We start from the raw sequence: 57,671 nt of genomic DNA, 5'->3' as shown, positions 1-57,671 counted from the left end.
CCAAGCAAGGTAGCAAGATATTATTAAAAGATAACCGTTTTAACGCAAGTGATATTGCATTACTAGCAGTGAGTTTAGAACCTATTGGTGGTTCACCAAATGGATCACCAACCGAGGTGTTATACACTACAGAACTTATACTCCTGTAGCTCTACTTTTATAGCCTTTTATTAGCTGCTTACATTAAGCAGCTAACCTTTCCTTAAAGTTTTTAACAAAAAATAAAAACATTTTAACTTTTTTGCATCCATACTGAACTCTCACCCGTTATTAACTACGACTTCAATCAAAACTAAAGGACAAAGTCATGAAAGCTTTAACTCCATCAATACTCGCAGTAGTAGTATGCAGTACGTTTATAAGTGCACCAAGTGAAGCATCTAGCCACAGAGAAGCGCCAAATATAAGCCGTTTCCCGACTTTAGATTCTACCGATTTTTATGTATTTAATAGTTACGAGCAAGGTCGTGATGATTACGTCACATTAATTGCTAATTACATCCCGCTGCAAGATGCATACGGCGGTCCTAATTACTTTGCAATGGACCCAGATGCTACTTACAGCATTCATATAGATAACGACGGCGATGCTGTTGAAGATATTACATTTGCGTTTAACTTTAAAAGCATGCTTCCTAATGATAACCAAGGTGTGCAATTAACTGTTGGACCTGAAGGTAATCAACGCACCGTGTCTGTACCGCTTAAAAATGTAGGCGGTGTATCTGCCGGAGATAACAGCGCTGCAAATTTTAGCGAATCATACACAGTAAGCATGATAAGCGGCGCGCAGCGTACTGGCGAAACAACGCTATTAAATAACACTGCATCAAACTCCAGCACATTTTCTAAACCGCTTGATTATGTGGGTAATAAAACATTTGGTTCAATGAGCGATTATCAAACTTATGCTGACCAATTTGTGTATCAGGTTTCAATTCCTAACTGTGAGAGCATGGCACAAGTTTTTGTAGGACAGCGTAAAGACCCGTTTGTAGTTAACCTAGGTAAAACATTTGATTTAGTAAACTATGTACCTGTAGAAGGTGATAGCGCCCCTGGTGCTGGTGACGGCGGTGGTTTTCCAGGTGGTATAACGCAATCAGCTGATAATGACGACCTTGCAGATAAAAACGTAACATCAATCGCTATCGAAATACCTAAAAGCTGTATTGTCGGTGAAGGTAACGGCGTAATAGGTTCGTGGACAACAGCAAGCTTACCTCAAGCACGTGTATTAAACCCCAATGCTAAATTTGCTAATAATGCGGTAAACGGTGGTGCATTAACTCAGGTTTCACGCCTAGGTAGCCCGCTTGTAAATGAGCTTGTAATTGGCATTAAAGACAAAGACACATTTTCTACTGCGCACCCTAAAGACGATGCACAATTTTTAGATTATGTATCTCACCCAGCACTACCTGAGTTATTAAACATTTTGTTTAAAGATGCTGTTAATACGACCCTTGGCGCAAACTTAGAAACACTGGCACCCACTAACTTCCCGCGTACTGATTTAATCACTGCATTTTTAACGGGTTTTGCAGGCGTTAATCAGCAAGCAACTGTAACACCTTCAGAAATGCTGCGTTTAAATACAGGCATTGCAGCAACAGCGCAAGCTGATCAATCTGCATTTGGTGTAGCGGGTAATGATTTAGCCGGCTTCCCAAATGGTCGTCGCCCGGGTGATGATGTGGTTGATATTGCACTTCGTGTTGTGATGGGTCGTTTATGTCATCCGATTCCTGTAAATGGTGAAGACACTGATTTAGGACTTTGTGCACCAGAGGATGCTAATACAGGCACAGTGCCATTTACAGACGGCGCACCTATTGATGCAACAATGATGGACTCAACATTCCCATACCTTGCAACACCACTTGCTGGCTCTAAATAAGGAGTAAAATAATGCGTAATTTAAAAACTACCCATATTTGTGTTCTCCTCAGTGCATTAACATTGGGAGCATGTAGTAGCGATGATGATAAAAAACAACCTACACCGGTTGTAAACACCGCACCTACAGCAAGCGATGCAATGCTAACAACACAAACTGAAGTAAGCATTACCGATATGCTTAACGCAAGCGATAATGATGGCGACTCACTTACTTACTCGTTAACAAGCGAGCCAATGCTCGGTACTGTTAATGTTGACAGTGATGGTAACTTTACTTATACACCTAATAAAGAAGCAACAGGTTCAGATAGCTTTATGTTTGGTGTAAGTGATGGCGTTAATTCGCAAGTTACTGCAACAGTAAGTATTACGATTGAGGCGCTGCAAGTTGACTTTGCTCAATTTGCAACCGATGCATTTAACCAAGCGCCAAATGCAGAGCCGTTAACTGTTAATGGTCGGGTGTTTACAAACACTGATACCGATGTTGATGGATTAATTTCTACAAGCGGTAACTAACCAAGTCATTAAGCTGACAGGCCATGGATGGCTTTTTTTCAAAGGATATTTATAATGCATTTATCAGTACTTAAACCCCTCACTATTATTGCTATTTGCTTAACCTCTTTCGCGGTGAGTGCGGCTCCTTATACTCCAAAAGATGACGCAGTTATTGCTAACAGTAATTCAACGCTTAGTGCTTCTCTGTCTGTTGAGGAAATAAATACATTAGTCACTAACAGCCAATATGTAGGCCAAACAGAGCGTTTACAGGGCCTACTTAAAACCCGTTTAGCCCAGCTATATAAACAAACACCCTCATCTCAAATTGGTTACTTATATGCTCGCGTTTTACAAAAAGAGCACCTTTTTGACGAAGCAATTAACGTTGCTAACAACGTTTTGATTAAAGAGCCACAGCATAGTAATAGCCATTTATTGCTAGCCAATATATTTATGACTCAAGGTAAGTTTGCACAAGCAAAAAAACACTGTGTCGCCTTAATTGGGCACGTAAGCACTATTACTGCTAGCACCTGTGTGCTAGACGTACAAAGCCAACATGAAAGCGTTTTAGACAGCTACCAAGCATTAGTAAAAATTATAAATAATAATCAAACTAGCCTAGCTACAAACCATGTTTTAAGTGAAATGAGCTATCGTTTAAATAACTACAAACAAGCATTGTCTCACTTACAAAGTGTAGATTTAGTTCAAGCCCCTGTGAGCCTAATTGTTTTATGGGCCGATATTCAAATTGCTCTAAACCAACCACAACAAGTATTAAATACATTAAGCGTACTGCTTCCTGATAAAGGTAATTTAGAAGATGCTATTTTGCTAAGACTTTCAATCGCAGAAAAAAAACTGAATAAACGCGATAAAAAATGGCAAAATACAATGGCGCAAAGAGTTACGCTACGAGAGCTTCGTAAAGATTCTTTTCATGCAAGTGACTTAGCTAAATATTACCTTGATGTACAACCAAATCGCGAAAAAGCACTTTACTGGGCTCATATTAATTGGCAGCAGGCTAAAATGAGCACCGATGAGCAATTACTGATTCAAGCAAAAGCGATGCAACGAGATACACTATGAAAACGCCTTATCTATTTATACTCACTTTAATGCTGTGCATTTTTTCAACTTACAGCTTTGCCCATCAACTAAGTACAAGTTATATAACCTTAAATAGCGAGAACAATAACGACACCAGCAAAAATCTATACACGGGTACCTGGCAAATAAATATTGCCGACTTAGAGCACGCAGTGCCTCTGGATTTAGATAAAAACGGCCAAATTTCGTGGACAGAAATAAAAGCAAAACGTAGCTCAATTAATAACTTCATTAAAGAAAATTTAAATATCACGCAAAGCGCGCAAATATGCCCTTTAAAAAGTGAAGGTATCTATCAGCTAGATAACCATTTTAACCAACCTTATTTAGTGATTCCGCTGCAGTTTAGCTGTGATGACAATGAAGCAATCACCCTTTCCTACTCCGCTTTTTTTAAAACTGATGCTAACCATAAATCCATCGTAAATATTAACGGTGTATCTCGTGTATTTAATATCAATGAGGCACAACAAACGTTCAGCTTTGAACAAACAAGTTATTTAAGTACCTTTAATCAATACGTTTACCAAGGTGTTTTACATATTTGGATTGGTATTGATCATATTTTATTTTTAATCGCTTTGTTACTTACCTGTGTTTTAAAACGCAGCAATAAAGCATGGCAAGGTATTAGCTCTAAAAAGCACATTATTAAACACACAGCATGGATAGTAACCGCGTTTACGCTTGCGCACTCTATTACGCTTACCGCCACCGCTATGAACCTTGTATCACCAAATAGTCGCTGGGTAGAGCTTGGAATTGCTATATCGGTTTTATTTGCAGCATTAAATAATGTGTGGCCGTTGGTACTTCGTTTAGGTTGGCTTACTTTTGCTTTTGGTTTACTACATGGGATGGGATTTGCGAGCGTACTTGGCGAACTTGGCCTGTCGAGCGACTATCAACTGCTCAGTATATTGGCGTTTAATTTAGGCGTCGAAATCGGTCAACTTAGTATATTACTGATAGCCTTACCAATACTCATTTATGTACGACACTACACTTGGTATAAAAAATGGTTAATGCCAATGGGCTCCGTTGCTATCGCAATTGTTGCACTTCAGTGGTCAATCGAGCGTTTTTAAATAGTATAAATAAAAAAGCTAGCCAAAATATTGGCTAGCTTACTTTTTAGTTATTTACTTTGAGCGTTACTGCGCTTTATCAAATGGCATCAGTAATGTTTTCATCGCAGGGCGAAGCGCTATGAGTACCGTTTCTTCGGTTAGCTCAGGGTAAAGTAACTTTCTAAGTAATAACCCTGCCATCATCGAAAAAATAACATTAATTCGGCTTTCAAGTTCACGCTCATCAATGTCTTTGAGCGCACTTCGCTCGCTTGTTAAAAGCTGCCTCATGCGCCCTCTTGCTTGAATATCGGTTTCACGCAAAAGAGTAGCAACTTTAATATTACGACCCGCTTCTGCCATCATATCTAAATCAATAACACACGAGCCTGTATCCATGTGTCTTTGCACGCCAATATTTAAGCCATCTAAAAGAGCCGCCAAAACATCACCAGGGTGATCTTCAAACTTTTGAAAGATAGAGAACATTTCTTCCATGTCTTTTTCAATAATGCTTTCTATAATAGCTTCTTTGCTTTCAAAGTAATTATAAATATGCCCTGCACTCATCCCTGCCGTTTTAGATATTTCTGCCATACCTGCACCGTGGTAACCTTTACGGCGAAAACACTCTGCAGCAGCTGTTAAAATTTGCTCACGCCTAGCAAGTGCTATCGCGGGATCTGTTTGCCTTTTTGCTTTAGGCTTCATGTTCAACTCCACTACCAAGTCATAAACTCAGTAAAGCAAGAGCTATAAATAGTCTCGCCATATAAATATGTAATGCGGCTTTAAAAGCCGCAAATATTATTTCTCTTCCTGAGTTGTTTCACTGGCTACATTCCATCCGCCACCAAGCGCTTTGTACAAGTTAATTTGACTCGCAAGATACGCTTGCTGACCCGCAATTAACTGCTGCTGCGCGCCGTACCACGTACGCTGAGCATCAAGTACTTGCAAGTAGCTATCTGCGCCTTTTTCGTAACGCATTTTTGATAAATCAAACGTGATTTGTCGACTACTTATAAGCATATCAAGGGCACTTAATTGCTCTTGGTAACCTTCTCTGTCAGCAAGTGCATCGGCAACTTCGCGAAACGCATTTTGAATTTTTTGCTGATACGTTGCCACTGCAATTTCTTGATCTGCTTTTGCTACATCAAGATTTGCTTGGTTACGTCCCATATTAAAAATAGGTAAGCTAATTGTCGGCACAAAACTCCATGTCCCAGAGCCTGAATCAAACAAGCCACTTAAGTCACTTGAAGCAGACCCCGCGTTGGCTGTTAAGCTTATGCTTGGATAAAACGCCGCTCGAGCAATACCAATATTGGCATTAGCAGCAAGCATTAAATGCTCAGCGGCTTTAATATCAGGGCGCTGTGATAGCAGATCAGACGGTAAACCAACGGGTACTTCTGGCATACTGATCAAGTTAGTCAGGTCTTTATTAGGCAGTAAATCAGCTGAAACAGATTTACCTACTAATAAATCTAAGGCACTTTTATCACGCTTTAACAAACGTTTGTACGTTGCTATGTCTACTTTTGCCGTAGCAACTGTGCTTTTAAGCTGCTCAAGGGTAATTGAAGACGTCGCACCTAAATCAAAGCTTTTTTGCGTAAGCGATAATGACTCTTGCTGAGAGGTAAGCGTTTCTTTTGCAAGCTCTAGCAGTTGCAAATCAGTTGCATAATTTAGCCACGCATTTGCCAACTCTGAAATTAAAGACACCTGCGTGCTGTATTGGCTAAGCTCTGTAGAGTATAAGTTTTGCAGTGCTTGCGCTGATTGATTGCGTACTTTGCCCCAAATATCTAACTCGTAAGAGGTAATACCCACTGTTGCACTGTATTGCGAGCTAATAGCTGCATCGCCAGTACCTGATAAGTCAGCCGGTAAACGCTGGCGCGTACCAGATGCATTTAAATCAAGGGATGGATACAAAGCAGAGTCTTCAATTTGATATAAACCACGCACACGCTGCACATTAAGCACTGCAATTTGCATGTCTTTGTTATGCTCAAGGCTTTGACTAATTAACGTTTGTAGTTTTTCGTCATTAAAAAACTGCTGCCAATTTAATTGCTGCGCAGCGGTTTTCCCAGTATCTGATGCATAAGCATCAGATACTGGTAGAGCAAGGTCTTTTTGCTCAGGCGCTAATTGGCAACCACTTAGCACCAATAAAGCAATTGCACTTAGGCTGAATGTTTTAATGCTCATTCTGCGCTCTCCTTCGTTGTCTCGTTAGCTTTGCCAGGAAATACACGGCGCACTAACACAAAGAATAACGGTACAAAAACAACAACTAATATTGATGATGCAAGTGTGCCGCCAATAATCGAAATACCTAACGCATTTTGCGCACCAGAACCCGCGCTTGAGGCAATAGCAAGCGGTATAACACCACAAATAAAGGCCATCGAAGTCATAAGTATTGGACGCAAACGTAGGCGAACAGCTGCAATAGCCGCATCAACTAAGCCAAGCCCTTCTTCCATTTTATGAATCGCAAACTCTACAATCAGTATCGCATTTTTAGATGCCAAACCAATGGTTGTCAACAAGCCTACCTGCAAGTAAATATCGTTAGATAAGCCACCGCCAAGCGCTGCCATAATCGCACCAAATATACCCAGTGGCACAATCATCATTACCGCAAACGGTACCGACCAACTTTCATAAAGCGCGGCTAAACATAAAAATACAAACAACAGCGATAAGCCATATAGTAGAGGTGCTTGACCGCTACTAGAGCGCTCTTGGAATGAAATACCGGTCCACTCAGACGAAATACCATTTGGTAATTGTTTAACTAAGCGCTCCATTTCATCCATTGCTTGGCCTGTACTGTAACCTGGCGCTGCACTACCTTGAATTTCCATTGCTGAAAAACCATTGTAACGCTCTAAACGTGGCGAACCATACGTCCAGTAGGCACTAGCAAACGCTGAAAACGGCACCATATCGCCATTATCATTGCGCACATACCACTTATTTAGATCCTCAGGCACCATGCGAGATTGTGCATCACCTTGCATATACACTTTTTTCACTCGACCACGGTCAATAAAGTCATTCACATAACTACTACCCCATGCTGTCGAAAGTGTACTGTTAATATCATTTTGCGACACGCCAAGCGCTTCGGCTTTTGCCAAATCTGTATCAAGTTGTAGCTCTGGCATATCTTCTTGTCCATTTGGACGCACGCCCGCTAAAATTGGACTTTGGCTTGCTAAACCTAATAACTGATTTCGTGCAGCTAAAAGTGCCTCATGGCCAAGGCCTACACGGTCTTGTAAGAAAATATTAAAGCCATTAGCAGTTCCCAGCTCAACAATTGCAGGTGGCGGAAAGGCAAAAACAAATGCTTCTTTTATCGTTGAAAAGTAGCCCATCGCTTTACCTGCAACACCTTGAACAGATAACTCGTCACGCTGACGCTCATCCCAATGTTTAAGATTTACAAAGGCAATTGCTGAGTTTTGGCCAGAACCTGCAAAACTAAAACCAGTCACGGTAAAGATACCGTTTACTGCTTCAGATTGATCGTTTAAAAAGTGGTTTTCTACCTTTTTAACAACCTCAAGCGTTTGTTGTGTTGTAGAACCCGCTGGTAATGACACTTGGTTAAACAAAATACCTTGGTCTTCGTCAGGCAAAAATGCCGTTGGCAAGCTTGAGAATACATAAACCATACCGCCCACAATCACGCCATAAATAAGTAAGTAGCGTTTAGAGTGAGTAAGCATGCGCCCTACAAAGCTTTGTGCACCTGAATTTGTTTTATCAAAACCACGGTTAAAGCCTGTAAAAAATCGACCAAATAACGTGTCATTGTTATGTACATGGCTTGGTTTTAAAAGCGTTGCACACAATGCTGGCGTTAAAATAAGAGCCACTAAAACAGATAACCCCATCGCCGATACGAGTGTTATAGAAAACTGACGATAAATTATACCGGTAGAGCCACTAAAGAATGCCATTGGAATAAATACCGCAGAAAGCACCATGGCAATACCTACCAGCGCGCCTTTAATTTCATCCATAGATTTACGTGTAGCTTCAAGTGCCGAGAGTTTTTCCTCGGTCATTAAACGCTCAACATTTTCTACAACAACGATTGCATCATCTACCAATAAGCCTATGGCAAGTACCATCGCAAACATCGTTAGCGTATTTATTGAATAACCAAAGGTGTATAAAATACCAAATGTACCTAGTAAAACTACAGGTACGGCAATAGTTGGAATAAGCGTTGCCCTAAAGTTTTGTAGGAACAAATACATCACTACAAAAACAAGTACAACAGCTTCAATTAATGTATGAATAACTTTTTCGATAGATAACGATACGAACGGCGTTGTATCGTAAGGTATTACCGCATCTAACCCTTCAGGGAAAAACGGTTTTAGCTCTTCAATTGCTTTTTTAACGCCCTCTGCGGTATCAAGTGCGTTAGCACCACTGGCTAATTTAATACCTAAACCTGATGCAGGTTGCCCATCGTAACGAGCTACAACGCGGTAGCTTTCACCGCCAAGCTCTACTTTAGCAACGTCCTCTAGGCGTACAAAAGAGCCATCTGGATTGGTTTTAACTAATATTTGTTTAAATTGCTCTGGCGTTTGTAATCGGCTTTGCGCCGTTACTGTTGCATTAAGTTGCTGACCATCAACGGCAGGCATACCGCCAAGTTGACCGGCAGATACTTGTGCATTTTGCGCACTAATTGATGCACTAATATCAGCAGGTGTAAGCTTATAATTTTGTAACTTTGCAGGGTCTAACCAAATACGCATCGCGTACTGAGAACCAAACAGCTGTACTTCACCTACGCCTTCAACACGCGAGACAATGTCTTGCACGTTTGATGAAACATAATCGCCAATATCAATATTAGTCATGCTGCCATCTTTAGACACAAAAGCATAAACCATTAAAAAGTTACGCGCTGATTTTGCAACTACCACACCTTGCCTTTGTACGGCTTCTGGTAATAGTGGAGTTGCTGTAGCTAGTTTATTTTGCACTTGAACTTGTGCAATATCAGGGTCAGTTTCAGCGCTAAACGAAAGTGTAAGCGTAGCAGAACCACTCGACTCAGACGTAGATGACATATAAAGCAAGCCATCAAGCCCTTTCATTTTTTGCTCAATAACTTGCGTTACCGTATCTTCAAGTGTTCGTGCAGATGCACCAGGGTACGTTGCAGTAATACTCACTGCAGGTGGTGCAATTGAAGGATACTGCGAAATAGGTAAACTCCTAATCGCCAAAATACCTGCAAGCATCACTACAATAGCGAGTACCCAAGCAAATATCGGTCTATCGATAAAAAATCGTGACATTAAAACTCTCCGTTATTGAGCTTGATCGGCTTTAGCAGACGATTGAATTTCAGATGGGTTCACAGGTGCACCAGGGCGGATTTTTTGTAAACCTTCAACTATTAACTTATCGCCATCACTTAGGCCATCAGTAACAAGCCAATCAGAACCAATAGTTCTATCTACTTTTAATACGCGGTTTTCTACTGTGTTGTCTTTACTGACAACCATTGCTGTTGGTTCGCCTTTTGAATTACGGCTAACGCCACGTTGCGGAGCTAAAATAGCACCCGCCTTAACACCTTCCACAATAGAAGCTCGGGCATACATGCCAGGCAGTAATAATTTTTCTGGGTTTGAAAATTTAGCACGCAGTGTTACTGAGCCAGTACTTGGATCAACGGTCACTTCAGAAAACTGTAATGTGCCTTTATGAGGATAAATAGAGCCATCTTCCATAATAAGTTCAACGTCAGTTTGACTAGCCGAATCGACAGTTAGAGTACCTGATGATAATGCTTTTTTAAGCTGGGTAAGCTCATTACTTGATTGTGTTAAATCGATATAAATTGGATCTAACTGAGTTACTGTAGCAAGTGCTGTACTTTGATTGGCACTTACAAGTGCACCCACTGTTACGCTTGATTTACTAATTTGACCACTAATAGGAGAAGAGACGTGGCTGTAATCGAGATTAATTTGCGCTGATTTTAACTGCGCTTTAGCTGTTAATAATTCAGCATTAGCTTGCTTATATGCAGCATCTGCTTCATCAAAATCTTGTTGGCTCACGGCTTTAATTTTTAAAAGCTCTTTATAACGCGATGCTTTTGATTTAGAGCTGGCAATGCTTGCCTCTGCGCGCGCTACGCTTGCTTCACTTGCTGCTAAGTCTGCTTCAAATGTAGCAGGGTCTATTTGATACAGTGCTTGGCCTTGTTTAACCTCATTACCTTCAACAAATAAACGAGATTGTACAATACCACTTACTTGTGGACGAATTTCAGCAATTTGAAATGCACTAATGCGACCAGGAAGTTCTTTTTTGAGAGTAAGCGCTTGGCTTTTTACTGTAATTACACCCACTGGGACAGCTTTAGGAGCTGAAGCTTGTGACTGCTCAGCAGCCTGATCACAACCAGTTAAAGCAACAGAACCGACGAGGGCTGATAATACAAATAAAGCGATGCGGGAACGCTGCATGTTAAATACCTTTTAGTTTAGAGTGAACGATCATTCTAAATTAAAATGCGCTGATAATGAATCTTAATAAGGAGAAATTTACACAAACTTACACTATTGAATACAATATACGCCTTAGGTAGCATTTAATGTTAATTTGATGAAAATAGAATCAAAGCTGTTTGAAAATAGAATCAAAGCTGTTTGAAAATAAAGCAATTAAACAGATTGAAATAACCACTCATTTTAAGCACAGAACTTTTAAATAGGCACAAAAAAGCCAAGCAAAAACAGCTTGGCTATTTATATAAACGACTATCTTACTTTTTTAAAGGGGGTTGTCGTTCTGTGGATTAATAACTCTTGAAACTAACAACTGCTCTACCCTAATGCCCTCTACATCAACAACTTCAAACTTAAAGCCTGAAAAAGTTAAATGCTCTGCACGTTTAGGGATTCGCTTCATACTGTAAATTAAAAATCCAGCGACAGTTTCATAGTGCATCTGATCAGGAAATTCTTCTATATCAAGTACCTTTGCTAAATCGGTAATTGGAGTTAACCCATCTACAAGCCATGAATTTTTATCGCGCTCTATAATTAATTCATCACCTTGATGAGTAATTAAATCCCCCATAAACCCTTTCATTAAGTCTTTAACCGTTACAATACCTACCGAAAGCGCGTATTCGTTTACGACAACAGCAAATGGCTTTGCTGCGCTTTTAAACGCATTTAAGGCTTCTGATAGGCTTAATGTTTCCGGTAAGTAAAAAACATCTTTATCAATCAGCTCATCGTTTATATTGGCGGCTTCGCCTTTTAGTACTTGTCGTAAAATATCTTTAGATTCAACAGAGCCATGTAATTTATCTAAATTTCCTGACACTACTAAAAAGTGATTATGAGGGTGGTCAATAATTTTGGTCGCAATATCATGGCTAGATTCGTTTAAATCAAAATAGACAATTTGGTCGCGTGGCGTCATTACGCTTGATAAAAACCGCGCTTCTAGGTCAAACACATTACCAATGAGTTCATACTCTTGCTTTTGCAAACTACCATATGCAGCACCCGCTTCCATCATGGCAACAATGTCCTCAGTTGTAACGTTGTCTTCTCGCTCAGCGGGCACTTTAAATAAGCGCAGCACAAAGTTAGTTACCCCATTAAAAAACATCACTAGCGGAGTTAAGGCAAAGGTTACCCAGCGCATTATTGTAACGACTCTAACAGCGACAGCTTCTGGCATGATCATCGCTAAACGTTTTGGCATTAAATCGGCGAACAAGATAAACAGAGATGTAATAGTAAAAAATGAGAATAAAAAGCTAATTTTTTCTAAGTGTGCACCTTGATAAAAAAGCACTAAAACACTTTCAACATAAGGCGATAAAGCCTGCTCGCCCACAATACCACCCAAAATCGCAATCGCGTTGAGTGCAATTTGGATCATGGCAAAAAAAGCCCCTGGATTTTCTTGTAGCTTTAATACCGCTGCTGCTTTTATATTTCCTTCATCTGCCATTACCCGCAGTTTTATTTTACGCGACGCTGCAATTGCTATTTCTGACATAGCAAACAACGCACTGATCAAGATCAATAAGCTAATCCCGATTAAATCACCCATTTAACGCTCCAATAAGTTAGCGCTTTTTTAAACAAAAAGCAGCTGGATTATAATCGGTTTTTTAAACGCAGCAATTTATATTTACGAAATATATTTAAGCTATTAATTTTCAATTATTTAAGAGGTAAAACAGTGAGTTTAAAGTGCTTAAATTTTATTAAAGGCAACTTTTAATTGAGAAACTAAAGCCGGATCCATATTTATATTACAGGCAAAAAATAACGGAGACTGAGTTGTGTTTAAATCAAGTAATGGTTCTAGTAACTCAAGCTTAGGCTCTGTTTTAACTCGATAGTTAAATTGCTTTTTGTTGAGGATAACAAAATCAAGTATATGGTGACGAGTGCTTATGAGTTTATCTATTTTATCTAGGCTATCGATGAGTAATAAATGCTTGCTTTCACTAAAGCCCCTTTCAAGCAAATAATGATGACTAAAGTTATCACGCAGTACTGCTATTTTGTATTTTTTAGCATCATTGAGGGTGTTTAACTTTATACCTCTGGATTTTAGACCATAAATGGCAGAGTCAAAGCTTTCCAGTTCGCCTACCCAGTTAAACTTACTTTCTCTATTAGGTAATCGAACAATCGAAAATATACAGGTGTTTTTATCGCGTAGCGCTGCATTGTAGGTTATGGCCCAACTATGCGCCAACATAGTGTAGTTTATACCTGTACCTTCTAGCGCTTTATGAACTTTTTCGACAGAGCGGCCAACGAGTTTGTTATCTTCATTAATATACTGAAAGTCCGGAAATACTTCCGTTACTATTGTAATTTCAGCTGCATCAACTTTAATACAGCTAATGAACAATAAAAAGATCAACAATTTCATCTAGCGAGGCCTCAACTAACTCATTATATGTATTTAATAAATATAGCTGAGGCTTTATGAACTGCTAGTTTTTAGTCATGTGATGCACACTTATACGCTGATAGTGCTAGTATTTATAGCTTCTACAGCTTACTTGTTCATTGCACTAATTAAAAAGGCTGAAATTTTAGCGCCTTCTCTAAGTGTCGTTTCTGAGCTTGATTGGCCAACTAAAGAGCTGTCGGTAAATGGCGCTATCTCCATAATATCTGCACCCGTAATAGGAAACTCATCCGCAATGGCTGATAAAATATCAAGCGCATGCTGAGGCGTTAAACCGTGATGCTCTGGCGTACCTGTGGCAGATGCAAACTCTGCATCAAGTGCATCAATATCAAAGCTTACGTATATTTCATCAACGTTATCGGCTTTTAACTGTGCAATAGCGTCGGCAGCAACCGCTGCTGCGCCGCGTTCAATGATTTCATGTGCCCAGTGCTGTTTAACACCAAAAGTATTTTCCCAATGCGCTTTAGGCTTGCCACTTGAGCGAATACCAAATTGTATTAAATGATGCGGCGCCGGTAAAAACTCTAGTATATGTGTACACCACGAGCCAAAACATAAATCAATACCTAAGCGCTCCACAAGTAAATCGGTATGCGCGTCAAAGTGAATAATAGCCGTGCGCTTACCTTGCTCACGTTTTGCTTTTAAGTACGCTTTAGTAAGTGGGTAACTAATTGAGTGATCGCCACCAATACCAAATAATCCTTTATCTTTAAACGTTGCGTAAAAACTGTCGCACACATCTTCAGTGATTGATAACGGGCTTACGTAATAGTCGTTATCTTCATCACCATATAAGGCTTTTTGGCAATTAGAAATGGTTGCATCATTTAGGTATTTGTCATGAAGTAAATGTGGGATCACACGTACATCACCCAAATCAAACGAATGACACTGCGGTTGCTGATCAATTAATGCTGAGCGTACAAACAGTGGCCCCCAGTTTGCGCCGCGTAATATCCCACCGCCACAGTCTGAACTAATACCTAACATAACGGCTTTATGTGGTGAGTTTGGTAATTCGTTTAAAGACTCGCGCCACAAATTATCAACGTTTTCAGTTTGTCCGTAAAGTTTATTACGCAGCGCGGCTTTGCGCTCTTTTGCAGTATTTACTGTGTATACGCCATCGCCCGGTGCGCACAAACAGTGCTCAACTTTGTTTTTAAATGCTTCAAATTGTGTGCTCATAATAAACTCCTTCGGTTTTTATTCTGTACGTAGCTAATTACTTTTGATTAGTTATGCAAAATCACTAAAAATGCCTAAACTTCAAATAAATGCCACTTTGCTAAATAAGTCAGTGCTTAATATAAGTAAACACGTTAGTTTTTACGTCTACACTACAAGATTAAACCATTGAATTTATTTGATATTAATGAAAATTTGTAATCATTCATTTAATCGTAGTTACGCGCTTGAGTGATACTTATTATGTCTGCTTGAACATGTCAACAGCGCAACAAGGCTACGTATATAAGTACTTGAGTGAATATTCATAGTTGGTGAATAAATCAAATTAGCCCTTAAAATTATTAAGGCTTTATTGGAAGAGTTAAGATAAAACGGACAATCGTCCTGTACTTGATAAACGTTTCTAGCAATCATGCTAGATTGACAACAAATTATTATAAAAGGCTTAGCTATGGAAAAGGTATTTCACTTAGGACTATGTATTGACGATCTTAAAGGTGCAAAACTTGCGATTGTACCGGGCGATCCAGATCGTGCAGCACGTATTTCACAATTCCTAGACAACCCAACCTGCCTTGCTCAAACTCGCGAGTTTCATGTTTATTTAGGTCAATTAAACGGCCACTCTGTGGTTGTATGTTCTACAGGTATTGGTGGTCCATCTACGTCGATTGCAGTAGAAGAATTAGCACAACTTGGCGTGCGTAAATTTTTACGTATTGGTACAACCGGTGCAATTCAGCCACACATTAACGAAGGCGAAATTTTAATTAGCCAAGCGTCTGTACGTTTAGACGGTGCAAGCCAACATTTTGCACCACTTAGCTACCCTGCTGTATCTGACTTTTATGCAACACAAGCTATGGTACAAGCATGTAAAAACCTAAATATCGATTTTCATATTGGTATTACTGCATCAAGCGATACATTCTACCCAGGGCAAGAGCGTTACGATACGCACTCTGGTTACGTTCCTAAATCACTACAAGGTAGCTGCGAAGAGTGGCAAAAATTGGGCGTGATGAACTACGAAATGGAATCGGCAACATTATTTACTATGTGTGCAGCCCTTGGATTACAAGCAGCATGTGTAGCAGGCGTACTTGTTAATCGTACTCGCCAAGAAATACCAAATGTAGACCACGGTGAAATTGAGCGTAAATCTGTAGCAGTAGTATTAGAAGCAGCTAAAGTATTACTTGATTAATACAGGTTATAGCAGTCAGTGAGTGAGTTAATTCGATAGAATGGCTCGCTTTAATAAAGCACAGCTCCGGCTGTGCTTTATTGTATGCAAGCCACTATTTAAGTGGTGCGCTAATTACTTTAAGTGCTGGTAAATGCGTAAAACTGGCAAGTACAGCTTTTGCCACTTGCGACTGGTTTTCACGACCCGCTGTTTCGAGCAATGTTATTCCCTTCACCGTACTTTCGTTAAAGCTAAGCCCAGCTAAAAAGAACTGACTTAGTGCACTTTGTAGTGGCGATAAACTTGGACTGTAAGCTGCATTTTCGGCGTAACTTCCGTAAAAATCACCATCACTAAATGTACTTATTTTTACGGCGCTAAAGTTTTGGCTGTAAGGCACGTACGCATTAAGTGCAAAACGCGCAAGGGTTTCATCAAGGCCATCAAAGCTAAAATTACCTTGCTGTGGTTTTGGGTTAAACAAGCTAAATTCGTTACCTAAATCGGTAGGTCCAAATGAATGCGGCAGTAATTCAGCAAGTTTAAATTGCTGATCAGGAAGTAAAATATCAAACTCTTTCGCATCAGCGAGTTCGTTCATAAACTGGCGACAATACCCACAAGGCGCATCGCTAATCGCAATTTTAACTATTTTTTTAGCGCCGTTTAACCATGCGTTATTTATAGCCGATTGCTCTGCATGAACCACTAAACTCAATGCTTGATGATCAAACTCTACATTCGCACCAAAGTAAAAGTTTAACTCACCCTTTTCATCAAGCGCTTTAACAATTGCGCCTACATGAAAATCTGACACTGGCGCAACGGCATACTCAGAAGCTAAAGGTACTAAACCTTGTAGTAATACATCATCAGACACATTGAGTTGCGCGCATAACGCTTTAATATTATTAGAATTTAATATGCCACGTTGTGATTTTAATTGACTACGTAATGACGCTGTTTGCGCTACGCTTAATGTGAAGTGCGAATTTGTAAGTGCTGTATCTTGCTGTACAGTAAAAGTTGCTGAAGCCATAATATTTTTTAATTATTCAATGGCTAAGTAGTTTAAAAGGTTAGGGTGTTAAATACCAGCCTATTTAACGCAAAAAAAGGGAGCACATCGCGTGCTCCCTTTTAATACCAATAGGTATACCTAACAAAATAAAGTGTTAGCCGGTATTACGCATACCTGCAGCTATACCTGTCATCGTGATCATTAACGCATTATCAATGTCACCTTCGTTTCGTTTTTCCTCTGAGCGAGCACGGCGTAAAAGCTCAACCTGTAATAGGTTAAGTGGATCGGTGTACGGATTACGTAAACTAATCGACTCCTTAATCCAAGGTTGTTCGGCGAGTAGGCTTTTTTGTGGGCTAAGTGATTGCACCAAGCTAATCGCTTCTTGAAGCTCTTTACGAAGTGTTACACCCAATGGTTTGTACATATCTTCCACCAGCGCATTATCGTAATGCTCACTCAACCAGCAATCGGCTTTACTAAATACCATTTCTAGCATTTCTAGGCGCGATCTAAAGAATGGCCACTGTAGGCTCATTTCGTTGAGTGTTTCTGCGCCGTACTTATTAAGCGCAGCTTTTAAGCCAGTTAACGCACCTAACCATGCAGGAAGCATTAAACGGTTTTGGCTCCACGCAAAAATCCATGGAATAGCACGCAGGCTTTCAACGCCACCATTAGGATTACGTTTTGCAGGACGCGAGCCAAGCGGCAACTTAGACAGTTCAAGCTCAGGCGTTGCCATTCTGAAGTAAGGTACAAAGTTTTCATCGTGGCGAACTACATTACGGTAGTGTTCACACGACTCCTCACTTATTAGCTTCATTACTTCGCGCCACTGAGGTTTTGGTTCCGGCGGCGGTAATAAGTTACTTTGTAGTACTGCACCTGCGTAAATATTTAAGCTTTGCAGTGCTACATCGGGTAAACCAAATTTAAAGCGGATCATCTCGCCTTGCTCGGTTACACGCAAACCACCTTTTAACGAACCTGGCGGTTGTGAATGCAGAGCTTGTGCAGCAGGTGCCCCACCACGCCCTACTGTGCCACCACGTCCATGGAATAAAATAAGTTCAATACCACGCTCATCAGCAAGTTGTACTAGTTTATCCATAGCTTCGTACTGCGCCCAACCTGCTGCCATCATGCCGGCATCTTTAGCAGAATCAGAGTAACCAATCATTACATTTTGGGTGTTTTTAATGTGCCCGCGATACCAAACATTATCAAGTAATGTAGTAATTACATCACTGCCTGCGTTTAAATCGTCGAGTGTTTCAAACAAGGGTGCTACTGGTAAATCAAAGCTACAGCCGCTTTCTTTTAGCAATAATTGTACTGCTAAAATGTCTGATGCTGTTCGCGCCATCGAAATAATATACAAGCCAAATGTTTGTTCGTCTTGCTTAGCAATAACGTCAAAGGTGTCTAGCACTTCTTGAACATCAGGGCTTGGTTGCCAATGTTTTGGAATAAGCGGTCTGCGAGAGTTAAGTTCAGTAAGTAAAAAAGCTTGTTTATCTTGCTCTTGCCATTGGTTGTAGTCGCCTAAACCTAAATAACGAGTCAGCTCAGAAAAAACATCGCTGTGACGAGACGAGTCTTGGCGCACATCGAGTTTAGCTAAACGCAAGCCAAAGCTATTAATACGGTACAGTAAATCAAGCAATAATCCATCAGCAACTACTTTCATATTACACTTTAATAACGAGCGGTAGCAGACCTCTACAGGGTGCTTAAGCTGATTAATATCGGTAATTAAATCTTGTGAATCGCTACGCTTATTTTTAATTTTAGCGCCCAGGTGAGCCACGGTCTCTGCAACTTGGTTTTTAAGCTTTTTGATCACCGCTCTGTATGGTTCAAAGTCTTGACCTGCCAACTCAATAAGCTCATCACTGGCGTCTGACATAGATAATTCAGCGCATAACGTTTTTAAATCTTGAATATATAAGTTAAGCGCCATCCAACGACCGTGGTCAAGCACCTCTGCTGTAACCTGCGATGTTACAAATGGATTTCCATCACGGTCTCCACCCATCCAAGATGTGAACTCAATCGGGCTGTAATCTTTTGGTAGCTCTAAACTTAATTGCTCTTTAACATTGGCTGAAAATTCACGTAAAAAGCGCGGAACAGCGTGCCAAAGACTGTTTTCGATTACCGCATAACCCCATTTAGCTTCATCAACTGGCGTTGGGCGAGAGCGACGAATGTCGTCGGTATGCCAAGCCTGGCTAATAAGCTGTTCAATACGATTTAAAATAGCGTCTCGTTCTAGCGGTAAGTTATCTTTTCGCTCTAATGACGCTAAGCAATCACTTAGTTCAACATGTTTGTTAATAATAGTACGGCGCGTCACCTCGGTTGGGTGGGCGGTTAATACTAAGTTTATGTGGAGTTTTGAGAGTGTTTCGGCCAAATGATTACTATCTAGCTGGCCTTGTTCTGCTTTTGTAACTAACGTTTTTAATGTTTGAGTGAGAGGGTTTTGTTGACCAAGGCCAACGTCATTAAAACGCGAAACGGTATGAAATTGTTCTGCTACATTAGCAAGGTTTAAAAAATGATTAAATGAACGGGCAACCGGCAAAAGCTCTTCATCACTAAGCGCATGTAAAACGTCTATTAGCGCTTGTCTGTCGTCTTCATTACCACTGCGAGATGATTTAGATAAAGCCCGAATTTCTTCTACTTTATCTAAAATAGCTTGGCCTTGAGCATCCTTAATAGTTTGTCCTAGTAATTGCCCAAGTAAATTTACATTACCTCGCAAGGCGGCATATTGTTCACTCATTTCTCATTCTCCTTTGTTTCGTAGGACACTATTAATATCATCATGAAGAGATATTTAATAGATCCATTTGCAATGTCTTGTCGTAAAAAAGTATATATAAAATAATCACAAAGCAATTACATGATCATTTTTTACGATGGAAACTGCCCTCTTTGCAGCACCGAAATGCAGCAACTAAAACACGCAGACTCTAAAAATCTAATTACGCTTGAAGATCTTAACGCGAGCGACTTTAGTGAACGCTACTCGTATATTGATAAAGACAAAGCAATGAACTACCTGCAAGCCCAAAAGCAATCAGGTGAAATGATTTACGGGCTTGATGTAACGTACGAAGCATGGAAAATAGTGGGCAAACACAGCTGGTTGAAAATTTTTCGCTTGCCAATAATTCGCTTTTTCGCTGACTGCGGATACCTGTTATTTGCTAAGTATAGGCACCCCATCAGTCGCTTTTTAATGCCAAATACTCAGTGCAGTAACGGCCAATGTGGACTAAAAGCAAAAGGTGATAAATGAAAACCATTGTTTTATTCGGCGCAAGCAGTGCCATAGCAAATGCATATATAGAACATTTGCAAATAAACACGCCTACTCATCAGATTGTTTGTATTAGTTCAAAAAGTATTGAATCTGACTCTAGTGTTGTCCACCTGTATACTGACTACACAAAACAAAGTTTAGCGCGCGTTACTAATTACCTAAAAGAGCAAAATGCCGATATACAACAAGTTATTATATTCAATGGTACACTGCACAACGAAACCCATCTGCCCGAAAAAAAGCTGGAGGATTTAGACGCTGAATATTTTAGCCAACTTCTCAATTCAAACACCCTAACTCCCCTACTTTGCTTGCAGAGTATTTTGCCGCTCTTAACACATAAAACGCAGTGTACTATTACAGCACTCAGTGCGCGTGTGGGCAGCATTAACGACAATAAATTAGGCGGTTGGTATACGTATCGCGCCTCTAAGGCAGCTCTTAACATGCTATTTAAAACCGCAGCGATTGAGCTTTCACGCCGAGCTAAAAATACCAAGCTCGTTTTATTTCACCCAGGGACTACTGATACTGCGCTTTCAAAGCCATTTCAAAAAAACGTACCCGCTGGAAAACTCTTTACAGCTGAATTTGTAGCTAAGCAGCTTTTTACACTTACTTTTAATAACCCTCATTTAGAACTCAATGGTGAGCCTGCCTACTTAGATTGGCAAGGCGAAACCATACCGTGGTAAGGACCTTTAATGCATTTTACTAAAGAGCGCATAAACGCACTTGAAAAACACACTCGTACTCATTTAATTAATTCGCTTTCGGGTTTTAAAAGCGCCAACTTAATTGGCACGCAAGACCCACAAGGCAATACTAATCTCGCCATTGTTAGCTCTGTTATTCATTTAGGGGCTCACCCGCCGCTAGTTGGCATGATAATGCGCCCAAATAGCGTGCCTCGACATACGTTCGAAAACATAATCGAAACCGGTAGTTACACCATTAACCAGGTTAATAAAGCTATTTATAAGCAAGCTCATCAAACATCAGCCCGCTACGACAAAGGCGAGTCGGAATTTGCGGCGACAGGTTTAACGCCCGAATATTTAAATGACTTTGCAGCGCCTTTTGTTAAAGAAAGCCGCTTAAAGTACTCGGTTAAATTTGTAGAAAACCAACATTTAGCCATCAATGGCACAGAGCTTGTAATAGGTGAAATCACTGATGTGTATTTAGATGAAGTAGCACTTCAAAGTGATGGCTTTTTAGATTTACAGGCTATTGAAACGGTGGCAGTAACCGGGCTTGATAGCTACCACACAAGTAATAAACTCACGCGTTTACCTTACGCTAAAAAATAATATGCCATTTTAAGAGGCTATAAACTAATAGCCTCTTATCGCATAACATTGAATTTTACCTTGGTATTAATCACACTAGCTAAAAATCCAAGGAGAAAAATATGACCACCATCGGTATTGGTACACAATCAAGCGAGCAAGCGCTGGCAAGCCTAAGTAACATGACGCAAACGCTGACCCCTATCGCAGCTGACGAACATTTAGAGCGCATAGCCAAGGCTCAAGCGTATATGCTAGCAAACAACATAGATGCAATTTATTTAAACGCTGGCACCAACCTTACCTACTTTACAGGCATGAAATGGTACGCGAGCGAACGTATGGTTGGCGCGATATTACCCGCCCTTGGTGAAGTACAATACATTGCGCCTTATTTCGAAATTGGTTCACTAAACGGGTTTAAAGTAATAGATGGGCCTATTCATGGGTGGCAAGAGCACGAAAATCCTTATGCACTTTTTGTCGAAGTATTAAAAAAGTTAAACATTAATCAAAACGCAACTATTGGCATTGATGAAAGCGCACAATTTTTTATATTCGACGGCATTAATAAAGCACAAACGGGTTTAAACCTCATAAACGCCCAACCTGTAACGGCGCATTGCCGTATGCATAAGTCAGTTCATGAGCTTAGCTTAATGCAACGCGCGATGGACATGACCTTAGCCGTACATCAAGCCACAGCAAGCATGCTTTATGAGGGAATAACCACCACCGAAGTAGAAGCTTTTATTAAGCAAGCACACCAAAAAGTAGGTGCACCAGGTAACTATTTTTGTATTGTTTTATTTGGTGTTGCAACGTCTTTCCCGCACGGTGTTAAAGATGCCCAAATACTTAAAAAAGGCGATATGGTACTAATTGATACTGGCTGTAAAGTACACGATTACTTATCAGATATAACCCGTACCTATGTATTTGGCGAACCAACAATGCGCCAACGGATGTTTTGGGATCATGAAAAAGCAGCGCAAATGGCCGCGTTTAATGCAGCTAAAATCGGTGCCACCTGCGAAGACGTTGACGCGGGCGCACGTAACTATTTAGCAGCGCAAGGGCTAGGCCCGCAGTACCAAACACCGGGTTGCCCGCATCGAACGGGCCACGGCATTGGGCTAGACATTCATGAATGGCCATACTTAGTTGGCGGTGATAAAACCCCACTTGCCCCAGGCATGTGCTTTAGTAACGAACCAATGTTAGTTATACCCGATGAATTTGGCGTACGCTTAGAGGATCATTTTTACATGACCGACAACGGCCCTCATTGGTTTACACAACCAAGTTATAGTATTGACGACCCATTCGGGCTTAACGCTTAAAACTGAATACCTTCAAGAGCAGCTGCTTAGCTGCTCTTTTTAGTTTGGTATTGATAAAGTGCAGTTCATCCCAATATCCCCTGTTATACCAAAGCAATCCTCAAAAGGATAAATATGAAAAACTTTAAAATTGATATCGTTTCAGACGTAATGTGCCCTTGGTGTGTAGTGGGTTATAAAAACCTAGAAACTGCACTAGAGCAACTCAAAGACGAAATGAGCGCAGATATTACGTGGCATCCTTTTGAACTAAATCCAGATATGCCAATTGAAGGTCAAGACTTAAACGAACACTTAATGCAAAAGTACAACCTAACAGAAGAGCAAGGCGACGAAAATCGTAAAAACATGTTCGAAGCCGGTCAGCGTGCTGGGTTTACCTTTAATTTTGATGGCAAACGCATCATGATCAACAGCTTTGATTTGCATCGTTTATTAATGTGGGCACGTGAAGAAGGTAAGCAAACGAAGCTAAAACTCGCCTTTTTTGAAGCGCACTTCACAGATTTAAAATACTTAAACCAAGAAGAAGCGTTGCTCGACGTTGTTGAAAAAGTGGGTCTTGATAAAGAAACTGCGCGGGGTATTCTACATTCAGACAAATATGTACAAGACGTACGCCAAGAGCAAGACAACTTCAAACAAATGGGTATTACGTCAGTACCTACGTTTATCATAAACGATAAATATGCACTTACTGGCGGACAACCAAGCGACTCATTCATTCAAGCACTAAAACAAATTAGTGAAGAAGAAGCCAAGCAAGACGCTTAATACACAAATAAAGTTTAAAATTAAGAAAGGCTGCCCAATGCAGCCTTATTTCATTTAAAGGTCCAGCGTAAATTCACGCTTTACTATCTATGTAAGCCGATTTTTTTATAAGCTTTCATCACAAACCTCTTCCAATAAAACCTTATCACCTGCGCTACTATAAAAGCGCTGGCACTAAACGTGCATTATCTATTATGTGTCCTTAGAGAGTGTGCTGCGCGCTATTTTGTTTCAAGTTCCACGTAAATATTACAAGGTGCTATTAACTTCTTTCATACCGCTATTCACTCTCACTATTACTTAAGGGTTAACTAGTAACTAAATACGCATAAGGAGCAAGCATGGCTAAGTCAGCAACATTATACAGAATGGTAACCAATGAGCATATTTGCCCATTTGGACTCAAATCAAAAGATTTACTTAAGCGAAAAGGCTATAGGGTAGATGATAAACCGCTGACTTCGCGCGAAGAAACCGATGAGTTCCAACAAAAGCACAATGTTGATACCACACCGCAAACATTTATCGATAACGAGCGCATTGGCGGATATGACGACCTGCGCGCTTACTTTAATAAATCAGAGCCTGGTCAACAAGGTACTACTTATACCCCCGTCACGGCCATTTTTGCTGTTACCTTATTGCTTGCCTTTGCATTTAGCTACTCGACTGGCTTTGCACTTTTTTCTATGCATACAGTTATGCTGTTTATCGCGTTAACAATGGGCGTACTGGCTATTCAAAAATTACGCGACTTATACAGCTTTAGTAATTCTTTTATAACCTATGATTTATTTGCTATGAAAGTAGTTAGGTATGCTTATGTGTATCCATTTTTAGAAGCATTTGTAAGTATTGGCATGATTGCAGGGCTTTCAGCTTATATTGTTGCACCAATTTCTTTATTTATTGGGGGTGTTGGCGCCGTGTCGGTGATTAAGGCTGTCTACATAGACAGACGAGAGCTTAAGTGTGCCTGCGTTGGCGGTGATAGTAATGTACCACTGGGGTTTGTCTCTCTGACCGAAAACCTGTTTATGATTGCTGCGGGTATCTGGATGTTGATAAAATAAAAAGGCTTAATACTTAAAAGGTTGCATAGTGCAGCCTTTTTCTATACAGCGAAGGTTACTTCTTTACTTAAAAGTAAACTAAGTACGATAAAGTACTTTAATTACATGCCAGCCAAATTTAGTTTTAACTAGATGAGGCTCTAAAATTGCGCCTTTAAATGCAATTTTGTCAAACTGTGGAACCATTTGTCCGCGTCTAAATTCACCTAAGTCACCGCCTTTTTTACCCGATGGGCATGACGAATACTTTTTAGCTAAGGTCTGAAACTTTGCACCTTTACCTAATTGCTTAATAATATCTTCTGCAATTTCTTTGTGCTTAACCAAAATGTGAAGTGCATGTGCTGTGTTTGCCATGAAAAAAGCCTTTTATACCGTTAGCTAAAATTAAACGCGGCGATTTTAGCACAACCTCATAAACCTATCATCTACTTATACTGCAGTGTATTAACGCCTAATTTATAAATAATGTTTAGCATCCTCTGGGTTGGGTACTCTGCAATACTGATATTTTCCAAATAAGGTATAGCGGTTTAAAGCAACCCTATCGTATAACCAATTATTAAACCTATTTGGCAAAATACTAAATACGTTTGCTAGTTTGTATGGGTAACCTAGCTGCTTAACAACATTAAAAAAAGCATGGCTTTGTGTAAATGCTTTACCATTTTCAACAAGCACCATTGAAGCGTATTCACTGGTTGAAAAACCAAAGTGTGTTAACAACAGTTCTCCTTTTGGAGATTGCACGCTGCATAATTTAAAAATAGTAGTTTTATCGTGAGCAATAATAAAGTTACACCACGCGCTGCAAAGCTTACATTGCGCATCAAATAAAATAATTTTTTGGTTTTGCATTAATATAGCTGCATCATCGCTCATAACACTTTCCTTAAATTAAGTAATAAATTACTGCTGCACCGGCTTTTTTTGTAACTTGCGCTGCAAAGTACGTCTATGCATATTAAGTTGCCGCGCGGTAACCGACACATTGCCATTATTACTGTGTAATACTTGTTGAATATGTTCCCACTCTAAGCGCTCCGGCGACATAACCGCATCATCAATAACATTCGATGCCGATGACACAGGATCGGTGTTAAGCGCTTTTAATAATGTTGCCATATCAACCGGCTTAGTAAGGTAATCGTTTGCGCCTAAACGCATTGCCTCTACTGCGGTTGCTATACTTGCAAACCCGGTTAGTAAAACAATATGAGCTTGGGGGAGCAAACTACGCAGCGGCTTTATGAGTGTAAGTCCGTTATCGTCGCCTAGTTTCATGTCTAATAAAACAAAGTCGGGCAATAATTTACGCGCAGCAAGTAACGCATCACTTTGGTTATGCGCCACCTCACAGGCAAAGCTTTGTTTAGTTAAGCGCCTTGCCAGTGTGCTGGCTAAATTAATGTCGTCTTCAATTATAAGTAACTTCATGAGGCGTTATTCTCAATGTTTACAATAGCGAGTTTAACTTTGGCGACAGCACCGCCATCTGCATGGTTAAACAAGGTAAGTGAGCCATTTAAACGCTCAAAAGTAACATTTGATAAAAGCACAGCAAGCCCCATTCCCTGATCGCTTGGCATAAGTTGCCCGCCAAGCTCTACTAATTGCGATGATGAAAAGCCACGGCCAAAATCACGAATTAACAAATAAACGCATTCGCTATGTAAGTTATCTTGCTGCCAACTCAGCTCTAATTGAGTTTTACCTTGTTTTTGATTAGCGAGCGCGGCGTTTTGTAATAAATTTAAAATAGCAGGCAATAACATCGCATCACTCAATAGCGTTGCCGCAATAGGTGGCGTAATCCATTTAATGTGCTGATCAGGGTATTGCAGTAAAAGCGTATCTGTAATTTGCGTTTGCAGTTGCTTTACGGTGGTATGCTCTTGTGAATTTTTAAGACGTAATTGCTCTGAGAGTTTTCTAAAGTCGTTAAGTTGCGTACTACACTGAGTAAGCGGCGCTTGCATGTGCTTAACAATTGGGTTGTTTGGTTGCTCTTCTAATAACTCTTCAAACAATAGCTGTAAATTTGCAATTGGGGTCGCTAGTTGATGGGTGATTTGTGCAGCGGCCCCATCAAGGGTAACAAGCTGTTCATTACGCAATTGTTTTTCACGCACGTTTGCAATAATTCGCTCTCGCTCTTTAAGTGCCCGGCTCATTGCACCAATAACAAGTGCAATTACGCTAGCACTTAAAACAAAATTAACCCACATGCCAATAAAATGACTACTCATATTCATTTGATGCATACTGTGATCGGGCATCTTTATAAGTAGCAAACTGTATGCGGCAATGGCTAATACCGCAATATAAGCTAATCCTCTTTCTCGCAGCGTAACAGCAGCGATCATTATTGGGAGCAATAACAGCGAAACAAATGCATTAGTTGCACCGCCGCTTAGCGATAGCAAAACCGTTAAAAATAATACGTCTGCAGTTAACTGCATCAACATACCCAAAGGTTTAGCGCGACTCACATTACGATAAGCAAATAGGCTAATAAGCTGAAACACAGCCTCAACGGCAATAACTATAAGTAAAGGCAGTAATGCAATTTGATGTTCTAGTAAAAAATAAACGCTAAGTACCGCAATTAATTGCACGGCAATAGCGCCGCTTCGCAGCATTAATAATCGACTAATGGTGGGGTCGGTACGCATTAACAACAGGTTATTGCCCAATCAAATGTTTAATAAGGTTATTTTAACGGTTATATGATTTTTAATCATCATCCATCGAAATTGAAAACGGCGCACAAGGCGTTCCTTGGTGAAACACCATTTTCCATTGTTCATTACTTTTACGCCAAAGCGACATACGCAATGAATAATTAAACTCAGCGCGAGCAGAGCGCCTAAAAGCAGCTTGGTAACTAAGTTGCACTACATCATCGCTCAGCATTCGGCCCTTAAAATGCTGATTATAAAACTGTGGCACAACCTCGGTAGGTAAGCGGGTAAGTACTTGGTATTTATTAAATGTAGTGCCATTGGCAGCAATTTCGATAAATTCATCATCGAGTAAAGCATCTAATGCGCGCTCAGATTGGCGAACTTCTGGGTCTAGTAACTGGCGCTCAGCGTCAATCAAATGATTAAACAACGACACTTTTATTTTGCTGCTCATAACCTTCCCTATTGTTTATAAACTTGCCCAGCTTTCATAACAAATTGCACGTTTTTAAGTACGTCGATATTTTTAAGCGGTGAGCCATTCACACTGATAATATCTGCTTGTTTACCAACACTCAAGTCGCCAATGAGTGCGCTTTGCCCCAGCAGTTTAGCTGCATGTATGGTTGCTGATTTAATAGCTTGGGCTTCGCTCATACCATTGTTTACCATTAAACTAAATTCGTTAGCATTAAGCCCATGACGCGACACCCCAGAGTCTGTTCCAAAAACTATATTAACCTTGTTTTTCAGTGCAAGTTTAAACGAAGCCTGCATTTTCGGAGTCACTTCACGCACTTTGTCGGCTATTGCCGGTGGCATATTTGGGTTTGTAAGCACCTCTTCACTTACCGTTGCCCCCGCTAAAAGCGTCGGTACTAAATAAGCCCCCGTTTTTTTAAATAACTTTATTGCCTCTTTATCTAAATAAGAGCCATGCTCAATAGAATCTACACCGGCTTTTAAGGCCGCTTTTATACCTTGTGTACCGTGTGCATGGGCTGTAACTTTACGCCCTAAGTGGTGGGCCGTATCAACAATTGCAATCAGCTCTGCATCTGTAAGTTGTTGGTTAACACCAGCAGCGGTATTACTTAGTACTCCACCCGTGGCAGTAACTTTAATTACATCAGCGCCACTTTTAATTACCTCGCGTACCGCACGGCTACAATCATCCGCGCCATTACATATACCAATCCCGCCTGTAACCGCATCTGTAATATCTTTTCGATATCCGTGCATATCTGCGTGTCCGCCGGTAGGCGATATTGTATTACCCGCTGCAAAAATGCGAGGGCCGTTAATATCATTTCGCTCAATAGCGCGCTTTAGCGGAAATATTACTTTGTGATCGCTACCTAAATCACGCACTGATGTAAAACCCGCATCGAGCGTACGTTGTAAATATTTAATTGAGCGCAAAGCATAATCGGCATCATATTCTGTAGCCCAGCGGTGAGGGTTTGCTTTTGAATCTCGCTCAAACGTAACGTGAACATGCATATCAATAAGACCAGGCATTACAAATTGATTTTTAAGATTGATAATATCGGCATCAGGTAGGTTAAGTTCTGCTTTTGTGAGGTAGCCGTTTTTAATGGCTGTTATTGTATTATCTGTTATGACTAACGTTTGCTCTGTTTTTACTTTTTGATCTTCGGATGCAAGTAAACTGCCAGCATAAATAATTTTATGCTGCTGAGCAAAAGCCCCATTTGTTATTAATGCCAGCGTTATTGAAGTGAATGTTGTTATTAGTGTTGTTTTCATACTTGCCCCTTTTTTATACTAGCATTACCTTAAATAACCTGTAATTGCGAATATTTACGATACAAAACATGCTATAAACTAGTCTTGAAAGCCGTTTTTTGGTATAACTCCCCCATTAGTAACACATGTCAGACCACCTTAAGAGAACATACTATGCCTTACGCACATATCACTGGTTGGGGTAAATGCATTCCACCAGCAAGCATTAGCAACGATGAAATTAGTGAAATAGTTGATACCACCGACGAGTGGATAACCACGCGTACTGGCATTAAATCTCGCCGAGTGAGTCATGTAAGTACCGCTGAGCTGGCAACCGTTGCAGCTAAGCATGCTATTGCGTGCGCAGGCATTGATCCTAAAGATATTGATTTAGTGATATTAGCAACCTGTACACCTTCTACTGTTGTGGCAAATACCGCCTCACAAGTGCAAAAAAATATTGGTGCAACAGGCGCTGCCGCAATGGATACAAACGCGGCATGTTCGGGCTTTTTATATGCGTTGCAAGCTGCTACAGCACAAATTCAAGCGGGTATGATTAAAAAAGCAGTCGTTATTGCCTCTGAACGTATGACCTGGTACGTAAACTGGGCACGTCGCGACAGCGCTGTTTTATTTGGCGATGGCGCAGGTGCAGTAATACTTGAAGCTGCCGACACCCCAGCTGGTTTACTTGGTACCAAAACCGGTTGTGACAGCGAAGACCGCGATATTTTACACATCACCAACTTTGGTAGCGATTTAAATAAGTATGAGCCAATTGGTCCTTCTGATTTATTATTTGAAGGTCGTGAAATTTTTAAACGTGCTGTAAAAGGTATGAGTGAAGCCTGCGACGACGTACTGCAACAGGCCAACTTAAGCCTTGACGACATTAATGTACTCGTTCCACACCAAGCTAACTTACGTATTATTCAGGCTATTCAGCATCGCTTAAAAGTACCTGACGAAAAAGTAATGGTTAACATTGGTGACTATGGTAATACCTCTGCTGCGACTATTGCTATAGCGTTATGTGAAGCGGTTGAACAAGGGTTAATTAAACCGCATTCAAACATTATGTCTGCAGCATTTGGTGCAGGCCTTACGTGGGCTGCAAGTTACATAAAATGGGGCGAACGTGTAACGCCTATTAGTGTAAGCGATGCTGCTTTACCACCGTGTGATAAAACTGGTTTAGAGCTTGTAGCACCGGCCGTTAAAGCATGTAAAGAAGCCGAGCCTAGCTAACACAACATGTAATAAGCCACATTTAAAATGCACTTATTTAAGTGCGTTTTTGCTTTTTAAGGAATTAAATTTGAAACTTTTAGGTATTCATCACGCTGCTATAATTTGTAGTGACTATGCACGTTCTAAACACTTTTATAGCAATGTACTTAAACTTAACGTTATTAATGAGCACTTTAGAGCTGATCGTAATTCATATAAATTAGATTTAGCCATGCCCGATGGTAGCCAAATAGAGCTATTTTCGTTTGATGGTTCGCCCGAAAGACCCAGCTATCCCGAAGCACAAGGCTTAAGACATTTAGCTTTTAAGGTAGCGGATGTACAGATTGCAAAAACGTATTTAGAGTCGTGCGACGTAAACGTTGAGGATATTAGAGTGGATGAAATAACCGGAAAAAAGTTTACCTTTTTTGCCGATCCAGATAACTTGCCACTTGAGCTTTATGAGGTTTAAAGCTCATAAAGTTCAAGTTTTTACTATTGAATCAAAAACTTACTTATTAAAACGATTTTGTAAGTAGTTAAATACAGCACGAATACCTAATGCTTCACCACCCGTTGGACGACCTGGTAATGCACGTAAGTTCCATGCCATTACATCAAAGTGTACCCACGGTGTTGTTGGTTCAACAAATTCTTTTAAGTAAAGCGCTGCGGTAATAGCACCACCAAACGGTGTGCTTGCGCAATTTGCCATATCGGCTACATCACTTTTTAGTAAGCTTTTGTATTGCTCAAACAACGGAAGTTGCCAAACAGGGTCATGTACACTTAAACCGGCGTCAATAATCCCATTTGCTACATCGCGCTCTGTTGAGAAAAAGCCCGGAAGCTCCGTGCCCAGTGCAACACGACATGCACCCGTGAGGGTAGCAAAATCAATAATTAGCTCAGGATTATCGTTTTGCGCTTCGCTTAATGCATCACACAATACTAAGCGGCCTTCAGCGTCTGTATTATCAATTTCGACCATAATACCTTTGCGCGTTTTAATAACATCGCCTGGGCGAAATGCATTGCGCGATACTGCATTTTCAACCGCTGGTACAAGTACACGTAATCTAATTGGTAAGTTAGCTGCCATAATAAGCTGCGCTAGTGCAATTACATGCGCCGCGCCGCCCATGTCTTTTTTCATGTTACGCATACCAGAGCTTGGTTTTAAATCAAGTCCGCCTGAGTCAAAACATACGCCCTTACCGACTAGCGTAATTAATGGAGCATCTGTCGCGCCCCATTTTAAATCAAGTAAACGCGGTTTATTTTCGCTTGCACGACCCACCATATGAATAGTCGGGTAGTTTTGCTCTAGTAACTCATCGCCAACCCACTGTGAAAATTCGCCATTGTAAGTTGCAGCTAAATCTTCCATAACTTGCGATAAATGTTGCGGCATCATATCTACCGCTGGAGTATTAACTAAATCACGTGCAAGTGTAATGGCATCAGCTTGTTGGCTAATGCGTTCATATAACGCTTTATCGCTAATGGCTAATTGCGCCTTTGCCGTTGGCTTTTCTTTATATTCACTAAATTCGTAACCACCAAGTACAAACCCTAAAGCAACCTGCTCTACAAAAGCGCTGTCGCCTTGAATTTGATAAGTACCTGTAGGAAGTGTATTTGCTAAATTACCCGCAGCCCAAAAATCATCGCTGCTTTGCATTAGACAAAATACCTGGCTTAACTCGCCCGTTTTAGCATCAGGAATTAAAGCAACACCTTGCTTTTCAAAACCTGTATTAGTTAACCAATTTTGTATAAATGCAGGCTGCTGTGCTTGCCAGTCAGATAATTCGTTTTTAAGAATAAAAGATAAAGGAATACCAGAAGATGTATGACGTAGTAATGCACTCATTAAAAAGCTCATATAATATAAAAATGGTACTTAAGAGCATATCAATAAGCGCACCTAAAAGGTATCGCTAATTTGAAGGGATTTTAGCTACTTTTTTAAGCTATTTTTAGATTCTTGCTTTTGATTTTCTTGATCTATTTTAGCATCTAGTTCTTTAATAGATTTGTTCATATTAAACGAACTTGGCAGTACATCAACTCCTACCAAACTCCCTAATTTAACAACTAAAGGAATTGTAAGCGGAGCAAAAGGTAATACAGCAAATACACCGAGCCCTAACCCTTTTAAAATATCAACAAATTGCTCATTTGCGCGTTTTAACTCTTCTTTACTTGTGTGGCCTTGAGTGTAACGCCTATAAATAGAGAGCATTTCTTTAGTTTCTTGTTTTTCTTGGGCGAGTGCGATTTTAAGCGCCACCATAGCACGGCGAAAACGCAGCTGTTGGCGTTTTTTACTAATTTTAACTACCCGCCAAGGTGCACGGTGAATAACTTTATATAATCGCATAACTTTTATTTTCACACAGCAGCACAGGTTCACAAAGAATAATTTACTTTCAACACCCTTTAACTTACCCTTTGCACCAAATTAGTATTAAATACATACAACAATGCAGAATATAACAAATCAATTACCGCAAAAACCTGAAAAACCAAAATCGGATGAATGTTGCGGTGGTGGCAGTTGCTGTCCCTGCGTATGGGATGAATACAAAGAAAAATTAGCAGCTTGGCGGTACGCACAAAACATTGAAAACCCCACAAAAAAAGATACAAATAAATAACATTTAAATGCAGTTAGCGCATTAATATTCCCCTCAACAGCCTTATTTGCACTTATTTAGTTCATTTTAGTTTTACTTTGCACCACTGTTGCATTTTTTCTTAAATTGAATCTTTTTGTTATCAAACGGTTAATTAATAATTGCCCTTCCTGTTTTTTATCTATAGTCTGTAGATAGGACTTCACAAAAAGTAAGCTTAATTGATTAGGCTTTTGAGCTAAAACCTCAAACTTATGTGAAACAAAAAATTAAGTTAAAAACAAATGATGTGAAATTCACATCAAAAATAAGAATTATTCTAACTGGGGAAAATTAGAATGAAATTAAAAAGTAATGCGCTAAACCAAGCAATCAAATTTGCTTTAGCTACAACCACTGCAGGGTTATTTATTTCTGGATCTGCTATTGCGGCAGACGAGCAGGAACAAACTAAAGTAAATAAAAACGTTGAGAAAATTGCCGTAGTAGGTACGCGTTCAGCTCCTCGTTCAATAGGTGACTCACCGGTTCCAATCGACATTATTGGCGGCGAAGAGCTTGAAAAGTCAGGTAACACTGACATGCTTGAACTTTTAAAAGGTGCAGTACCATCGTTTAACGTACACCAAAACCCTATCAGTGATGCGGCTTCTCTTGTTCGTCCAGCTAACTTACGTGGTTTACCGTCAGACAGCACATTGGTTCTTTTAAACGGCAAACGTCGTCACCGTGCTTCTGTAATCGCATTTTTAGGCGGTGGTATTAACGATGGCGCGCAAGGCGCAGATATTTCAGTTATTCCAAGCATTGCGATTAAACAAGTAGAAGTACTTCGCGATGGCGCGGCTGCGCAGTATGGTTCTGATGCAATCGCCGGTGTAATGAATTTCCAACTAAAAGACGCTTCAGAAGGTGGTAAATTAGAAATCCGCCATGGTCAATTTTATGAAGGTGATGGCGATACAACACAAGTGTCGGGTAACGTAGGTTTACCGTTTACCGACAATGGTTTTGCTAATTTAAGCTTTCAATATAAAACAGCTGATGCAACAAGCCGTTCAGTTCAACGTGCCGATGCTGCAGCACTTTCAGCTGCCGGTGTGCCTGATGTATCTTCTCTTGCACAAGTATGGGGTGCACCAGAAGTAGATGACGATATTACTATTTTTGGTAATGTGGGTTTAGAGCTAACAAACGACTCTGAATTTTACATGTTTGGTAACTACTCTGAACGTGATGTACGTGGCGGTTTTTATTACCGTAATCCGCAAACTCGTTCTGGTGTTTACTCAAATGATGGTGGCGAAACATTACTTGTTGCCGACACAACACCTGATATGAGTGCTAACTGTCCAACTATCACAATAACAGACGGCAATGTACTAGATGATCCTGCTTACATAAATGGTGTAGCAAACAACCCAGATTGTTTTGCCTTTAATGAGATGCTTCCAGGTGGCTTTACACCTAACTTTGGGGGCAACATTACTGATACTTCTTTAACTATTGGTACTAAAGGTCGATTCACTGGTGGCTTCTTAAAAGATACTTACTATGACTTAAGCGGTACTGTTGGCTTAAATGAATCACGTTACTTTATTTACGACACGGTTAATGCCTCTTTAGGTGCAGATACACCACGAGACTTCAGCCCGGGTAAATACGAACAGCTAGAGAAGAACTTTAACTTTGATTTATCAAAAGGTATCGACTTTGGTTTAGCTTATGATGTAAACATTGCCGGTGGTTTTGAGTGGCATGAAGAAACATTTACTATCGTCTCTGGTGATGAAGCATCTTACACAGCAGGCCCTTTAACAGAACAAGGCTTTGGTATTGGCTCTAATGGTTTCCCTGGTTTTAAACCATCACAAGCAGGTGAATTTTCTCGCCGTAACTATGCAGCATATGTTGATGTTGAAGCACCGTTTACTGAAGACTTTTTAATGGGCGTAGCACTTCGATTTGAAGACTACGACAGCTTTGGCACTACCACTAACTACAAAGTAATGGCTCAATACCATTTAACTGAAGACTTAAACGTGCGTGGTTCTGTAAGCAGTGGTTTCCGTGCACCAACGGTTGGTCAAGCTAACGTAAGTAATGTACAAACAAGTTTAGATGGCGGTGTATTACAAGATTCAGCGCTTCTTCCACCAACAAACCCAATTGCAGTGCAATTAGGTGGTACAGAGCTTGAGCCGGAAGAATCACAAAGTTATACGCTTGGTGCTGTATACACAATTGGCGAATTATTTTTAACGCTTGATTACTACAACATCCAAGTAGATGACCGTATTAGCCAATCAGATAAAATCAACTTAAGCCAAGCAGACAAAGATACCCTTGCAGCAGCAGGAGTACCTAATGTACAAGGCCTTGCTCAGGTAAGCTTTTTTACAAATGACTTTGACACAACAACACAAGGTATCGATTTAGTTGCAAACTATACAGCTGAATTAATGGGCGGTAGCTCTACATTTAGCCTTGCATATAACTGGAATGATACTGAAGTAACTAAATTTAGTGAAATTACAGGTGCGTTTAAAGTTAAGCGTTTAGAAGAAGATTTACCTAATCATCGTGCAACGTTCACATTGTCTCAACAATGGGAATCAGTTTCTGCATTTGCTCGTGCAAACTACTACGGCGAATACCAAGGTGTTCACGTTGATTATGATGCAACAGCTAAAACAGCAGATGCTGCAGTCACTATTGATGCTGAAGTAACTTACTTCTTAAATGAATCAGTTAGCTTCTCTGTAGGCGCTCAAAACTTATTCGACCAAGATGCTGAAAAACTTGATTTTGCAGATGCAACGGGCATCCCTAATAACAACTGGGGTGGTCAGTTCTACGAAACATCTCCGTTTGGTATTAACGGTGGCTTTTACTACGCTAAAGCAACATATACTTTTTAAACTATTTTCATGAAGAACCAAAGGCGAAATGTTAAAGACATTTCGCCTTTTTAATTTTATAGTTAATAAAAATAATAATGAACAATACCAATTGCATTGAATAAGTGTTCTATTATAGCGCTCAGAAAATAGCGTAATAACAAGGCGAAAACTATGATATATAGTTGCTCTATATGAATAATTTTTAACGCAGTGAGTACGCTATTTAATGCGATAGAATGATTATTTTTTAATAAAATTGGTATAACTATGCTACTTGAAAAAGCCAACCAACTACTGCAACAAAATAAACTCAAAGAAGCCGAGTTCCATTTTAAAGCAATTTTAAATAGTAACCCTGAAAATGGTGAGGCTTTATTTGGCTTAGGCAGAATTGCCTTACGACTAGAACGTTACGACTCTGCTGTATACCTACTCCAAAAAGCCTGTGAGCGCTTGCCTCATATGCTTGAACCATTACATGCCCTTGCTGATGCTTTTAACGGTGTTCATTCGCCAAACGATGCGCTAACGGTGCTTGAATACGCAAAAAAATTAGCAAGTCATAATCCAGAACCTCATTATTACTTAGCACAGCACTATTTAACACATGGCGAGTTAGATAAAGCTCATACAACTTTTGCTCATGCACTCAGCATTGGTGTATATCCTGTAACAGCCTATATTTTATTTGAACTTGTACAATTAGGTCGCTTTGATAAAGAACATAATTATGTAAGTAATTTGCACCACTTATTAACTCAAACTAGTAATTTACGTTTAAAAATGGTGTGTTACTACGCATTAGCAAACAGTTACGATGCACTTGAGGATACCGAGCAAGCATTTAATTATTTTATATTGGCGAATAAATTACAAAAAAAATTAAGTGAATTTAACACTAGAGATTTAATCCCTTTTTACGATGAAATAATAAAATACAACACCGAGGAGTTTATAGCCTCTGCCGATAAAAAATTTACGGGTAATATCACGCCTGTATTTATTATTGGCATGCCTCGTAGTGGCTCTACCCTTGTGGAGCAAATGTTGGCAAGCCATAGTCAGTTTTCGAGCCTAGGAGAGAGCACGAGTATTAGTAATAACGCAGTTGCTTTTATCGAACAAAAAACGGGAGTGACTTACCCGCAATGTTTAGCACATTTAACGCCGGATTTAATCAAAAAAGCCCGCGAGCTGTATATCACAACATTAAAAACAGCATCGCCCATCAGACCTTTTATAATAAATAAACTGCCGAGTAATTATCAGTCGCTCGGACTTATATATATTCTATTTCCAAATGCTAAATTTATAAATTTAAGTCGTGATTTTAATGCCACCGCATTTTCTATCTTCACTAATTACTTTGCTGAAAACGAGCCTTACTTTTGCTCACTACCTGAGTTTAAGCTTTATCATAAGTTGTATGAAAAATTGATGAGCCATTGGCACTCTTTTAAAGAGATGCCAATTTATGATGTCAGTTACGAAGATTTAGTGAGTAACCCAAAAGAGCAGCTAACGCAGTTACTTGGTTTTTTAAACTGTAGTTTTGAAGAGCGCTGCTTAGCATTTTATAAACAAAAAACACCGGTAACGACCTTGAGTAAACATGCTATTCGCCAACCTATTAATAACGCCGCAATCGCTAAGTGGGAGCGTTACAAAACACCTCTTCTAAAGTTACTTGATGAGAATTAATTAGGGCCTGTTTATCTTTCGAGGTTAAATTTGCAGTAGGCTGTTTGGTATTTAGGCAAGGCAGAGCCTATGTAGTGTGGTTGTTCCCCATAAATAGGCGATAACGCAGCATAAAGACCAAACATCCACTGCCCTTTGGGTTCTCTCTAGGGACGATTAACTCTTTGTTGCCTACTGGATGTAGGTAAGGTGCGTGAGTAGGACGCGCAAGCTTTGCTCGGTTTTTATGGATGTAAGCCAGTAGGGGAACGCAGGAGCAGTTACCGAGCCCACTAGGTTACAAACTTCGCGCCGTGATTAAATCTTCCTTGGATTGAACAAATTTTAATCCTGGAAGGTCAACAGGCCCTTACGGATGTGCTTTAAACCAATTAAGTAAATCTTTAAATTGATCATCACGCGCACTTGGGTGGGTAAGCATATTAATATGATCGTAATCAAAATTATGCCCGTGTTTACGACCGTAAATTTGCATTTGTTGAATGCCTAGCCCCGATTCGTCCATAAATTTTTGAATATCGATTGGTTGCGCTAATGCTTTATCTTTTACCGCAGCAATATGAAGCGTTGGCGGTAAATGCAGGTTGTTTAGCGCTTTTGCATAATCAAAATTATCATCAGAATCTATCCATGGCTTCTTTTTAGCCCATTGCATACTTTGATAATGCGACTTTTGAGTTTCGTTATCGCTTCCCCACTTATAACCTTTAGCATTTAAATAGCCATGTTTTTTAGCAAGTAAAGGTGCCATAAAATACCAAATTAAATTGGCTTGTAATAATTTTTGAGGATGATTATTAAATAAAGAACGCTTAGAGCCAAAATACACACATGCTTTAACGTCGTTAATATATTCTGGAAAACGTGCAAACGCGCTGTTCATCAATACCCCGCCCCAAGAGTGAGCAACCCAGTAGTCTGGCTTTTTGCCTTCAATCAACTCTATTTGCTTAATAAAGGCAGGGATGTCTTCTAGGATAGACTCAGTTTGTCCATATTCGGACTCGCTCGAAATGATTGGCTTGCTATCACCTCGGCCACGTAAATCAGCCACATAACATCTATACCCATGCTCAGCTAAAAAAGGGGCAAGTCCTTTATTAGAGTGCGTGTAAAAAATCTTACCGTTTTCTATTGCTCCATGCATAAAAAATACGATAGGCCCTTGCTTATCTTCATCGCTAATACGGCGTAAATGAAGTGTTTGCTGATCAGCTACATTAATAATTATTGATTGCTGAGAAATTGCCACAGTTATTCCTTTTTATTATTTTCAACTCATCCTACCAGTAATATTAAATATACCAAAGGAAATGTCTGCACTTTACTCATCAGCATTTGTTACAATCACCACATCATATCTGTTGTTAAAATGAAGCCATGAAAGAAAATAAAGCACGTTCAAAATTACACCCTCGTAACCTACATAAAAATGGGTACGACTTCGATTTATTAACAACAGAGCATCCTGCTCTACTGCCCTTTGTTATAACCACACCTGCAGGGACTAAAAGCATTGATTTTAGTGACAACAAGGCTGTTAAAACACTCAATCAAGCTCTTTTAAAAGCACATTATAATATTGATTTTTGGGATATTCCCGAGCACAACTTATGCCCACCTATACCTGGGCGTGTTGACTACATTCACTACTTGGCCGACCTATTAAGTGATGATAATCAACAACAAATACCTTTAGGTAAGCAAATTAAAGTGCTTGATATTGGCACTGGCGCTAACTTAGTTTATCCGCTTACTGGTACAAGTGAATATAAATGGCATTTTACTGGGACTGATATTGATACAGCCTCGGTGAAAATAGCAAAGCAAATAGCCCAGTTTAATGGTTTAAAAATAACCCTAAAACAACAAAAAAACGCATCACATATTTTTGAAGGCGTTATAAATCAAAAAGATCTATACCATTTAACGCTCTGTAACCCTCCGTTTCATGCAAGTGAAGAAGAGGCAAGTAAAGGCAGTGAACGTAAATGGAAAAACTTAGGAAAAACACCCAGTAGCACGCTTAATTTTGGTGGTCATAATAATGAATTGTGGTGCGAAGGCGGTGAAGTACAGTTTATCTCTAATATGGTTAAAGAAAGCGAAGACTTTGCAGAGCAAGTACTGTGGTTTACGTCGTTAGTCTCTAAAAAAGATAATATTGCAGCCCTTGAAGAAGTATTAAAAGCTCACCCAATAGCACAGTATAAAATTGTTGATATGGCACAAGGTCAAAAAATTAGCCGCTTTATTGCATGGACCTACTTTGATAAAGACACTCGTGAGCAAATTTGTAGCGAGCTTGATTAATACCAATTTTATTAAAAATAATAAAAAGGATAAGGCAATCATGATAGATTTTCGCTCTGATACAGTTACAAAACCAACAAAAGAAATGCGCGATATTATGTACAACGCACCGGTTGGTGACGATGTATATGGTGATGATGAAAGCGTTAACCAACTAGAAGCCTATGCGTGTAAGCGTTTTAATTTTGAAGCCGCACTTTATTGTAGCTCAGGCACACAAGCCAACTTACTTGCGTTAATGGCGCACTGTGAGCGAGGTGACGAATACATTTGTGGCCAAAATGCTCACAATTATAAGTTTGAAGGTGGTGGCGCAGCTGTTTTAGGGTCTGTGCAACCACAGCCTATTGAAAACGATGCTGATGGCAGTATACCTTTAAGTAAAATAGCGACGGCTATAAAACCAGACGATTGTCATTTTGCAAAAACGCGATTGCTCAGCTTAGAAAATACCATTGGCGGAAAAGTACTCCCGATTGAGTACTTAGCCCAAGCACGTGACTTTGTTAATACGCATAGTTTAGCGCTGCACTTAGACGGCGCACGTGCTTTTAATGCCGCTGTTGAGCTAAAAGTTGGCATCACTGAAATTACAAAGCACTTTGACTCAGTTTCTATTTGTTTATCTAAAGGTTTGGGGGCGCCCGTAGGCTCTTTATTATTAGGCTCACCAGCACTTATTAATAAAGCAAGACGATGGAGAAAAGTACTTGGTGGCGGTATGCGCCAAGCCGGAATGCTTGCAGCCGCTGGACAATTTGCACTTGAGCACAATGTAGAGCGCTTAAAAGACGATCATGAAAATGCACGTTATTTGGCTCAACAATTAAGTGAAATCAGTGGCTTTACTGTCGATATGACTAACACCACTAATATGGTTTACGCAACATACAGTAGCAGTATAAATATTAAAGATATTGCTGAAGCGCTTAAACAACAAGGCATATTATTTAGTCCAAGCAAGCAGCTTAGGCTAGTTACGCATTTAGATATAACCCGCGAAGATATTGATACATTTTTAAATGCTTTATCGGCCCATATTTAACGCGGCTTTATAATGTTTGCGGCATACCGAAACATATCGGTCATTGCCGCCAATTTCTACTTGGTTACCATCGGCTATTGCTTCGCCATTTTCATCGGTACGCAGTACATGGTTTGCTTTACGTCCACAGTGGCAAACAGTTTTAAGCTCAACTAACTTATCAGCCCACGCAAGCAAATATTGCGACCCTATAAAGAGCTCGCCTCTAAAGTCGTTACGCAGGCCATAACACAATACAGGTATACCGAGTTCATCAACCACATCGGTTAATTGCATTACTTGTTCTTTTGATAAAAATTGGCACTCGTCAACTAACACACAATGGCGTTTTTTATCATTGTTGAGTGATTGAATAAGATCAAAAACATCTTTGCTAGCATCAAATACATGCGCATCTGCTTGCAAGCCAATACGAGACGATACTTTACCCACGCCTTGTCTATCATCAATGGCAGCAGTCAGGATCACAGGTTCCATGCCACGTTCTTTATAATTAAATGCAGATTGTAATAACGTGGTTGATTTACCTGCATTCATTGCAGAGTAGTAAAAGTATAATTGAGCCATTGTGGTGCCATTTTATAAAAAGTGCGCTTATGCTACCTTAATATTAAATTAATACCAATTTACAAACGCGAATTTTATTTTGTCAGGGCCTGTTTATTTAAGTGTTTGTAAGTATTTAATATACACAGGTGCACTTTCAAATTTTGATAACCACTGCCACATTTGCAAGCTTAGAGCATTATTTTCTTCATAGAATTTTTTTGAAAATACAAGGTAACCATGGCTGGTTTCGTAAGGGGGATAAATAGGTTTAACATTATTACCCTCATACGGATAACTCGACACTTTTAAGCCATCTACTTGGCATAGATCAACGCTCGCCTGCACTACCCCCTTATCTAGCAACTCAAAAGCTTTGCTTTTAGAAAACGTATTATGAATAAAAAATGGTTCTTCTTTTAACGCGCTATTTAGCCCATAACCATTAGGAATAGCTATCGTAAATGCTTTATTTTGAAATACTTCACGAGTCTCCCATTCCTTATGAAATTTATAACGCCCTATAAGGCAGCTGCCAAATTCACTTACTGCGTAGTCATCTTGTAACTTACCTTGCTCATCAACAGGGTAAACAGCAACGTTTTCTCGCCCTTTGCGGTAACTTGCAATAACAGCATTAACTCGATTAAATTCTAAATCGTTTAAGCATCTACGCCATGGCTTTCTAACAAATGATATTGCTACATTGGGCAATGCTAAATCAAGTTGTTGAAGTATTTCGATTGATGCACCAGGTTTATCTGTTGGTATATTTTGGCCATCACCTAAAAACATGGGTGCTATATTTTTGTCTTCGTAACAAAACACGAGACTTTGCGGCTTGCTAAACGCAGTAGCGGTAAACATTAAACTGGCAATAAAAAAGTAAACTAAGCTATTAATACGCATAATAATTTTTATTAGTTGATTATTTAAATTATAGGTTGAGTTAAGCAGACTGGCTATATTTTATCAATTAATTTACATTAATCCTTCGTGCTTCAGCAACCACAGTTTCCTATCAAGCCCACCAGCATAGCCCGTTAACTTTGCATTTGCGCCAATAATTCGGTGGCACGGTACAATAATACTAATCGGATTTTTACCATTAGCAGCGCCTACTGCCCTCACTGCTTTTGGGTTATTGAGTTGGTTAGCAATATAGCCGTATGTTTGCGATTGTCCAAAAGGTACTGTTAATAGTGCTTGCCATACACTTTGCTGAAATACCGTACCGGTTGTATCAAGTGGTACATCAAACATAGTGCGTTTTTTTGCAAAGTACTCATTTAACTGCGCAGCGCAAATAAGCACCGCCTTGTTAGTAACTTGCTCAAATGGCGTATGAGGGTGCTCAACTGGAGGATAAAAACCAACGTAACTCACACCTTTATCAGTCGCTTGAATAATTATGTCGTCTATAGGGCTCGAAATTGATGTTTGAATGATCATTATAATTGCTGCCAAAGTTGAAACGTTAAGTAAGAGCGAAAAGGAGCGCAATTAGCAGGCTCAAAAGGGTTTGCCGCCGCTTGAGCTTTTTTAACACCTAAGTCGCCATCAAGTAATATATCGGGTTGGCTTTGTCCTCGCAGCTTTGCATAATTTACTGTCCAAGGACCAATTCCCTTTAAGCTAAGCCATTCGTCTAAATCGTCATTTTCAGGATTTAGTGCACAAAACTGGGCTAAGTTGTGTAGCGCATTTTTGCGTGCTTGTGGCATTTTAAAAAATGCAAAATCACTATTAGCAACAATTTTAGCCGTAGGAAAATAAACGGCATCGCCCTCTTTTTCGCCTAATTCATCAACTAACTTTGTTACTAAATTATGCGCCGCAGTAACACTCACTTGTTGTCCAAGTACTGCCCTTATCCCTGCTTCAAAACTTGACCAAATCCCCGGAAGTCTGAGCCCTTCGCACACTGTAAACGCATTGTTTATATTGGCGCTTAAATGCATTTGAATTAAATTAATATCGGCATCTAAATCAAGCACACGGCGTATATTATTTATAACAGGTTGTAAGTACGCCGTATTGTCTATATTGATAGATACACTAAAGTGGTTTTTACTCGCTATAAATTCTGCGGTAAAACTTCCTTTATATTGATCACTTGTAAAAGTACGCCCGTAGCTCGTTTGTGTTATCCACTCCATTGGTTTTATCAAGCGCCTTTGTAAAAAGCCCTGCAAAGCAGGCCAATTATAAGGCGGCCTAAATGGCAGGGTTAAAGTGAGTGTTGACGTTGGCTTTTTATCGCCACTGCGCAGCTTCGAGGGAGCTATATTTAACTGCTGTAAAAATGCATCATTAAAGCGCCTAATGCTTTTAAAGCCTGCGGAAAACGCTATTTCGGTAAGGGGTAAATGTGTTTCTTGAATCAGTTTTTTAGCAAAGTGGCATTGGTTAAATAATCGATATTGCGTAATCGACACGCCAAAATACTGCTTAAACAACTGCCTTAAATAACGACTACTTACGCCTAAACGAGCTGCTAATTTTTCGCAGTCGTGCTCGTCATTTTGATCTATTAACTGTTTTGCTCTAAGTGCCGTCGTTTTTGTACCCTGCCATGCTGCGCTGCCTGGGGCACTATCGGGCCTGCAACGAATACAGGGCCTAAAACCATCTTGCGCCGCGTTATGGGCAAACTGATAATAAGCAACGTTTTTTTCGTGAGCCGTTGGTGCAGGGCAAATTGGTCTGCAATAAATACCGGTACTTTTTACCGCTACGTAAAAAAGCCCGTCAAAACGAGGATCGCGACTCTGACGTGCTTTTTGCCAATGTGAAGTGTACATAAACGGCTCTATAAATTAATCTAATAGAGCCTAGCTTATAGAAAATAAACTGTATTACTAGCCATATTCGGCACTCAACTTATTGCGGCTAGGTAGCGTTTTTCAACTTCAGTCCAATTAATTACATTATAAAAAGCAGCAATATAGTCAGGACGCTTATTTTGATACTTCAAATAGTAGGCATGCTCCCATACATCAAGTCCCAAAATAGGGGTATTTCCCTGCATTAAAGGGCAATCTTGATTAGCACTATTTTCTACAATCAACTTTTTATCTGGGGTCACACATAGCCACGCCCAACCACTGCCAAATTGACTAATTGCAGCAGCAGTAAATTGATCTTTAAACTTATCAAAACTGCCAAACTGTTCATTTATTGCCTGAGCTACACTACCTTCAGGTTCCCCTCCTCCTTCTGGGCTCATTACTTGCCAAAATAAGCTGTGATTAAAATGCCCTCCTACATGCTCTTGTACTGCTTTTTGTAAATTACTAGGCAGGCTGTTTATTCCCTTAAGTAATTTTTCAGCATTTGCGGTTGCATAAACAGTATCTGCTAAAGCAGCATTGGCTTTATTGATATACGTTTGATGATGCAATGTGTGGTGAATATGCATTGTTTTACCATCAATATGAGGCTCAAGCGCATCGTACTCATAGTTAAGTGCAGGCAAAGTAAAAGCCATAAATACTCCTTTTTCTTTTAAATTAGTGCAGTTGATTGTTTGTAGTGCTCTCTGAGCATAAGCAAAAATTCACTTGCTCTATTAGCTCAGGTAAAAAATGATAGCGTCTTGCAAATGATACAAGTTCATAGGACGTTTTAGTGTAATGATGCTTACTCACTTTTTGTATATCGTAATGAGTATGCTTAATTAGCGAACAGAGTGTTAAGTGTACTTCGCATAGCCATTTGCATGCATTTTCAGGCTGTTGCATAGCTATATAGGTATCAGCTAAATTATGCGACGCAACAACAAGTGCGGGTATGCAATGCTCAATAGCATGGATGACATTGTTATTAATCTGAGCATATAAAAACTGCTGAAGAAGATGATCTGCAAGTGTTTTAGCTAATAAGTATTTATCGCGGGCTTCGAGAAGTGCACCTTGTTCAAATGCATAATTACCTTGCATTATATTCGACTGCCAAGGGCTTAATGCTTGATCAAGACAAAGTAAATCTGAGTGGGATTGTTTTTGGTTTGAGATCATATAATCATCTGCACGTTTATTTGTGGGCGTGTAGTTAACTTACACACCCACAAACCTAAATGCAAATGATTTTCATTAACTATTTAGCAAAGTCTAGTAATTCCTGCCCTGTTAAGCGATATATAATCCATTCGTTTTGAGGCTTTGCACCAATGCTATTGTAAAAATCGATAGCGGGTTTATTCCAATCAAGCACTACCCATTCAAAACGACCACAGTCATTACTAATCGCCTTATTAGCTAAGTGCTTCATAATGGCTTTACCTGCACCATTGCCACGGCTATCTGGGCTTACGTATAAATCTTCAAGGTATAGGCCATTTTTACCTAACCATGTAGAGTAATTATAAAAATAGACCGCAAAACCAATTGGCTCATCACCTTCTAAACAAATTATGCTGTGCGCAGTAGCACCGTCGCTAAACAGCGTATCTAAAATAGCCTGTTCGTCTGTTTTAACTGCATCCGGTTCTTTTTCATATATGGCAAGTTCGGTAATAAAGTGCAAAATTGTTTTCGCATCACTTGGTTTTGCATCACGTATTATAACGGGTTGGCTCATTGTATTTTTACCTTAAATATACTGCTCTAATTTATCTTTTAAAATATCTAATTGAATCGGTTTGCTCAAGTAGTCATCCATTCCAGCGGTTATACAACGCTCTTTATCAGAGTCCATTGCGTTAGCCGTAATAGCAATGATCCTAATGTTTTTGTGTTGTATACCCGCCACGCCTTTACGAATAGCAGCGGTTGTAGCAAAGCCATCCATAACAGGCATCTGGCAATCCATAAGAACGAGCTTAAAGAAACCAGAATCGTGAGACTCTAATATATCTATCGCTAATTGACCATTTTCGGCAATTGTAACGTCACAATTAAGCTTTTTGAGCATTAATGTAGCCACTTGTCGATTAATTGGATTATCTTCTACAAGTAATATTTGGGTAGGTTCCTGCACCTTTTCTTTTTTAAGAGAGGAAATATAGCCTGAAGTAACAAGTGGGAGTGTCTCATCTGAATCATTACTTGTTATGACTGACAGTGCAGAAATTAAATCGGCAGTGGTTACAGGTTTGGGGAAATATGCCTGAAAGCCTGCATTAGAATAGCGCTGCGCACCTTCCATACCAGCAATACTGGTCATCATTACAAGTGGCATTGATTTATAATGTTCATGTGCTTTTAGTGCTTTACACAGCTCTATACCATCCATTCCTGGCATTTGCATATCAAGCACTGCAATGTCATACATGCAATTGTTACTTTTATACTGCTGCGCGCACATATCAAGAGCTTCGCGTGCGTCACATGCAAGCGCAACCTTAGCTCCCCAGTGCTCAAGCTGCTGTGAAATTACAATTCGATTTGTCTCGTTATCATCAACAACCAAAACGGTTAGCTCTTCCATATTAATATTAGGAATATAACGTTCTTTTTGATCTCCCGGAGTCAGCATTATAGTGGCAGTAAAAGTACTCCCTTTACCGGCTTCGCTAGTGAGAGAGATAGCCCCCCCCATTAGTTCACAAAGCTGCTTACAAATAGCCAGCCCTAAGCCACTGCCTCCATATTCACGCGTTGTTGATGCATCGACTTGAGAGAAAGGGGTAAATAATTGCTCTTGTTTTTCTAAACTTATTCCTATGCCTGAGTCCTTTATACTTACAACAAACTCTAAACCTTGAGCTACTTTATTAATTTTCGCGCTTACAACAACCTCGCCTTGACTCGTAAACTTAACGGCGTTGCTCAATAAATTGGTAATAACTTGGCGAATGCGCCCTGGATCGCCGCATAACTGCGAAGGCTCTAGCGCTACCAGATCCAAAATAATTTCAATACCTTTGTCTTGAGCTGTAAATGCTTGTGCGGCAGCAACTTCACCAATTAAATCACGTCCATTAAAGTTAATTTCTTCAAGCTCGATTTTACCTGCTTCAGCTTTAGAGAAATCTAAAATATCATTAATTACACCCAATAAAGAATGTGCACTTTTTTTGGCTATATCTACTTTTGTTTCTATTGGTTTAGATAGCGACTCTAATTGAACAAGCTCTAGCATACCGAGTACGCCATTCATCGGCGTTCTAATTTCATGGCTCATGGTTGCTAAAAATTGGCTCTTAGCAATGGCTGCATCTTCAGCTTTCACGAGTGCTACTTTTAGCTCCTCACTAATTACTTTTCGTTTTTGAGAAACTAAAGTGCTTCCCACTAAAGTAGCTAATGAGCGAAGATACGTTTCTTCACTTTGCGTCCAGTTGTGATGCTCGCCTACTGTTTCAGCGCACAAAATACCTAAATTACCATCGCCTGTTGCAATTACAGCATCAAGCATCGATTTAATATTTAGTGGTGTTACATATGCTTCAATAAAATCAACAGTTGCTGAGTGAGTATAAACATCATCAATAGCCACTAAATTATGTTTATAAATAGCATTAAAATAAGCTGGGTAGTCTTTAGCAGTTAAAATAGCGTCGGTATCTACAAACCCTTGACCATTTATATATAAGCAATGACACGTCATCACATCTCGTTTTTCGTTAAAGATCCATATCGAAGCTCGTGTAACATTTAGCACTTCACACATAGATTTAACGGCTAGCTTTTTAACCTGTTCTACATCACTATTTTGCACCTCAGGTGCGACTGTAAGCGCGGCTAAATTTTTGTTATAACGATTTGCTTTTTCGCTCTCAAGTTCAAGTCGTTTATGTGCATCAATACTTTGAAATGAACCAAACACACGTACACATTTACCGTCTTTAAGCTCAGCTTGGCCCATCGATTTAACCCAACGCTCTTGCCCAGAATAGGTCAAAATAATAAGCTCTACACTCCAGCTTTCACCTAAAGTCACTGCGCACTCAAATAAGGTACTTATAGTATCTCGGTGTATGCCTGGTTTATAAAAGTTAATAGCGGTATCTATGCTCGGTTCAAAGTCCTCTGGTACTTCGTGAATAACTTTAACTTCATCAGACCAATAAAGTGTATGCGCATCTAAGTCCATCTCCCATGCGCCAATCTGCCCTTGCTTACTCATTGATTCAAGTAGGCTTTGCTGACGATTTATTTTTAACTGTGTATTGTAACGCTCTGTAATATCAAAAATAAATCCATCTAAATACAATATGCTGCCATCATCTGCGTAAATGGCTTGGCCTTTTTCATTTACCCAATGTAAGGAGCCATCGCGGGCTGTAATCCTATACTCAACAGACCATGACTGCTTAGCGCTAACACAACGTAGAATTTCATCTTTTATTTTTTTAGAATCGTCTTCGCATATCAAATCAAAAAAGCTGGGGGGTTCATCATGTATCAACTCATCAGGTGAATAACCTGTTATTCCACTCGCTTGCTCGCTCATATAAAGCATGCTTAATTTATTATCAAACTTACATCGATAAATAATGCCAGGGATATTTGATACCAAAGATGCAAACCTATCGCGGCTTCCTTGTAGCTCAAGCTCTGTAGATTTTCGTTCTGATATATCTAAATGCGTACCTATCATACGTTTTGGAGAGCCATCGGTATTCCACTCAACTACTTTTGCAGTATCGAGTACCCAAATCCAATGTCCATTTTTATGCTTCATGCGGGCTTCACTAACAAAATAGTCAGTCTCACCGGCAAAGTGCTCTTGAAGTTTTTTATTTGATATCACTAAGTCGTCTGGGTGAGCATATGTATACCAAGTATCTATAGTACAAGGCTCAATCTCACTGAGTTTGTAACCTATTATCTCGGCCCAGCGGTTATTAAACGTCACTTTATTCGTATCAATATACCAATCCCAAATACCCACGGCTGTTGAGTCTATCACTAACTGTAACTGTGTTTTGTGTTGCTCAAGCTCTAGCTCTTGTACTTTCAGGGCTGTAATGTCATTACGAATAGCAATATAGTTTTGCGGTTTTCCATTTTCATCTAAAAATGGTGCAATCGTCGTATCTACCCAATATATGCCACCATGCTTAGCTTTATTGCATATTTGCCCGTTCCATATATCACCACGTTTAAGCGTTTTATACATATTTTTAAAAAATGCTTTTTCGTGTTTTCCTGAATTTAAAAGGCGATGGTTTTGACCTATTAATTCGTGTTCATCGTAGCCACTAATCTCACAAAATTTCTTATTTACAAAAGTGATGGTGCCATGCAAATCAGTTACAGCAACAATAGCGTGTTCATCTAATGCACTTTTTTGCTCGGCTAATTGTTTTAATGCAATTTGAAGTGCAGAGCGTTGCTTTTGTAATATACTGTGTTGCTCTTCTTTTACGGCTACTAAATTACGTAAACCCAATGAAAGCTGGTTAAACTCAATACTGTCGTTTATTACAGGGACTTTTACCTTATCTCCTTTTGTAATACTTTCAACAATTTTAGCTAAGTTAATTAAAGGTCTAGAAAGTCGACGCCCAAACCACCACGATGACGTTAATATAAGCAGCAATGCCCCCGCATTTGTTAATAAAGCAAGCTGTTTATAAAAATTAGCACCTTGTAGTGCAACTTCTTTTGGTTTTGTTACAAGTAATTGCCATCCAGATTCATTTAAAAACTCTAGAGAATCAATATACCCGTATAAAGTCTCTTCATTTTTATTACTGTAAGAAAAAACACGTTGCGTTGGGGAGCCGTTTTGAGAGAAAAATAGTGGTTGAGAATCTTCTGAATTATTATTTTTTTGAATTTTATTATTATGCATAACATAAAATGTTATGTCTTTATTTGCAGCGTGTATTTTACTTAGATTATTTAATAAGCCGTTTAAATTTATATCTGCGAGCAATATGGCTTGTAGCTTATTTTCGGTATTTACTAACGGTAAGCCAATAATATGATACTCACGCCCTGAGACTGTCATTGACTGAAATTGGATTTTACCTGTATTTTTAATACCAGAGCGTATGTTATTAAAACGTTGATCTTTAATAATATTAAAAAAGGGTGATGAAGGTAGTGATTTAACGAGGTTTACATCAATAAGTTCTACATTATTAACAAAGTCGTACTGCTCAACAAATTGCGCTATTAATTGTTGTTTTTTAGTCGGGCTAATATCAAACTGCGCCCTAAGCAAATATAGATCCTTAACATGCTCTGCAAACCAAATATCAGCAAATTGCTTACCTATATTATTAAGCTCGTTTAGTTCAGCGTCTGCATTTTGCTTAAGCGTGCTATTTACATGTCCAAGGCTAAACCAAGTAAGTATACATAGTGGCCCTAAGGCTATAATTATAAAGGTTATAATTAACTTACTTCGAACAGACTGTCCTTTACCTGTTAATTCATCAAAGTTTAAACCTTTGTGCATGCTTAATATCCAGCAACTTATAATCATTTAATATTACTCACATTAATGCACTAAATATATAAAGACGCAAGTTTTGAGCGGTAAACTCCTTAAAAAATGGGTGTTTAGCGTTACAATATTAAATTCACACTTTTTAAAATATACGCTTTTATTACTAACTTATAATTAGATTTATTGACGCTACCACATCTGTAGCGGTTTTAAACCAGCCATGATATAAGCAATATTCAATTAATACATTTGAGGTCATTATGGCGCACGATCACTCACATAGTCATGTAGACGAAAACCAGAGCGATAAACAGCTAACCGTCGCTGTGGTTATTAATGTATTGCTAACCGTAGCCCAAGTTATTGGCGGGGTATTTTCGGGCAGTTTGTCACTTATAGCCGATGCACTTCATAATTTAAGTGATGCTGCCGCTATATTTATCGCGCTCGTTGCACGTAAAATTGGTAATAAACCTGCTGACACCACTCATCATTTTGGCTATAAACGCGCTGAAATACTTGCCACACTTTTTAATAGCAGTACATTGATATTAATTGGTGTGTATTTAATTTTTGAAGCCATTTCGAGCTATTTAAACCCTCAACCAATTAATGGTTGGATAGTTGTGTGGGTGGCAGCAATAGCATTGATTATTGATTTAGCAACCGCATATTTAACCTACCGAGCTGGCGCAAATCACAGTATAAATATAAAAGCGGCCTTTATTCATAACGTATCAGATGCAATGGCATCTATTGTTGTTATTATTGCGGGCACCTTAATTATTTTATACCAGTGGTATATCGTTGACTTAATTGCCACTGTGCTTATTTCTCTTTATGTAATTTATCATGGCATTTTACTATTAAAGCAAAGCTGCAAAATTTTAATGCAAGCAGCGCCTAGCAATATTGATATACACGCAATATCACATGCTATTAGTAATGAATTTAATATCGAATCGGTAGTTAGCATTAAGCTTTGGCAACTAGATGATAAAGAAAATTATTGTGAGCTTATTATTGGCACTCAGCACTTAATTAATTTGCCAGCAGTAAAAAGCTTTTTACACGACAATTTTAATATTGAAAATTGCATAATAGAAATCCGACCAATCGCAAATTAAAGCCCAATTTAATGCTCTTAATAACAAGCTAAACCAAATACATAACTATTTAATTGAAAACAGCTCGTATTATCATTTACAATATTGTCATTAACTCATAATGAGATACCGTTTTTGAAACTTTGGTTACGTAGAATTCATTTAGGCCTTGCCCTAATTAGCGGACTATTTTTATTAATAGTGAGCCTAACCGGTGCTGTTATGATTTATGCAAAAGACATACAGCACCTAATAGAGCCTGAGAAATGGCAAGTAACACCCCAAAAAAACTTAATGCATTACGATGAACTTATACAAAATGTACAAGCTCAAACTAAGCAAAAAATCACCTTTTTTATGCCCGAACAAGCGCCAAACGCAGCATGGCAATTTCGGTTAGCCAATAAACACTACGCCAGTGTTAACCCCTACTCAGGGAGTGTACTAAACATCTATGAATCAACCGATACGATTTATGGGTTTGCTATGGGATTACATCGTTGGCTGTTGTTTGAAAACAGTAAAGGTGAAAAAACCTTTCGAAATTGGATGTCGGTGTGTGCATTGCTACTTTTAATAAATGTATTACTGGGCTTTTATTTATGGGTAAAGCCCAAAAACAGAGTTAAACGTTTAGCTATAAAACCAAAAGCCAAATTTAGAGTGCTCATGTATCAATTACATACAGTGCTTGGTGTTTACTTTTTTATACCGCTTATGCTGATTGCCTTTACTGGTATGGCATTTAACTGGAAAACACAAACTCAATCGGTATTAGAATTTGTGACCTTAAACAAGGTAGAACAAAGACCTAAAGCACCAAAAGTAATAACCCCTTCTCAAGCTACTTTAAACTACAATGAAGCAATTAAAAATGCAGAGAACGTATTTCCAGACGGTAAATTATATAGAATTTACTTACCTAAAAAGGATGACGAAGCAATTGCACTGAGAATGCAAAACCCTGGCGAAAGTCACGCTTACAGCTGGGTTTGGACTAACCCATTTACGGGTAAAGTATTAAACTCATTTGACGCCAGTAAAACAAACTTCACAACACAAGCATGGAACTTCAAATATAAGTTTCACATTGGTGATTTTGCAGGTCCTATCGTGCAGTTTTTATGGTTATTAATAGCCCTTTCACTCGCATTTTTTATTGTAAGCGGTGTGTATTTCTGGTTAAAACGCCATAAATGGAAATAAATCTCATTAACACCTGTGTCATTAGTTGATAATGATTACCATTACGTAAATTGTTATCAACTAAGACACCCCATGTTAAAAACTTCGCTTTGCCTTATCGCTGTTGCAATAAGTACTAACACGTTAGCAAATGAAAATAATAAAAATGAATACAATTCTGATCAATTTGAGCATGTCATTGTTTCAGGCAGCCGTATATCAGAAAGCATTGACGAAGTACCAGCCTCGATCACCGTTATTAATCAGCAACAAATACAACAGCATTTAAAAGTAAGCTCAGAATTGGGAAGTTTACTCGCGCAAATGGTTCCTGGCCTTGCCCCAGATACTGGTAGTTCAAGTAATTCAGGACAAACACTACGCGGCCGTGCGCCATTAATAATGATTGATGGCGTACCGCAATCAACCCCTCTTCGTAATGGTTCTTTAGGCGTAAAAACGTTAGACGCCAGCGCAATAGCGCGCATTGAAGTCATAAAAGGCGCAACGTCTATTTATGGTAATGGTGCCTCAGGTGGCATTATTAACTACATAACAAAACAAGCGCGTAGTGATGGTAAACCGGAAGGCGAAATAAGTATTTCAAGCCGCTTTAGCGCTGTTAAATTAGCAGAAAGTGGTGGCGGTAGAGTATCAGCCGCAGTAAACGGTAAGCTCGACCAACTAAGCTACCTGTTAACGGCAAGCTATGAAGAAAACGGCGTACAACGCGATGCACAGGGCGATATTTTAGGCTTGCAATATGGTTTATCAGACTCTGAAACTCAAAACTATTTTACCAAACTAACTTATGATTTTGACGACGAAAAGCAACTGCAGTTCAGCTATAACTTTTACAGCTCACAGCAAAAAACTGATTTAGGCGATGTTACTGGCGATGGCAATATAGGGGAAAAAACATACGCTATACACGTCCCATTAGCGCTTCAAAAACAAGGTAAACCGCAAGGCCCAGAAGGCAACGAAAATATAACCCTAAAATATGTTGATTACGCGTTGTTTGAAAACACACAAATGACCCTCGATCTGTATAAACAAAATATAGAAAACGTATTCTTTTTCTCAACCGCTTTAGCCAATCTTGATGAAGGTTATAGCGGTGGTCAATCGGTTATTAAATCAGACAAGCAAGGTGCAAGAGCTACATTTAATAGCCAGTTTGATTTTGAAAACCTAACAGCCACTCTAATCTACGGTATTGATGCCTTAAATGATAAAACATCGCAACCTTTAGTAGATGGCCGTGTGTGGGTGCCAGAAATGGACATGAAAAGTGTGGCTGGCTTTTTACAAACCAAATGGGTAATAAACGACGATATTATTGTAAAAGCGGGTGTAAGAAACGAAAGCATTGATTTGAGTGTAAGTGACTACCAAACGCTAAAACTTTGCAAAACCGTATCTCAATGTTCAGTACCATTAAATGTGCGTGGTGATACCATAAACTATGACGCTACAACGTATAATGCAGGCATAAAATACAATTTAACAGATGCATTCAGCCCATTTTTTAGTTATTCACAGGGCTCTGATATTTCTGATATTGGTCGCCTACTTCGCGCTGCAACTGTTGACGATATTGCACTTGTTCAAACACAAGCCTCAATAATCGACAATTACGAAATTGGTTTTACCTCACAGTTTGAAAACGTACGTTTTGAATTTGCTCTTTACAGAAGTACCTCAGAGCTTGGTACAAGTAATGAGTATAATGAAGTAACGGGTGTTTACAAACCCGTACGTGCACCACAAGAAATATGGGGTTACGAAGGGTTAGTTAATTATACTATTAACCAAGACCTTAAATTAAGCGCCACATACAGTTACGTAGAAGGTAAAAACACCGAAGCTGATGACTACCTAGGCGCAAGCCAAATTAGCCCACCCAAAGCAACGGCGAATGTAACGTGGCAAACAAATGACGAGCTATCGCTTGCAATGAGCTTTTTATATGTAGGCGACAGAAAGCGCTTTGATAAAAATGCACAGGGCCAATACTCTGGCGATCAGGGCCCTGTTAGTAGCTACAACACATTCAACTTAAGTGGCCAATACAATGTTAACGCCAGGTGGAGTGGGTATTTTGGAATAGAAAACCTATTTAATAGCGATTACTACCCTGCCCGCGCACAGGCTTACACCTACGGTGGATATAATATTAAAGGATTAGGCACAACCGCAACGCTGGGTACTAAATACCAGTTTTAATTAGTGATAGACTCAATAAATAGGCATCAGCATGCCTATTTATTTAAAAAGATAATATGAAAAGCAGTATCTCTACTTATTGTTTATAAATACCTCTAGTAATCATTCTCAGATACTAATACAAATATAAAACTGTCCATAAACCAAGCAGTAACGCAAACTTAAATAAGAATCAAAACCAATAGTAACGCAATGATTTTTATAGAGAAAACTTGCAATATAGGCTATATGTACTACACTGCATACAATTGAAATAGTTGAGGCGATTTATCATGAAAGGTAATCAAAAAGTAATCGATGCGTTTAATACATTGTTAGCTAACGAATTAGCAGCAATCGATCAGTATTTTATACACTCGCGCATGTATGACGACTGGGGTTTAAACAAACTATACGAGCGCCTTAACCACGAAATGGAAGAAGAAAAAGATCACGCAGACTGGCTTATTAAGCGCATCTTGTTTTTAGAAGGTGTACCAAATATGACTAAGCGCCGTGATTTACTTATCGGTAACGATGTAAAAAGCATGATGCAAAACGATTTAACACTAGAGCTTGAAGTAGTTGCGTGTGTTAAAGACGTAATCGCAATATGTGAAGAACAACAAGATTATCAATCTCGTAGCATTTTAGAAAAGCTGTTATTTGATACCGAAGAAGATCATGTTTACTGGTTAGAGCAACAACTTGGTCTAATTGATAAAATTGGTTCTGAAAATTATCATCAAGCACAAATGGCTTAGTAGGAGCATATTATGAAAGGCGATAAAGACGTTATTGCAGCGCTTAATAAAGTACTCGCTAATGAGCTTGTTGGTATTAACCAATACTTTTTACATGCACGTATGTTTAAAGATTTTGGCTTTACACAGCTTGATAAAGCAGACTACAAAGTATCAATTCAAAAAATGAAAAACGCTGATCGTTTAATTGAACGTATTTTGTTTTTAGAAGGCTTACCAAATCTTCAAGACCTAGGCCGATTACGTATTGGTGAAAACAGCGAAGAAATGATTGCTGCTAACATGAGTTTTGAACTCGATACTATTGACGAGTTACGAAGCGCCGTTAAACTGGCTGAAAGTAAAAAAGATTACATTACCCGTGAAGCTCTTGATCACATTTTAAATGAACAAGAAGAGCAAATTGATTGGTTAGAAACCCAACAATTACTTATTAAAAATACGGGTATCAAAAACTACTTACAGTCTCAACTGTAAATAGTAACAAGCATAAAAAAAGCAGCTAAAAAGCTGCTTTTTTTATATCTAAATTTTATATGTAATTAAGCAACTTGATCCGTTACATCCGCAATTTGAATAAGTCTGCGATTAAGGATCTTTTTAGTACAACCACAACACTTACCGCATTGGCTGCCTACTTTAAGCTCTTTGGTTAATTCACGCATGGTCGTTGCACCATCGTCAATTGTTTGCTCAATTTTTTTATCAGTCACACCGTGACAAAGACAAATATACATCAATACAAACCGTGTTAATTACATTCAATAGGTGCATACTAATCTAAACGACAATTGTTATCAATAGCTTCCTCACTAATAAATATAAATTATTTATTAGTGTATGGTATTTGTTCTCTTAACTATATTTACCTAAGAATAAAGTTATGGAATAATGGCCGCCTCTTAGGGGAGTAGCCCGCTCAGTAATGAGTAAACTTATCAACATAATTGCACCTCATGTGCATGGTAAGTTTGTAATGTTGTAGCAAGCGTTATCGGCGAGACCTAGGTAGACACTATCCTCATGGCGGGAGATAGTTGTTTGCCTTGGTTTAGTATTCCCGCCTGTAAGAATCAATAATGGAAGTTTTTTTAACCTCAACCGTCACTGTTACACTTGCCGAAATTGGCGATAAAACCCAGCTTTTATCACTCCTGTTAGCTGCCCGTTTTCGTAATAAAAGCGCACTTATTCTTGGTATTTTAGCCGCAACTTTACTCAATCATGGCCTATCAGCGTGGTTTGGGCAGTGGTTAAGTAATAGTTTTTCTTCTGAATATTTACCTTGGCTTGTAAACATCAGCTTTATTGTTGTTGGCCTTTGGCTATTAGTTCCAGACAAAGACGAAGATGTAAGTAGTAAATACGATAGCTACGGGGC

General features: G+C 39.3%; 52 protein-coding genes (2 of these 52 running past the window's edge). 25 read left to right on the top strand and 27 right to left on the bottom strand.

What is annotated here, in order from left to right; translation table 11 throughout:
- The 5 genes from H5117_RS07085 to H5117_RS07065 all read left to right on the top strand — a co-directional run.
- Nucleotides 1–149 carry the 3' end of an anti-sigma factor domain-containing protein gene (locus H5117_RS07085; protein ID WP_154902903.1) on the top strand. It extends 535 nt beyond the left edge of the window, so 149 of the gene's 684 nt are visible here — the last part of the coding sequence; the start codon falls outside the window, past its left edge; it ends in the stop codon at nt 147–149.
- Between the two features lie 158 nt (nt 150–307).
- Nucleotides 308–1,900: a DUF4331 domain-containing protein gene (locus tag H5117_RS07080; RefSeq protein ID WP_154902904.1), complete on the top strand. Its 1,593-nt coding sequence runs from the start codon at nt 308–310 to the stop codon at nt 1,898–1,900.
- Nucleotides 1,901–1,911: 11 nt separating this feature from the next.
- Nucleotides 1,912–2,421, top strand: a complete 510-nt coding sequence (locus H5117_RS07075) for an Ig-like domain-containing protein (protein WP_024600513.1) — start codon at nt 1,912–1,914, stop codon at nt 2,419–2,421.
- A gap of 54 nt (nt 2,422–2,475) precedes the next feature.
- A complete protein-coding gene (locus tag H5117_RS07070) occupies nt 2,476–3,501 on the top strand; it encodes a hypothetical protein (RefSeq protein WP_154902905.1) in 1,026 nt (341 codons plus the stop codon).
- Nucleotides 3,498–4,610, top strand: a complete 1,113-nt coding sequence (locus tag H5117_RS07065; RefSeq protein ID WP_154902906.1) for a HupE/UreJ family protein — start codon at nt 3,498–3,500, stop codon at nt 4,608–4,610. Before H5117_RS07070 ends, H5117_RS07065 begins: the two co-directional genes overlap by 4 nt.
- Before the next feature lie 66 nt (nt 4,611–4,676).
- Here H5117_RS07065 and H5117_RS07060 read toward each other — a convergent pair whose 3' ends face one another.
- The 7 genes from H5117_RS07060 to H5117_RS07030 form a co-directional block, all read right to left on the bottom strand.
- A complete protein-coding gene (locus tag H5117_RS07060; RefSeq protein WP_002959031.1) occupies nt 4,677–5,303 on the bottom strand; it encodes a TetR/AcrR family transcriptional regulator in 627 nt (208 codons plus the stop codon).
- A gap of 96 nt (nt 5,304–5,399) precedes the next feature.
- Nucleotides 5,400–6,818 carry an efflux transporter outer membrane subunit gene (locus H5117_RS07055; RefSeq protein ID WP_182712339.1) on the bottom strand — a complete coding sequence of 473 codons (1,419 nt, stop codon included), beginning with the start codon at nt 6,816–6,818 and terminating at the stop codon, nt 5,400–5,402.
- A complete protein-coding gene (locus tag H5117_RS07050) occupies nt 6,815–9,949 on the bottom strand; it encodes an efflux RND transporter permease subunit (protein WP_182695188.1) in 3,135 nt (1,044 codons plus the stop codon). Before H5117_RS07050 ends, H5117_RS07055 begins: the two co-directional genes overlap by 4 nt.
- Before the next feature lie 12 nt (nt 9,950–9,961).
- Nucleotides 9,962–11,131 carry an efflux RND transporter periplasmic adaptor subunit gene (locus H5117_RS07045; RefSeq protein WP_182736871.1) on the bottom strand — a complete coding sequence of 390 codons (1,170 nt, stop codon included), beginning with the start codon at nt 11,129–11,131 and terminating at the stop codon, nt 9,962–9,964.
- 307 nt (nt 11,132–11,438) lie between these two features.
- Nucleotides 11,439–12,740, bottom strand: coding sequence for a hemolysin family protein (locus H5117_RS07040; RefSeq protein WP_002959027.1), 1,302 nt, complete (start codon nt 12,738–12,740; stop codon nt 11,439–11,441).
- A 147-nt stretch (nt 12,741–12,887) separates the two neighbouring features.
- On the bottom strand, nt 12,888–13,577 hold the full coding sequence (locus tag H5117_RS07035) for a transporter substrate-binding domain-containing protein (RefSeq protein ID WP_182736868.1): 690 nt from the start codon (nt 13,575–13,577) through the stop codon (nt 12,888–12,890).
- Between the two features lie 129 nt (nt 13,578–13,706).
- On the bottom strand, nt 13,707–14,816 hold the full coding sequence (locus tag H5117_RS07030; RefSeq protein ID WP_182733300.1) for an arginase family protein: 1,110 nt from the start codon (nt 14,814–14,816) through the stop codon (nt 13,707–13,709).
- A gap of 454 nt (nt 14,817–15,270) precedes the next feature.
- Between H5117_RS07030 and udp the strand changes: the two genes are divergently transcribed.
- Nucleotides 15,271–16,026, top strand: coding sequence for a uridine phosphorylase (gene udp / locus H5117_RS07025; RefSeq protein ID WP_007582384.1), 756 nt, complete (start codon nt 15,271–15,273; stop codon nt 16,024–16,026).
- A 94-nt stretch (nt 16,027–16,120) separates the two neighbouring features.
- Here the strand turns inward: udp and cdd are convergent, their stop codons facing one another.
- Together cdd and ppc are read right to left on the bottom strand one after the other, a co-directional pair.
- A complete protein-coding gene (gene cdd, locus H5117_RS07020) occupies nt 16,121–17,047 on the bottom strand; it encodes a cytidine deaminase (RefSeq protein WP_182736866.1) in 927 nt (308 codons plus the stop codon).
- A gap of 136 nt (nt 17,048–17,183) precedes the next feature.
- Nucleotides 17,184–19,829 (bottom strand): phosphoenolpyruvate carboxylase, encoded by a 2,646-nt coding sequence (gene ppc / locus H5117_RS07015; protein WP_002959021.1) that lies wholly within the window; start codon nt 19,827–19,829, stop codon nt 17,184–17,186.
- 120 nt (nt 19,830–19,949) lie between these two features.
- On the opposite strand from ppc, the gene H5117_RS07010 reads away from it, so the two are divergent.
- The 6 genes from H5117_RS07010 (at nt 19,950) to H5117_RS06985 (ending at nt 24,854) form a co-directional block, all read left to right on the top strand.
- The gene (locus H5117_RS07010; RefSeq protein WP_024594554.1) at nt 19,950–20,348 is read left to right on the top strand and encodes a thiol-disulfide oxidoreductase DCC family protein; all 399 of its coding nucleotides are present in this window, start codon (nt 19,950–19,952) and stop codon (nt 20,346–20,348) included.
- On the top strand, nt 20,345–21,067 hold the full coding sequence (locus H5117_RS07005; RefSeq protein WP_182736864.1) for an SDR family NAD(P)-dependent oxidoreductase: 723 nt from the start codon (nt 20,345–20,347) through the stop codon (nt 21,065–21,067). The genes H5117_RS07010 and H5117_RS07005 overlap by 4 nt, the downstream gene beginning before the upstream one ends.
- Nucleotides 21,068–21,076: 9 nt before the next feature.
- On the top strand, nt 21,077–21,685 hold the full coding sequence (locus H5117_RS07000) for a flavin reductase family protein (RefSeq protein ID WP_182724030.1): 609 nt from the start codon (nt 21,077–21,079) through the stop codon (nt 21,683–21,685).
- 101 nt (nt 21,686–21,786) lie between these two features.
- Entirely contained in the window at nt 21,787–23,007 is a 1,221-nt protein-coding gene (locus H5117_RS06995; RefSeq protein WP_182736861.1) for a Xaa-Pro peptidase family protein, read from the top strand.
- A gap of 114 nt (nt 23,008–23,121) precedes the next feature.
- Nucleotides 23,122–23,781, top strand: coding sequence for a DsbA family oxidoreductase (locus tag H5117_RS06990; RefSeq protein WP_002959016.1), 660 nt, complete (start codon nt 23,122–23,124; stop codon nt 23,779–23,781).
- A 341-nt stretch (nt 23,782–24,122) separates the two neighbouring features.
- Complete coding sequence (locus H5117_RS06985; protein ID WP_182736859.1) at nt 24,123–24,854, top strand: MauE/DoxX family redox-associated membrane protein; 732 nt, start codon at nt 24,123–24,125, stop codon at nt 24,852–24,854.
- A 78-nt stretch (nt 24,855–24,932) separates the two neighbouring features.
- Here H5117_RS06985 and H5117_RS06980 read toward each other — a convergent pair whose 3' ends face one another.
- From H5117_RS06980 to H5117_RS06955, 6 genes are all read right to left on the bottom strand, one after another.
- Nucleotides 24,933–25,211 (bottom strand): peptidylprolyl isomerase, encoded by a 279-nt coding sequence (locus tag H5117_RS06980; protein ID WP_002959014.1) that lies wholly within the window; start codon nt 25,209–25,211, stop codon nt 24,933–24,935.
- A gap of 102 nt (nt 25,212–25,313) precedes the next feature.
- A complete protein-coding gene (locus tag H5117_RS06975) occupies nt 25,314–25,736 on the bottom strand; it encodes a thiol-disulfide oxidoreductase DCC family protein (protein WP_182736857.1) in 423 nt (140 codons plus the stop codon).
- Between the two features lie 27 nt (nt 25,737–25,763).
- Nucleotides 25,764–26,291, bottom strand: coding sequence for a response regulator transcription factor (locus H5117_RS06970; protein ID WP_154902919.1), 528 nt, complete (start codon nt 26,289–26,291; stop codon nt 25,764–25,766).
- Nucleotides 26,288–27,529 (bottom strand): ATP-binding protein, encoded by a 1,242-nt coding sequence (locus H5117_RS06965; RefSeq protein ID WP_182736855.1) that lies wholly within the window; start codon nt 27,527–27,529, stop codon nt 26,288–26,290. Before H5117_RS06965 ends, H5117_RS06970 begins: the two co-directional genes overlap by 4 nt.
- A 61-nt stretch (nt 27,530–27,590) precedes the next feature.
- The gene (locus tag H5117_RS06960) at nt 27,591–27,995 is read right to left on the bottom strand and encodes a DUF4440 domain-containing protein (protein ID WP_024595765.1); all 405 of its coding nucleotides are present in this window, start codon (nt 27,993–27,995) and stop codon (nt 27,591–27,593) included.
- A gap of 8 nt (nt 27,996–28,003) precedes the next feature.
- Nucleotides 28,004–29,311 (bottom strand): amidohydrolase family protein, encoded by a 1,308-nt coding sequence (locus H5117_RS06955; protein WP_182736853.1) that lies wholly within the window; start codon nt 29,309–29,311, stop codon nt 28,004–28,006.
- A 153-nt stretch (nt 29,312–29,464) separates the two neighbouring features.
- On the opposite strand from H5117_RS06955, the gene H5117_RS06950 reads away from it, so the two are divergent.
- Complete coding sequence (locus tag H5117_RS06950) at nt 29,465–30,544, top strand: ketoacyl-ACP synthase III (RefSeq protein ID WP_154902922.1); 1,080 nt, start codon at nt 29,465–29,467, stop codon at nt 30,542–30,544.
- A 70-nt stretch (nt 30,545–30,614) separates the two neighbouring features.
- Nucleotides 30,615–31,001: a VOC family protein gene (locus H5117_RS06945; RefSeq protein WP_182681582.1), complete on the top strand. Its 387-nt coding sequence runs from the start codon at nt 30,615–30,617 to the stop codon at nt 30,999–31,001.
- Nucleotides 31,002–31,040: 39 nt separating this feature from the next.
- Here H5117_RS06945 and H5117_RS06940 read toward each other — a convergent pair whose 3' ends face one another.
- Both H5117_RS06940 and H5117_RS06935 read right to left on the bottom strand, forming a co-directional pair.
- A complete protein-coding gene (locus H5117_RS06940) occupies nt 31,041–32,405 on the bottom strand; it encodes a M17 family metallopeptidase (protein ID WP_154902923.1) in 1,365 nt (454 codons plus the stop codon).
- Between the two features lie 87 nt (nt 32,406–32,492).
- Nucleotides 32,493–32,915, bottom strand: coding sequence for a hypothetical protein (locus H5117_RS06935; RefSeq protein ID WP_002959004.1), 423 nt, complete (start codon nt 32,913–32,915; stop codon nt 32,493–32,495).
- Between the two features lie 103 nt (nt 32,916–33,018).
- Between H5117_RS06935 and H5117_RS06930 the strand changes: the two genes are divergently transcribed.
- The 3 genes from H5117_RS06930 to H5117_RS06920 all read left to right on the top strand — a co-directional run bounded on the left by H5117_RS06930 (nt 33,019) and on the right by H5117_RS06920 (nt 37,775).
- On the top strand, nt 33,019–33,192 hold the full coding sequence (locus H5117_RS06930; RefSeq protein WP_154902924.1) for an oxidoreductase-like domain-containing protein: 174 nt from the start codon (nt 33,019–33,021) through the stop codon (nt 33,190–33,192).
- 317 nt (nt 33,193–33,509) lie between these two features.
- Nucleotides 33,510–36,092: a TonB-dependent siderophore receptor gene (locus tag H5117_RS06925; RefSeq protein ID WP_039488458.1), complete on the top strand. Its 2,583-nt coding sequence runs from the start codon at nt 33,510–33,512 to the stop codon at nt 36,090–36,092.
- 249 nt (nt 36,093–36,341) lie between these two features.
- On the top strand, nt 36,342–37,775 hold the full coding sequence (locus H5117_RS06920) for a sulfotransferase (RefSeq protein WP_182736851.1): 1,434 nt from the start codon (nt 36,342–36,344) through the stop codon (nt 37,773–37,775).
- 349 nt (nt 37,776–38,124) lie between these two features.
- Here H5117_RS06920 and H5117_RS06915 read toward each other — a convergent pair whose 3' ends face one another.
- Complete coding sequence (locus H5117_RS06915; RefSeq protein WP_182716319.1) at nt 38,125–39,027, bottom strand: alpha/beta fold hydrolase; 903 nt, start codon at nt 39,025–39,027, stop codon at nt 38,125–38,127.
- A 128-nt stretch (nt 39,028–39,155) separates the two neighbouring features.
- Between H5117_RS06915 and rlmF the strand changes: the two genes are divergently transcribed.
- Entirely contained in the window at nt 39,156–40,088 is a 933-nt protein-coding gene (rlmF, locus tag H5117_RS06910; protein WP_182733311.1) for a 23S rRNA (adenine(1618)-N(6))-methyltransferase RlmF, read from the top strand.
- A 40-nt stretch (nt 40,089–40,128) separates the two neighbouring features.
- On the top strand, nt 40,129–41,133 hold the full coding sequence (gene ltaE / locus H5117_RS06905; RefSeq protein ID WP_182736849.1) for a low-specificity L-threonine aldolase: 1,005 nt from the start codon (nt 40,129–40,131) through the stop codon (nt 41,131–41,133).
- Here ltaE and H5117_RS06900 read toward each other — a convergent pair.
- The 8 genes from H5117_RS06900 to H5117_RS06865 all read right to left on the bottom strand — a co-directional run bounded on the left by H5117_RS06900 (nt 41,116) and on the right by H5117_RS06865 (nt 51,036).
- Entirely contained in the window at nt 41,116–41,700 is a 585-nt protein-coding gene (locus H5117_RS06900; protein ID WP_154902930.1) for a thymidine kinase, read from the bottom strand. The two genes, ltaE and H5117_RS06900, sit on opposite strands and share 18 nt — an antisense overlap.
- 93 nt (nt 41,701–41,793) lie before the next feature.
- Nucleotides 41,794–42,588 carry an amino acid ABC transporter substrate-binding protein gene (locus tag H5117_RS06895; protein ID WP_182695201.1) on the bottom strand — a complete coding sequence of 265 codons (795 nt, stop codon included), beginning with the start codon at nt 42,586–42,588 and terminating at the stop codon, nt 41,794–41,796.
- 72 nt (nt 42,589–42,660) lie between these two features.
- The gene (locus H5117_RS06890; RefSeq protein ID WP_182736847.1) at nt 42,661–43,131 is read right to left on the bottom strand and encodes a methylated-DNA--[protein]-cysteine S-methyltransferase; all 471 of its coding nucleotides are present in this window, start codon (nt 43,129–43,131) and stop codon (nt 42,661–42,663) included.
- Nucleotides 43,131–44,483 carry a DNA-3-methyladenine glycosylase 2 family protein gene (locus tag H5117_RS06885; protein WP_182736844.1) on the bottom strand — a complete coding sequence of 451 codons (1,353 nt, stop codon included), beginning with the start codon at nt 44,481–44,483 and terminating at the stop codon, nt 43,131–43,133. The genes H5117_RS06890 and H5117_RS06885 overlap by 1 nt, the downstream gene beginning before the upstream one ends.
- 74 nt (nt 44,484–44,557) lie before the next feature.
- Complete coding sequence (locus H5117_RS06880; protein ID WP_154902934.1) at nt 44,558–45,169, bottom strand: superoxide dismutase; 612 nt, start codon at nt 45,167–45,169, stop codon at nt 44,558–44,560.
- A gap of 22 nt (nt 45,170–45,191) precedes the next feature.
- On the bottom strand, nt 45,192–45,698 hold the full coding sequence (locus tag H5117_RS06875) for a hypothetical protein (protein WP_182736842.1): 507 nt from the start codon (nt 45,696–45,698) through the stop codon (nt 45,192–45,194).
- Nucleotides 45,699–45,777: 79 nt separating this feature from the next.
- Nucleotides 45,778–46,260, bottom strand: a complete 483-nt coding sequence (locus H5117_RS06870) for a GNAT family N-acetyltransferase (protein ID WP_002958990.1) — start codon at nt 46,258–46,260, stop codon at nt 45,778–45,780.
- A 12-nt stretch (nt 46,261–46,272) separates the two neighbouring features.
- Entirely contained in the window at nt 46,273–51,036 is a 4,764-nt protein-coding gene (locus H5117_RS06865; protein WP_182736840.1) for a PAS domain-containing protein, read from the bottom strand.
- Between the two features lie 251 nt (nt 51,037–51,287).
- Here H5117_RS06865 and H5117_RS06860 point away from each other — a divergent pair, with 251 nt between their 5' ends.
- From H5117_RS06860 to bfr (H5117_RS06840), 5 genes are all read left to right on the top strand, one after another.
- Nucleotides 51,288–52,154, top strand: a complete 867-nt coding sequence (locus tag H5117_RS06860; RefSeq protein ID WP_182695204.1) for a cation diffusion facilitator family transporter — start codon at nt 51,288–51,290, stop codon at nt 52,152–52,154.
- A gap of 114 nt (nt 52,155–52,268) precedes the next feature.
- Entirely contained in the window at nt 52,269–53,339 is a 1,071-nt protein-coding gene (locus H5117_RS06855) for a PepSY domain-containing protein (protein WP_182695205.1), read from the top strand.
- A gap of 72 nt (nt 53,340–53,411) precedes the next feature.
- On the top strand, nt 53,412–55,547 hold the full coding sequence (locus tag H5117_RS06850; protein ID WP_182736830.1) for a TonB-dependent receptor: 2,136 nt from the start codon (nt 53,412–53,414) through the stop codon (nt 55,545–55,547).
- A gap of 272 nt (nt 55,548–55,819) precedes the next feature.
- Nucleotides 55,820–56,290 carry a bacterioferritin gene (bfr, locus tag H5117_RS06845; protein WP_002958985.1) on the top strand — a complete coding sequence of 157 codons (471 nt, stop codon included), beginning with the start codon at nt 55,820–55,822 and terminating at the stop codon, nt 56,288–56,290.
- A 12-nt stretch (nt 56,291–56,302) separates the two neighbouring features.
- Nucleotides 56,303–56,767 (top strand): bacterioferritin, encoded by a 465-nt coding sequence (gene bfr / locus H5117_RS06840; RefSeq protein ID WP_002958984.1) that lies wholly within the window; start codon nt 56,303–56,305, stop codon nt 56,765–56,767.
- 65 nt (nt 56,768–56,832) lie between these two features.
- Here the strand turns inward: bfr (H5117_RS06840) and H5117_RS06835 are convergent, their stop codons facing one another.
- The gene (locus H5117_RS06835; RefSeq protein WP_002960627.1) at nt 56,833–57,027 is read right to left on the bottom strand and encodes a (2Fe-2S)-binding protein; all 195 of its coding nucleotides are present in this window, start codon (nt 57,025–57,027) and stop codon (nt 56,833–56,835) included.
- 342 nt (nt 57,028–57,369) lie between these two features.
- Here H5117_RS06835 and H5117_RS06830 point away from each other — a divergent pair, with 342 nt between their 5' ends.
- A protein-coding gene (locus H5117_RS06830; protein WP_024605680.1) for a TMEM165/GDT1 family protein crosses the window boundary here: on the top strand, nt 57,370–57,671 show its 5' portion. Its footprint extends 256 nt past the window's final position; the window shows 302 of its 558 coding nt (coding positions 1–302); the start codon lies at nt 57,370–57,372; its stop codon lies beyond the right edge, outside the window.

This window comes from Pseudoalteromonas sp. SG45-1, assembly GCF_014164135.1.
GTDB lineage: Bacteria > Pseudomonadota > Gammaproteobacteria > Enterobacterales > Alteromonadaceae > Pseudoalteromonas > Pseudoalteromonas distincta.
The sequence above is the reverse complement of the archived record's forward strand: the minus strand, read 5'-3'. Positions and strand labels throughout refer to the sequence as shown.

What these genes read in the sequence shown, in the direction of transcription:
- H5117_RS07030 (WP_182733300.1), bottom strand. Translation starts at nt 14,816, where the DNA reads ATGAGCACACAATTTGAAGCATTTAAAAACAAAGTTGAGCACTGTTTG.
- H5117_RS06995 (WP_182736861.1), top strand. Translation starts at nt 21,787, where the DNA reads ATGACCACCATCGGTATTGGTACACAATCAAGCGAGCAAGCGCTGGCA.
- H5117_RS07070 (WP_154902905.1), top strand. Translation starts at nt 2,476, where the DNA reads ATGCATTTATCAGTACTTAAACCCCTCACTATTATTGCTATTTGCTTA.
- bfr (WP_002958985.1), top strand. Translation starts at nt 55,820, where the DNA reads ATGAAAGGTAATCAAAAAGTAATCGATGCGTTTAATACATTGTTAGCT.
- H5117_RS06990 (WP_002959016.1), top strand. Translation starts at nt 23,122, where the DNA reads ATGAAAAACTTTAAAATTGATATCGTTTCAGACGTAATGTGCCCTTGG.
- ppc (WP_002959021.1), bottom strand. Translation starts at nt 19,829, where the DNA reads ATGAGTGAACAATATGCCGCCTTGCGAGGTAATGTAAATTTACTTGGG.
- H5117_RS06935 (WP_002959004.1), bottom strand. Translation starts at nt 32,915, where the DNA reads ATGCGATTATATAAAGTTATTCACCGTGCACCTTGGCGGGTAGTTAAA.
- H5117_RS06965 (WP_182736855.1), bottom strand. Translation starts at nt 27,529, where the DNA reads ATGCGTACCGACCCCACCATTAGTCGATTATTAATGCTGCGAAGCGGC.
- H5117_RS06950 (WP_154902922.1), top strand. Translation starts at nt 29,465, where the DNA reads ATGCCTTACGCACATATCACTGGTTGGGGTAAATGCATTCCACCAGCA.
- H5117_RS06975 (WP_182736857.1), bottom strand. Translation starts at nt 25,736, where the DNA reads ATGAGCGATGATGCAGCTATATTAATGCAAAACCAAAAAATTATTTTA.
- bfr (WP_002958984.1), top strand. Translation starts at nt 56,303, where the DNA reads ATGAAAGGCGATAAAGACGTTATTGCAGCGCTTAATAAAGTACTCGCT.
- H5117_RS07075 (WP_024600513.1), top strand. Translation starts at nt 1,912, where the DNA reads ATGCGTAATTTAAAAACTACCCATATTTGTGTTCTCCTCAGTGCATTA.
- H5117_RS07000 (WP_182724030.1), top strand. Translation starts at nt 21,077, where the DNA reads ATGCATTTTACTAAAGAGCGCATAAACGCACTTGAAAAACACACTCGT.
- H5117_RS07080 (WP_154902904.1), top strand. Translation starts at nt 308, where the DNA reads ATGAAAGCTTTAACTCCATCAATACTCGCAGTAGTAGTATGCAGTACG.
- H5117_RS06865 (WP_182736840.1), bottom strand. Translation starts at nt 51,036, where the DNA reads ATGCACAAAGGTTTAAACTTTGATGAATTAACAGGTAAAGGACAGTCT.
- H5117_RS06940 (WP_154902923.1), bottom strand. Translation starts at nt 32,405, where the DNA reads ATGAGTGCATTACTACGTCATACATCTTCTGGTATTCCTTTATCTTTT.
- H5117_RS06970 (WP_154902919.1), bottom strand. Translation starts at nt 26,291, where the DNA reads ATGAAGTTACTTATAATTGAAGACGACATTAATTTAGCCAGCACACTG.
- H5117_RS07050 (WP_182695188.1), bottom strand. Translation starts at nt 9,949, where the DNA reads ATGTCACGATTTTTTATCGATAGACCGATATTTGCTTGGGTACTCGCT.
- H5117_RS06850 (WP_182736830.1), top strand. Translation starts at nt 53,412, where the DNA reads ATGTTAAAAACTTCGCTTTGCCTTATCGCTGTTGCAATAAGTACTAAC.
- H5117_RS07005 (WP_182736864.1), top strand. Translation starts at nt 20,345, where the DNA reads ATGAAAACCATTGTTTTATTCGGCGCAAGCAGTGCCATAGCAAATGCA.
- H5117_RS06925 (WP_039488458.1), top strand. Translation starts at nt 33,510, where the DNA reads ATGAAATTAAAAAGTAATGCGCTAAACCAAGCAATCAAATTTGCTTTA.
- H5117_RS06875 (WP_182736842.1), bottom strand. Translation starts at nt 45,698, where the DNA reads ATGATCTCAAACCAAAAACAATCCCACTCAGATTTACTTTGTCTTGAT.
- H5117_RS06860 (WP_182695204.1), top strand. Translation starts at nt 51,288, where the DNA reads ATGGCGCACGATCACTCACATAGTCATGTAGACGAAAACCAGAGCGAT.
- H5117_RS06955 (WP_182736853.1), bottom strand. Translation starts at nt 29,311, where the DNA reads ATGAAAACAACACTAATAACAACATTCACTTCAATAACGCTGGCATTA.
- H5117_RS06895 (WP_182695201.1), bottom strand. Translation starts at nt 42,588, where the DNA reads ATGCGTATTAATAGCTTAGTTTACTTTTTTATTGCCAGTTTAATGTTT.
- H5117_RS07010 (WP_024594554.1), top strand. Translation starts at nt 19,950, where the DNA reads ATGATCATTTTTTACGATGGAAACTGCCCTCTTTGCAGCACCGAAATG.
- ltaE (WP_182736849.1), top strand. Translation starts at nt 40,129, where the DNA reads ATGATAGATTTTCGCTCTGATACAGTTACAAAACCAACAAAAGAAATG.
- H5117_RS06885 (WP_182736844.1), bottom strand. Translation starts at nt 44,483, where the DNA reads ATGTACACTTCACATTGGCAAAAAGCACGTCAGAGTCGCGATCCTCGT.
- H5117_RS06930 (WP_154902924.1), top strand. Translation starts at nt 33,019, where the DNA reads ATGCAGAATATAACAAATCAATTACCGCAAAAACCTGAAAAACCAAAA.
- H5117_RS06870 (WP_002958990.1), bottom strand. Translation starts at nt 46,260, where the DNA reads ATGAGCCAACCCGTTATAATACGTGATGCAAAACCAAGTGATGCGAAA.
- H5117_RS06835 (WP_002960627.1), bottom strand. Translation starts at nt 57,027, where the DNA reads ATGTATATTTGTCTTTGTCACGGTGTGACTGATAAAAAAATTGAGCAA.
- H5117_RS07045 (WP_182736871.1), bottom strand. Translation starts at nt 11,131, where the DNA reads ATGCAGCGTTCCCGCATCGCTTTATTTGTATTATCAGCCCTCGTCGGT.
- cdd (WP_182736866.1), bottom strand. Translation starts at nt 17,047, where the DNA reads ATGGCTTCAGCAACTTTTACTGTACAGCAAGATACAGCACTTACAAAT.
- H5117_RS07060 (WP_002959031.1), bottom strand. Translation starts at nt 5,303, where the DNA reads ATGAAGCCTAAAGCAAAAAGGCAAACAGATCCCGCGATAGCACTTGCT.
- rlmF (WP_182733311.1), top strand. Translation starts at nt 39,156, where the DNA reads ATGAAAGAAAATAAAGCACGTTCAAAATTACACCCTCGTAACCTACAT.
- H5117_RS07035 (WP_182736868.1), bottom strand. Translation starts at nt 13,577, where the DNA reads ATGAAATTGTTGATCTTTTTATTGTTCATTAGCTGTATTAAAGTTGAT.
- H5117_RS06880 (WP_154902934.1), bottom strand. Translation starts at nt 45,169, where the DNA reads ATGGCTTTTACTTTGCCTGCACTTAACTATGAGTACGATGCGCTTGAG.
- H5117_RS06900 (WP_154902930.1), bottom strand. Translation starts at nt 41,700, where the DNA reads ATGGCTCAATTATACTTTTACTACTCTGCAATGAATGCAGGTAAATCA.
- udp (WP_007582384.1), top strand. Translation starts at nt 15,271, where the DNA reads ATGGAAAAGGTATTTCACTTAGGACTATGTATTGACGATCTTAAAGGT.
- H5117_RS07040 (WP_002959027.1), bottom strand. Translation starts at nt 12,740, where the DNA reads ATGGGTGATTTAATCGGGATTAGCTTATTGATCTTGATCAGTGCGTTG.
- H5117_RS06980 (WP_002959014.1), bottom strand. Translation starts at nt 25,211, where the DNA reads ATGGCAAACACAGCACATGCACTTCACATTTTGGTTAAGCACAAAGAA.
- H5117_RS06960 (WP_024595765.1), bottom strand. Translation starts at nt 27,995, where the DNA reads ATGAGCAGCAAAATAAAAGTGTCGTTGTTTAATCATTTGATTGACGCT.
- H5117_RS07065 (WP_154902906.1), top strand. Translation starts at nt 3,498, where the DNA reads ATGAAAACGCCTTATCTATTTATACTCACTTTAATGCTGTGCATTTTT.
- H5117_RS06890 (WP_182736847.1), bottom strand. Translation starts at nt 43,131, where the DNA reads ATGATCATTCAAACATCAATTTCGAGCCCTATAGACGACATAATTATT.
- H5117_RS06985 (WP_182736859.1), top strand. Translation starts at nt 24,123, where the DNA reads ATGGCTAAGTCAGCAACATTATACAGAATGGTAACCAATGAGCATATT.
- H5117_RS07055 (WP_182712339.1), bottom strand. Translation starts at nt 6,818, where the DNA reads ATGAGCATTAAAACATTCAGCCTAAGTGCAATTGCTTTATTGGTGCTA.
- H5117_RS06920 (WP_182736851.1), top strand. Translation starts at nt 36,342, where the DNA reads ATGCTACTTGAAAAAGCCAACCAACTACTGCAACAAAATAAACTCAAA.